This is a genomic window from Arthrobacter sp. Bi26 (genome assembly GCF_918697925.1).
Classification (GTDB): domain Bacteria; phylum Actinomycetota; class Actinomycetes; order Actinomycetales; family Micrococcaceae; genus Arthrobacter.
This window is the reverse complement of record NZ_CAKKMF010000028.1, coordinates 1-52,510: the sequence shown is the minus strand read 5'-3', so window position 1 is coordinate 52,510 and position 52,510 is coordinate 1. Positions and strand designations below refer to the sequence as shown.

The 52,510-nt window shown below is 66.4% G+C and carries 45 protein-coding genes and 2 pseudogenes; 20 read left to right on the top strand and 27 right to left on the bottom strand.

Going from position 1 to position 52,510, the window contains the following annotated elements; genetic code table 11:
* A partial coding sequence (locus tag LQV16_RS09775) for a hypothetical protein (RefSeq protein WP_229993696.1) occupies window positions 1–256 on the bottom strand: 256 nt, incomplete at its 3' end.
* Between the two features lie 158 nt (window positions 257–414).
* Here LQV16_RS09775 and LQV16_RS09770 point away from each other — a divergent pair.
* The 3 genes from LQV16_RS09770 to LQV16_RS09760 all read left to right on the top strand — a co-directional run bounded on the left by LQV16_RS09770 (window position 415) and on the right by LQV16_RS09760 (window position 3,517).
* On the top strand, window positions 415–900 hold the full coding sequence (locus LQV16_RS09770) for a glutathione peroxidase (RefSeq protein ID WP_229993695.1): 486 nt from the start codon (window positions 415–417) through the stop codon (window positions 898–900).
* Between the two features lie 222 nt (window positions 901–1,122).
* Entirely contained in the window at window positions 1,123–2,334 is a 1,212-nt protein-coding gene (gene fdhA, locus LQV16_RS09765) for a formaldehyde dehydrogenase, glutathione-independent (RefSeq protein ID WP_229993694.1), read from the top strand.
* Between the two features lie 241 nt (window positions 2,335–2,575).
* The gene (locus LQV16_RS09760) at window positions 2,576–3,517 is read left to right on the top strand and encodes a phosphodiesterase (RefSeq protein WP_229993692.1); all 942 of its coding nucleotides are present in this window, start codon (window positions 2,576–2,578) and stop codon (window positions 3,515–3,517) included.
* 63 nt (window positions 3,518–3,580) lie between these two features.
* On the opposite strand, the gene LQV16_RS09755 is transcribed toward LQV16_RS09760, so the two are convergent.
* Window positions 3,581–5,155, bottom strand: coding sequence for a stealth family protein (locus LQV16_RS09755; protein ID WP_229993698.1), 1,575 nt, complete (start codon window positions 5,153–5,155; stop codon window positions 3,581–3,583).
* Between the two features lie 142 nt (window positions 5,156–5,297).
* The gene (locus LQV16_RS09750) at window positions 5,298–6,212 is read right to left on the bottom strand and encodes a hypothetical protein (protein ID WP_229993691.1); all 915 of its coding nucleotides are present in this window, start codon (window positions 6,210–6,212) and stop codon (window positions 5,298–5,300) included.
* Between the two features lie 178 nt (window positions 6,213–6,390).
* On the opposite strand from LQV16_RS09750, the gene LQV16_RS09745 reads away from it, so the two are divergent.
* Window positions 6,391–6,690, top strand: a complete 300-nt coding sequence (locus LQV16_RS09745; protein WP_026266597.1) for a hypothetical protein — start codon at window positions 6,391–6,393, stop codon at window positions 6,688–6,690.
* Complete coding sequence (locus tag LQV16_RS09740) at window positions 6,683–7,360, top strand: LytR C-terminal domain-containing protein (protein ID WP_229993690.1); 678 nt, start codon at window positions 6,683–6,685, stop codon at window positions 7,358–7,360. Before LQV16_RS09745 ends, LQV16_RS09740 begins: the two co-directional genes overlap by 8 nt.
* A gap of 23 nt (window positions 7,361–7,383) precedes the next feature.
* Here LQV16_RS09740 and LQV16_RS09735 read toward each other — a convergent pair whose 3' ends face one another.
* Window positions 7,384–8,022 (bottom strand): TetR/AcrR family transcriptional regulator, encoded by a 639-nt coding sequence (locus LQV16_RS09735; RefSeq protein WP_229993688.1) that lies wholly within the window; start codon window positions 8,020–8,022, stop codon window positions 7,384–7,386.
* A gap of 102 nt (window positions 8,023–8,124) precedes the next feature.
* Window positions 8,125–9,078 carry a helix-turn-helix domain-containing protein gene (locus tag LQV16_RS09730; RefSeq protein WP_229993687.1) on the bottom strand — a complete coding sequence of 318 codons (954 nt, stop codon included), beginning with the start codon at window positions 9,076–9,078 and terminating at the stop codon, window positions 8,125–8,127.
* A 101-nt stretch (window positions 9,079–9,179) separates the two neighbouring features.
* Here LQV16_RS09730 and LQV16_RS09725 point away from each other — a divergent pair, with 101 nt between their 5' ends.
* The 3 genes from LQV16_RS09725 to LQV16_RS09715 all read left to right on the top strand — a co-directional run bounded on the left by LQV16_RS09725 (window position 9,180) and on the right by LQV16_RS09715 (window position 14,690).
* The gene (locus tag LQV16_RS09725; protein WP_229993686.1) at window positions 9,180–10,532 is read left to right on the top strand and encodes an alpha/beta hydrolase; all 1,353 of its coding nucleotides are present in this window, start codon (window positions 9,180–9,182) and stop codon (window positions 10,530–10,532) included.
* 632 nt (window positions 10,533–11,164) lie between these two features.
* A complete protein-coding gene (locus LQV16_RS09720; RefSeq protein WP_229993685.1) occupies window positions 11,165–13,279 on the top strand; it encodes a chloride channel protein in 2,115 nt (704 codons plus the stop codon).
* Between the two features lie 31 nt (window positions 13,280–13,310).
* A complete protein-coding gene (locus LQV16_RS09715) occupies window positions 13,311–14,690 on the top strand; it encodes a glutamate decarboxylase (protein ID WP_229993684.1) in 1,380 nt (459 codons plus the stop codon).
* Between the two features lie 62 nt (window positions 14,691–14,752).
* Here the strand turns inward: LQV16_RS09715 and LQV16_RS09710 are convergent, their stop codons facing one another.
* The gene (locus LQV16_RS09710; protein ID WP_229993683.1) at window positions 14,753–16,003 is read right to left on the bottom strand and encodes an MFS transporter; all 1,251 of its coding nucleotides are present in this window, start codon (window positions 16,001–16,003) and stop codon (window positions 14,753–14,755) included.
* A gap of 74 nt (window positions 16,004–16,077) precedes the next feature.
* On the opposite strand from LQV16_RS09710, the gene LQV16_RS09705 reads away from it, so the two are divergent.
* Window positions 16,078–16,620, top strand: a complete 543-nt coding sequence (locus LQV16_RS09705) for a helix-turn-helix domain-containing protein (RefSeq protein WP_229993681.1) — start codon at window positions 16,078–16,080, stop codon at window positions 16,618–16,620.
* Window positions 16,621–16,683: 63 nt separating this feature from the next.
* On the opposite strand, the gene LQV16_RS09700 is transcribed toward LQV16_RS09705, so the two are convergent.
* The 13 genes and pseudogenes from LQV16_RS09700 to LQV16_RS09640 all read right to left on the bottom strand — a co-directional run.
* On the bottom strand, window positions 16,684–18,006 hold the full coding sequence (locus LQV16_RS09700) for a nicotinate phosphoribosyltransferase (RefSeq protein WP_229993679.1): 1,323 nt from the start codon (window positions 18,004–18,006) through the stop codon (window positions 16,684–16,686).
* Between the two features lie 84 nt (window positions 18,007–18,090).
* Window positions 18,091–18,861 (bottom strand): DsbA family oxidoreductase, encoded by a 771-nt coding sequence (locus tag LQV16_RS09695; RefSeq protein ID WP_229993678.1) that lies wholly within the window; start codon window positions 18,859–18,861, stop codon window positions 18,091–18,093.
* Window positions 18,862–18,974: 113 nt separating this feature from the next.
* Window positions 18,975–19,511 carry a GNAT family N-acetyltransferase gene (locus LQV16_RS09690; protein ID WP_229993677.1) on the bottom strand — a complete coding sequence of 179 codons (537 nt, stop codon included), beginning with the start codon at window positions 19,509–19,511 and terminating at the stop codon, window positions 18,975–18,977.
* Between the two features lie 123 nt (window positions 19,512–19,634).
* The gene (locus tag LQV16_RS09685) at window positions 19,635–20,483 is read right to left on the bottom strand and encodes a sugar phosphate isomerase/epimerase family protein (RefSeq protein ID WP_229993676.1); all 849 of its coding nucleotides are present in this window, start codon (window positions 20,481–20,483) and stop codon (window positions 19,635–19,637) included.
* A gap of 89 nt (window positions 20,484–20,572) precedes the next feature.
* Window positions 20,573–21,796 carry a substrate-binding domain-containing protein gene (locus tag LQV16_RS09680; protein WP_229993675.1) on the bottom strand — a complete coding sequence of 408 codons (1,224 nt, stop codon included), beginning with the start codon at window positions 21,794–21,796 and terminating at the stop codon, window positions 20,573–20,575.
* Window positions 21,796–22,908, bottom strand: a complete 1,113-nt coding sequence (locus LQV16_RS09675) for an ABC transporter permease (RefSeq protein WP_229993674.1) — start codon at window positions 22,906–22,908, stop codon at window positions 21,796–21,798. The genes LQV16_RS09680 and LQV16_RS09675 overlap by 1 nt, the downstream gene beginning before the upstream one ends.
* Window positions 22,905–23,942, bottom strand: coding sequence for an ABC transporter permease (locus tag LQV16_RS09670; protein WP_229993673.1), 1,038 nt, complete (start codon window positions 23,940–23,942; stop codon window positions 22,905–22,907). The genes LQV16_RS09675 and LQV16_RS09670 overlap by 4 nt, the downstream gene beginning before the upstream one ends.
* Window positions 23,939–25,519, bottom strand: a complete 1,581-nt coding sequence (locus LQV16_RS09665) for a sugar ABC transporter ATP-binding protein (protein WP_229993697.1) — start codon at window positions 25,517–25,519, stop codon at window positions 23,939–23,941. The genes LQV16_RS09670 and LQV16_RS09665 overlap by 4 nt, the downstream gene beginning before the upstream one ends.
* Before the next feature lie 94 nt (window positions 25,520–25,613).
* Window positions 25,614–26,609, bottom strand: a complete 996-nt coding sequence (locus LQV16_RS09660; protein WP_229993672.1) for a sugar phosphate isomerase/epimerase family protein — start codon at window positions 26,607–26,609, stop codon at window positions 25,614–25,616.
* 1 nt (window position 26,610) lies between these two features.
* Window positions 26,611–27,807: a Gfo/Idh/MocA family oxidoreductase gene (locus LQV16_RS09655; protein ID WP_229993671.1), complete on the bottom strand. Its 1,197-nt coding sequence runs from the start codon at window positions 27,805–27,807 to the stop codon at window positions 26,611–26,613.
* Between the two features lie 9 nt (window positions 27,808–27,816).
* Window positions 27,817–28,944, bottom strand: a complete 1,128-nt coding sequence (locus tag LQV16_RS09650; protein WP_229993670.1) for a Gfo/Idh/MocA family oxidoreductase — start codon at window positions 28,942–28,944, stop codon at window positions 27,817–27,819.
* The gene (locus LQV16_RS09645; RefSeq protein ID WP_229993669.1) at window positions 28,941–29,696 is read right to left on the bottom strand and encodes a sugar phosphate isomerase/epimerase; all 756 of its coding nucleotides are present in this window, start codon (window positions 29,694–29,696) and stop codon (window positions 28,941–28,943) included. Before LQV16_RS09645 ends, LQV16_RS09650 begins: the two co-directional genes overlap by 4 nt.
* Window positions 29,697–29,741: 45 nt before the next feature.
* Window positions 29,742–29,999: pseudogene (locus tag LQV16_RS09640) on the bottom strand (carbohydrate ABC transporter permease); the annotation flags it as partial.
* Between the two features lie 241 nt (window positions 30,000–30,240).
* On the opposite strand from LQV16_RS09640, the gene LQV16_RS09635 reads away from it, so the two are divergent.
* From LQV16_RS09635 to LQV16_RS09625, 3 genes are all read left to right on the top strand, one after another.
* On the top strand, window positions 30,241–31,452 hold the full coding sequence (locus LQV16_RS09635) for an ROK family transcriptional regulator (protein WP_229993667.1): 1,212 nt from the start codon (window positions 30,241–30,243) through the stop codon (window positions 31,450–31,452).
* A gap of 119 nt (window positions 31,453–31,571) precedes the next feature.
* Window positions 31,572–32,759 carry an MFS transporter gene (locus tag LQV16_RS09630; RefSeq protein ID WP_229993666.1) on the top strand — a complete coding sequence of 396 codons (1,188 nt, stop codon included), beginning with the start codon at window positions 31,572–31,574 and terminating at the stop codon, window positions 32,757–32,759.
* Window positions 32,760–32,937: 178 nt separating this feature from the next.
* Window positions 32,938–33,561 (top strand): dihydrofolate reductase family protein, encoded by a 624-nt coding sequence (locus LQV16_RS09625; protein ID WP_229993665.1) that lies wholly within the window; start codon window positions 32,938–32,940, stop codon window positions 33,559–33,561.
* A gap of 358 nt (window positions 33,562–33,919) precedes the next feature.
* Here LQV16_RS09625 and aceB read toward each other — a convergent pair whose 3' ends face one another.
* Together aceB and aceA are read right to left on the bottom strand one after the other, a co-directional pair.
* Complete coding sequence (gene aceB, locus LQV16_RS09620; RefSeq protein ID WP_229993664.1) at window positions 33,920–35,584, bottom strand: malate synthase A; 1,665 nt, start codon at window positions 35,582–35,584, stop codon at window positions 33,920–33,922.
* A gap of 99 nt (window positions 35,585–35,683) precedes the next feature.
* Complete coding sequence (gene aceA, locus LQV16_RS09615) at window positions 35,684–37,015, bottom strand: isocitrate lyase (protein ID WP_229993663.1); 1,332 nt, start codon at window positions 37,013–37,015, stop codon at window positions 35,684–35,686.
* 139 nt (window positions 37,016–37,154) lie between these two features.
* Between aceA and LQV16_RS09610 the strand changes: the two genes are divergently transcribed.
* The 3 genes from LQV16_RS09610 to LQV16_RS09600 all read left to right on the top strand — a co-directional run bounded on the left by LQV16_RS09610 (window position 37,155) and on the right by LQV16_RS09600 (window position 42,049).
* Entirely contained in the window at window positions 37,155–38,666 is a 1,512-nt protein-coding gene (locus LQV16_RS09610) for a helix-turn-helix transcriptional regulator (protein WP_229993662.1), read from the top strand.
* Window positions 38,667–38,748: 82 nt separating this feature from the next.
* Window positions 38,749–40,497, top strand: coding sequence for a pyruvate dehydrogenase (locus LQV16_RS09605; protein ID WP_229993661.1), 1,749 nt, complete (start codon window positions 38,749–38,751; stop codon window positions 40,495–40,497).
* 277 nt (window positions 40,498–40,774) lie between these two features.
* The gene (locus tag LQV16_RS09600; protein ID WP_229993660.1) at window positions 40,775–42,049 is read left to right on the top strand and encodes a serpin family protein; all 1,275 of its coding nucleotides are present in this window, start codon (window positions 40,775–40,777) and stop codon (window positions 42,047–42,049) included.
* A 91-nt stretch (window positions 42,050–42,140) separates the two neighbouring features.
* On the opposite strand, the gene LQV16_RS09595 is transcribed toward LQV16_RS09600, so the two are convergent.
* Both LQV16_RS09595 and LQV16_RS09590 read right to left on the bottom strand, forming a co-directional pair.
* Window positions 42,141–42,503 (bottom strand): DUF1801 domain-containing protein, encoded by a 363-nt coding sequence (locus LQV16_RS09595; protein ID WP_229993659.1) that lies wholly within the window; start codon window positions 42,501–42,503, stop codon window positions 42,141–42,143.
* A gap of 32 nt (window positions 42,504–42,535) precedes the next feature.
* On the bottom strand, window positions 42,536–43,420 hold the full coding sequence (locus LQV16_RS09590; protein WP_229993658.1) for a hydroxymethylpyrimidine/phosphomethylpyrimidine kinase: 885 nt from the start codon (window positions 43,418–43,420) through the stop codon (window positions 42,536–42,538).
* Window positions 43,421–43,577: 157 nt separating this feature from the next.
* Between LQV16_RS09590 and LQV16_RS09585 the strand changes: the two genes are divergently transcribed.
* Complete coding sequence (locus tag LQV16_RS09585; protein ID WP_229993657.1) at window positions 43,578–44,993, top strand: MFS transporter; 1,416 nt, start codon at window positions 43,578–43,580, stop codon at window positions 44,991–44,993.
* A 149-nt stretch (window positions 44,994–45,142) separates the two neighbouring features.
* Here LQV16_RS09585 and LQV16_RS09580 read toward each other — a convergent pair whose 3' ends face one another.
* Together LQV16_RS09580 and LQV16_RS23715 are read right to left on the bottom strand one after the other, a co-directional pair.
* On the bottom strand, window positions 45,143–45,601 hold the full coding sequence (locus LQV16_RS09580) for a hypothetical protein (protein WP_229993656.1): 459 nt from the start codon (window positions 45,599–45,601) through the stop codon (window positions 45,143–45,145).
* A gap of 13 nt (window positions 45,602–45,614) precedes the next feature.
* A pseudogene (locus tag LQV16_RS23715) lies at window positions 45,615–46,055 on the bottom strand (ABC transporter ATP-binding protein); the annotation flags it as partial.
* Window positions 46,056–46,450: 395 nt separating this feature from the next.
* Between LQV16_RS23715 and LQV16_RS09575 the strand changes: the two are divergent.
* Entirely contained in the window at window positions 46,451–47,146 is a 696-nt protein-coding gene (locus LQV16_RS09575; protein ID WP_229993655.1) for a queuosine precursor transporter, read from the top strand.
* 239 nt (window positions 47,147–47,385) lie between these two features.
* Here the strand turns inward: LQV16_RS09575 and LQV16_RS09570 are convergent, their stop codons facing one another.
* Together LQV16_RS09570 and LQV16_RS09565 are read right to left on the bottom strand one after the other, a co-directional pair.
* The gene (locus LQV16_RS09570; protein WP_229993654.1) at window positions 47,386–48,327 is read right to left on the bottom strand and encodes a type IV toxin-antitoxin system AbiEi family antitoxin domain-containing protein; all 942 of its coding nucleotides are present in this window, start codon (window positions 48,325–48,327) and stop codon (window positions 47,386–47,388) included.
* 234 nt (window positions 48,328–48,561) lie between these two features.
* A complete protein-coding gene (locus LQV16_RS09565) occupies window positions 48,562–49,575 on the bottom strand; it encodes a LacI family DNA-binding transcriptional regulator (protein WP_229993653.1) in 1,014 nt (337 codons plus the stop codon).
* A 154-nt stretch (window positions 49,576–49,729) separates the two neighbouring features.
* Here LQV16_RS09565 and LQV16_RS09560 point away from each other — a divergent pair, with 154 nt between their 5' ends.
* The 3 genes from LQV16_RS09560 to LQV16_RS09550 all read left to right on the top strand — a co-directional run.
* Window positions 49,730–50,908 carry a Gfo/Idh/MocA family oxidoreductase gene (locus tag LQV16_RS09560; RefSeq protein ID WP_229993652.1) on the top strand — a complete coding sequence of 393 codons (1,179 nt, stop codon included), beginning with the start codon at window positions 49,730–49,732 and terminating at the stop codon, window positions 50,906–50,908.
* Window positions 50,905–51,924, top strand: coding sequence for a sugar phosphate isomerase/epimerase (locus tag LQV16_RS09555; RefSeq protein ID WP_229993651.1), 1,020 nt, complete (start codon window positions 50,905–50,907; stop codon window positions 51,922–51,924). Before LQV16_RS09560 ends, LQV16_RS09555 begins: the two co-directional genes overlap by 4 nt.
* A gap of 153 nt (window positions 51,925–52,077) precedes the next feature.
* Window positions 52,078–52,510 (top strand): hypothetical protein (locus LQV16_RS09550; RefSeq protein WP_229993650.1); only part of this gene is annotated, 433 nt, incomplete at its 3' end.

Below are 52,510 nucleotides of genomic sequence, written 5' to 3'. Positions count from 1 at the left end.
GAACAATTCCCGCCAAGCCGTCAGCTCCGGTGCCGGTCATGCCGTCGATAAATCCGACGCCCTCCGCGCCCGCGACGGCCTCCGCGGCCGCGACAGAGGCTGCGGGCAGCGCCGCGCCGCCGAGCCGGCCCCTGGCGCCGGCCCCAATCACTGTGCAGCCGGCCCCGGTCACCGCGCCGGCCGATGAGCCGAAGCCCACGACGACCACGCAGTCGGCCACCAAAGCAGTGACAACGAAGCCCTCACCGACGCCCACTTCGACGCCCAGCCGTTAGACGCCGGGTCGGGACCCAGTTACCGGCCCAGCGTCGGGTCCGGGATGCGCACCCATACCCGCACGCCTCGGTGCCGGATAATGGGGGGAACAGTTCCGAACCCCGGCTCCGGACCACCGATATCGCAAGGACGCGCTCCATGACAGCTCTGCACTCCATTCCCTTGACCCTCATCGACGGGACCGAGACCGATTTTGGCCGCTTCAGGGGAGAGGTGGTTCTGGTGGTCAACGTGGCGTCCGAGTGCGGTTTCACGCCCCAATACGCAGGACTCGAGGCACTGCACAACAAGTTCCGCGGCCAAGGCTTCCAGGTCCTCGGCGTCCCCTGCAACCAGTTCGCCGGGCAGGAGCCCGGCGGCGACGCAGAGATCGCCGAGTTCTGCCAGCGCAATTTCGGCGTGACCTTCCCGCTGACAGTCAAGTCCAGCGTCCGGGGAAAGAACCAGCACCCGCTCTACGCCGAGCTCACCAAGTTCAAGAACGGGCTCCTGCCCGGCCTGGTGAAGTGGAACTTTGAGAAGTTCCTCGTGAACCGCGACGGCGAGGTCATCGCCCGCTTTGCGCCCACCGTGGAGCCGGACTCACCGGAGATCATCGACGCTGTTCAGTCCGCCCTGGACTGAAACAGCCCCGGCCCGCCTTCCGATTCCGCAGCCTCTATCCCTAAGCATGCTTACCCCCTAGACTGGCCGAACCCTCCAACATTCCGGGCACATCCACGGCGCAGTCATCCCTGACAGCCGCCCTTCGGCAGTGCGGCCGAGGTGTCCCTGCGGAGGGCGCATCAAACACTTCGTCAATCACAGCAGGGCCCCGTGTGGGTCCGTGAACGCAGGAGGAATGAGATGACAGGGAACAAAGCCGTTGCCTACAAGGGGCCGGGAAAAGTCGAACTGATAGACATTGACTACCCCACCTTTGAACTCAAGGACGGCCCGGGGGTCAATCCCGCCAACGTCGGCCGGCAGGTGCGCCACGGCGCCATCATCAAGACCGTTGCCACCAACATCTGCGGCTCGGACCAGCACATGGTCCGGGGACGCACCACAGCCCCCCCTGACCTGGTGCTTGGGCACGAGATCACCGGCGAAGTGGTGGAAGTGGGGCCGGACGTTGAATTCATCAAAGTGGGGGACATCTGTTCCGTCCCGTTCAACATCGCTTGCGGGCGCTGCCGGAACTGCAAGGAACGCAAGACGGGCATCTGCCTGAACGTCAACCCCGACCGGCCAGGCAGCGCCTACGGCTACGTGGACATGGGCGGCTGGGTCGGCGGCCAGGCCAACTACGTCCTGGTGCCGTACGCCGATTGGAACCTGCTGAAGTTCCCCGACAAGGACCGGGCCCTTGAAAAAATCATGGACCTGGCCATGCTCTCGGACATCTTCCCGACCGGATTCCATGGCGCGGTCACCGCGGGCGTCGGCCCCGGCTCCACCGTCTACATCGCTGGCGCGGGCCCCGTAGGCCTGGCCGCGGCGACCAGCGCGCACCTGCTGGGTGCCGCCGTCGTGATTGTGGGGGACCTGAACGCGGACCGTTTGGCCCAGGCGCGCAGCTTTGGCTGCGAGACCGTCGACCTGAGCAAGGGCGGCCCGGCGGAGCAAATCGAGCAGCTCCTCGGCGTCCCGGAAGTCGACTGCGGCGTTGATGCCGTAGGCTTCGAGGCCAGGGGCCACGGTGCCGGAGCCCAGGAAGCCCCGGCAACCGTCCTGAACTCCCTCATGGAAGTCACGGCCGCCGGCGGCGCCCTCGGCATCCCCGGGCTCTACGTCACCGGCGACCCGGGCGGCATAGACGAGGCTGCACGGAAAGGCTCGCTGTCGCTCAGCCTCGGAACGGGCTGGGCGAAATCGCTCAGCTTCACCACGGGACAGTGTCCGGTCATGAAATACAACCGGCAGCTGATGATGGCCATCCTGCACGACAAGGTACACATCGCCAAGAACGTCAACGCGAAGGCCATTGCCCTGGAGGACGCGCCGAAGGGGTACGCCGAATTCGACGCCGGCGCGGCGACGAAGTTCGTGCTCAACCCGAACGGCTACCTCAGCTAGCGCAACCCCAACCCGGCGGCACTGCCGGCCCCGCCCCGCTGAACCGGGGTTTTGGGAGTGCCGCCGGGCGGCCGCGTCCCGCATATGCCTGCAGGAGCATGTGAGGGCACGCCACCTGTTAACGCGCGATTTTCCAATATGCCTGTCCCAGTTTTTACATTGTTTGCCTAATGTCTGGTTGGATAGTTCTTACTGAGAGGGACACTGGAGGCACCGCTTCCACCCAACCAAGAAGGCAGCAATGGAGCGCATCGAGGCCGAGCACCCCCGGCCACGTCATTTCCTACTTCACCTGAGCGACCCCCACTTGCTGGGGGGTCCGCAACCCCTGCACGGCGTCGTGGACAGCGAAGCCCTGCTCAGGCAGCTCTTCGAGGAGGTCCACGCCTCGGGTGCACGCCCCGAAGCCGTGATCTTCACGGGGGACCTGGCTGATCTCGGGGAACCCGAGGCGTATGCCAAGCTCCGCGCAATCGTGGATCCGGCCTGCAAGGCCTTGGGGGCGAAGGTCATCTGGGCGATGGGCAACCACGACAACCGGGCCAACTTCCGGGCCGGGCTCCTGGACCAGGCCGACAATGACGCGCCGGTGGACCACAGCTACTTCGTCAACGGGCTGCGCATCATCACCCTGGACACCTCCGTGCCCGGCTTCCACCATGGCGAATTGAGCCACGGCCAGCTGGATTGGCTCGCTGCTGAGCTGGCCACGCCGGCCCCGGACGGGACCATCCTGGCCCTGCACCACCCGCCGGTGCCGTCCGTGCTGGATCTTGCCGTGCTCGTGGAGCTCCGGGGCCAGTCGGCGCTTGCCGGTGTCCTGCGCAACTCCGATGTCCGCGCCATCCTGGGCGGCCACCTGCACTACTCGACCACCGCAACATTCGCGGGTATCCCCGTGTCCGTGGCCTCAGCCACCTGCTACACCCAGGACCTGAACGTTCCGGTGGGCGGCACCCGTGGCCGCGACGGCGGGCAGGCGTTCAACCTGGTCCACGTCTACGAACACACGATCGTGCACTCAGTGGCGCTGCTCGGCGACACCCCGGCCGTCGGCGAGCTTGTCTCTCCTGAGGAAGTCCAGCGCCGGCTCGCAGCCGCCGGGATTTCCATCCCGGAGCAGGCCAAGCTCGAGGCCCCGGCCCGGACGCCGGCGCCCCGCAGGTTCACCACCCTGAACTGATGCAATCCCTGGCTGGCGTCATCACTGCCTGAACGAGGCGGCGCCCGCTTTGGTCACGGTTCGTTACTTCTCCCAGGGCGCCTTGATGGGGTAGTACTTCTCCAGGAAATCCGTGACCAGCTCGGCCCGCTCTTCCGCGGGGACCTCCGGGAAGCTGCCGTCGTTGAGGCAGAAGAAGTCCATGTTCCGCTTGGCCAGGAGCTTGGGCAGGTAGTTCAGGCCCGCCCGCGCCGTGGTGTCCACATATCTCACCCTGGCAGCCGTCTGGGTCACGGCCCGGCCCGTGAGCAACGCGTAGTAGTGGTAGAACGAATTGGTCACAGAGATGTTGTCCGCGGCCCGGAACGTGCTCGCCGCGGTCTTGGCAAACTCGGCCGGGAACTCCTGTTCCATCTGCTCGACCACGCTGCGCCGCAGCGGGGCCGCCGTGTGCTCCAGGTGCCGGGTGGTAATGCGGCCGAAGCGGTTCCACAGCAGCTTGCGGTTCACCCGGGCGGCGTTCTCAAAGCCGCTGCGTTCGGCGTCGTTGTCCCCCAGCCCGATCCGGGTCTCGGCCTCGATGAACTTCGTGATGCCGCCGGGGGTGAAGAACATGTCCGGCCCCACGGCGCGGCCGAAGAACATGTCGTCGTTCGAATACAGGAAGTGCTCGGAGAGTCCCTCGATGTGGTGCAGCTGGCATTCCACGGCCTGCGAATTGTGCGTGGGCAGAACCGAAGTGTCGGCGAAAAACTCTTCGCTGCGGACGATCGTCACGCTGGGGTGGTCCGCCAGCCATGACGGCGTGGGGGAGTCCGTGGCGATGAAAATCCGGCGGATCCACGGCGCGAACATGTAGACCGAACGCAGGGCGTACTTGAGCTCATCGATCTGGCGGAAGCGGGCCTCGTGGTCATCTCCCTCGCCCACCACCACGCCGGCCATGCGGGCTCGGCGGGCAGCGATGTACTCGGGGGAGCTGCCGTCAACCCATGAGAACACGAGGTCGATGTCGAAGCTGATGTCGCTCGCGTGGTCCGCGAACATGTTCTCGATGGTGGGCCACGTGTGGCCGTAGCGTTCCACCGTGCCGCGCACCGCGTCTTGGGCCAGCATGGTGCGGCGCGTCAGGGAGTTCTCGATCGGCAGGATCAGCTGATCGCCCTCGAAGCTCCAGAGCTCCAGCTGGACGCCGGCGGAAGCCCCGAATTCAAAGCCGCCCTCCGGCTCCACCCTGGGCCGGTACAGCCGGAAGATCCGGGACTGGCGGTTCGGTGAAAGCTCACCGTCGGCCACCAGCACAGAGGATTTCTTCTTGGCGTCCACGCTCATGGAATAGAACGGCTCGTCGCGGCACGCCTCTACAAGGGCGTCGCGGAGTTCCTTGCGGTCCTTCCAGTCGACGGCGACGACCGGGCGGTGGTTGTTGCCGCGGACCAGCAAGTAGCTGATGCCGGCGCCGGCCATGACGGAACGCAGGAACATCAGGTCCTCGACCATGGCCTGGTACGGCGTGCGGTTCTCGTTGATCAGCGCATAGCGCCCGCGGCGGCGGACAACATCGGAGCGGGTCCGGAATCTGGCGACGGCGGCCGCCGACGTGATCTCGGCGTGGGCTTCCGCGGATGCCTGACTGCCATAGTAAATCTCGTCTTGGATCGCTGCTTCGGTAATGTCTGATCTCCCGCTTCTTTGAGTGCGTTGGTGTCTACTTGCATGATAACGCGGGCCTCAAAATTGCCGCGGAAAACCGGCCGGCACCTGCGGTGCATGACGACGGAATGTGACGGCGGAACGGGCCTCAGCCGGTGACGACGGCCAGCCAGTGGTGCAGAAAGGCGCCACCGGCGTCGTCGTGGATGACGTCCTCGCCGAGCCCCAAATCAGCGGCGGTGAGAACCTCGTAGGGTTTGACCGGGATGCCGTCCGCGGGCCGGACGTCCACGTGCTTCACCGCGTGGTCGTTGTAGTGCAGCCAGTCGGCCATGGCGTAGTCCGTGCGGGAATCGCCCACCGTGCGCCAGGCCTGCGGCGTGATGCCCTGTGCGGCCAGGAACTCCACTGCCCGGCTCGCGCCCAGGTCTTTGCCCAGCCGGACCGATTCGATATCGGTCGAGATGATGGTCGGATCGACGCGGAAATCGATCTGGTCATCCGAATCGGGGACGTGGTGGTCCAGCCGCACCACACCGAGCCCGTGCCGTGCCATGATGCCCATGGCGTCGGCGTCGAAGAGTTCCTGCTCGGCCCGGTAGTCAGGGTTGGCGACGGCGATGTGCTGCTCCACGGAGACCATGGCCCGCTTGGTTTCGTCGTAGAACATGTGGGCGGAGTAGTCCTCGGCGACCAGGCGGCGGACGTCGTCGCCGAAGGCCTGCGGGATGGCGAGTTCATGATCCACGTGGACCGGGCCGGGGCCCTCCGCGGTGTAGCTGAACCAGACGGCGCCCTTTTCGCAGATGGCGTGGATGACGGTGCCGGCGGGCATCCCGGCAGCAATCATCGGTTCCATGACTTGTTCGCGGATGAACGCGTCCGACCGGCCGGTGTTGAAGATGACCGGCACGCCGGCGGCGGCCAGGGCCACCAGATCCGCGATGATGCCGGGCTGCACTTCGCGGGTGACCGGGCTCGCGACCGGACCGTCGACGTCGAGCAGCAGCGCCAGCACAGGGGCAGACGGCGACGGAACAGGGGCAGTCTCGGGTGAAGTCATACGGCTATTCTGTCAGCCGCGCGGACCGTTTGTGTGAACAGTGCAGAAGATCGGCGGCCCGCGCTGGAAGTGACAGGCGGCGAAGCATCGTGTGACAGATGGTTACTGTTTGGCCACAACCTCACGCCGCCCGCGGAACTTGATTCCTTCAGGCGTCCAAGTTCCCTAGGCTGGCATGGTGATATTCAAAGCTGTGGGCGAGGGACGCCCGTACCCCGACCATGGTTACACCACGCCCAAGGACTGGGCGGCCCTGCCGCCGCGTCCGGTCCGGCTTGATGAGCTGGTGACCACGAAGCGCACGCTGGACCTTGAAGCCCTGTTGGCCGAGGACTCCACGTTTTTCGGCGACCTCTTCCCGCACGTCGTGGAATACCGCGGCGTCCTCTACCTTGAAGACGGCCTGCACCGGGCAGTCCGCACCGCGTTGCACCAGCGCACCGCAATCCACGCGCGAGTCCTCGTGATAAATGGCTAGGAAGCCGCGAGACGTCCGAGTCCTGCATGGGCACCGCGTCATCAGTGGCTCCGAGCTGCGGGCCACGTTCGTGGAGCAGGACGACACGGCAGACAACCCCGTCCGGCTGCGGCGCAGGATCCTGCACGGCGTGGTCCTGGTGATGCTTGTCGGCCTGCTCGCGGCGGCGATCGTGGTGGCCCTCGCCATCATGAACGGCCAGATCAAGCTGCCCGCGGCGGAGCGGAGCAAGGCGGCAGTGTCGGTGTGCCCGGCGGCCACCTACGACTACACGCCGCCGGATAAGGTCAGCGTCAACGTCTACAACTCCACGAGCCGGCCGGGCCTGGCCCGGAGCGTGGCCGATCAGCTCGTCGCCCGGAAGTTCCTCGTGGGCGCGGTGGGGAACACGACGTCGAGCTACCGCGGCGTGGCGCTGGTCGTCTCCGGCGCCGCCGGCCAGTCGGCTGCCTTCAGCGTCCAGCGCAACCTGCCCGGCTCGGACTATGTCCAGGACGGCCGCACGGACCCGAGCGTGGACGTCATCATTACCGGCGACTTCAAGGAACTGGCCAAGCCGGAACTCGTGGACCAGACGCCGGGCCAGCTCAGCTGCCCCCGCGAGGACCGGCGCATCGTGGATGACACCACCCTGCCCATCCTGCCGACGGCCACGCCCGCGGCGGGCTAGGGCACGCAGTTAGGGCACGCGGCTTAACTGTTGGCGCGGACCGGCCGGCCGGCGTCGTCGAACCTGGCCCCGGCGCCCAGCTGGATGAACCGCACCGTCCGGGCCAGCCGCGCCTCAGCCTCGGCGTCCTGTCCCGCACCGTCGCCCCGGGCAGCGCTCGAGGAAAGCGTGCCGTGGATGAGCTGGGCGAGCTGGGCGACGTCCGACTCGGGCAGGTAGCCCTGGGTCATGCCGTCGCGCAGGATCCCCCGCAGGAGCACGCTGAGCTCACCCACGTGGTCCGCGAGCTTGGCGAACGACGACGGCGAGAGCACCGCCGCCATGGCCGGCCCCGGCGGCAGGTGGCGCCGGCTCAGGTCCTCCACCTGGGCCCGGACGTAGACGGCCAGCCGCTCCACCGGGTTCTCCAGCGCATCGAGCGATTCGCGCAGGTCGAGCAGGAACCGTTCCGTCTCATCCAGGGCGTAGGCGATCAGGAGTTCTTCGATGTCCGCGTAGTAGTTGTAGACGGCGGTCCGGCCGATCTGGGCGTGGCGTGCGACGTCCGTCATGGTCAGGCCGGGCAGCCCGTGGGTGAACAGGAGTTCCCCGAAAGCGGTCAGGATGCGGCGCTGGGTCTCGGCACGTTGGGCGGCGTTGTTCGCGGCCGAAATCCTGGGCATACGGACACTTTAGCGCGATCTGTCACCAAAGCAGCCGAGTGGCGGACTGTGACACGGCCGGGCGCGTGACATTTAAGAGACGGCACCGCCAGGAAGGGGGTTTTAGGTTGGTGCAGCGTGCCGGTTCCTGCCTTGGTAGAGGCGACGGTAGCTTGAGGGTGTGGTGTTAAATTTCCGGGTGAAGTGGAGCCGGAAATTTGCTGTCGTTCCCAAACCAGTCCTGGAGGCAACCGCCTGTACAGTCAGATCGGTGGTTTCCAAGAGCCGGCATGCTTCGCCTATCCGTTGATCGTTTAGCCACCTCAAAGGTGTCATTCCTGCTTCGGCCGTAAATTTGCGTGTGAAGCTCCTGGGTGCCCAGCCGGCGTGGGCGGCCAGGTCGTCGACTGTGAGCGGTTCAGCCAGGTTCTGCCTTGCCCAGGCGCAGGTGTCGGCGAAGAGGGCCAAAGGCGCGGCGACCGCACGTTCCATGAACTGGACTTGGCCCCCTTCCCGGTGCGGGGCCACTACCATCCGTCGTGCAATGCTGTTGGCCGCCTCCGTTCCATAGTCCTTGCGGACCAGGTGCAGACATAGGTCTATGCCTGCCGCTACCCCGGCGCTGGTGCTGACGCTGCCTTGGTCTATGTACAGGACGTCTGCGTCGACGGCGACTCCCGGGTACAGGGTCTGAAGACGTTCGGCGTTTCTCCAGTGGGTGGTTGCCCGCTTGCCGTCCAAGAGACCTGCAGCAGCGAGGGCGAAAGCGCCTGTGCATACAGACACCATGCGGGCTCCGTTGGCCGCTGCCTGACGCAGCGCCACACAGACCTCCGCGGGTGGATCGTTCAGCGGTGCGTAGCCGGGCACCACGACCGTATCCGCGGATAGAAGGGCACCCAAACCGTCAGCGGCCAGGATGGAATATCCGGACGTCGTCGGCACCAGGCCAGGCTGGGCTGCGCAGACCCGGAAGGAGTACCGTCCCCGTTCATCCTCGTGGCCGAAAATCTGCGCTGGAATGGCAAGGTCAAAAGCGACCACATCCGGCAGTGCCAGGGCGACAACTCGGTGCATAGAATCACTGTACTCACGAAGGCACCAGGTGGGCGGAATCCTTTCCATGCAGGGCATTTTTGCCGTGCACTTCCGCTGCCGGCGAATGACAGCATTAGCGCATGACACTCTTCCCTGCGAGGCAGGAATTGACGGCAGCCCCTCCCACGGGCTCCACATCCACGGGCCAGGACCGTCCGCCCGGCGCTGATCCTTCCCAGAATGGACACCTCGGCTGGATCGTAGCCAGCTCATTGATTACCGGGGTCCTCGCTGCACTGCTGCTGGCCGTCGCCCCGTTCATTCCAGCAACCCAGAGCAGCGTGACCGGGGCCATCCTGTTGGGGCTTTCGCTGGGATGGGCAATGGTGGCTGTGTTGTCGGTGAGGTTCACGGAGCAACCACAGAAGTGGGCGGTGGCTCCAGCGCTTTTCATCGGGCTGGGCGGTTTCTTTTTGCTGGCGTTCGGCTCCCCAGCGCAGGAAGTGCTCGCCTGGGTATGGCCCCCCGCTTTGATGGTGTTAGCGCTCTGGACAGGCTCTCAAGCCAATCGGCAGCTTCGTAGCCGGAGCGGGCGCGTGCTGCTGTACCCAGTGATCGCGATGCTGGTTCTGGCTTCACTGGGTAGCGGCTACGAAACCGTGCGCGAAGCGGCGGATGCGGGGGCCTCTCCAGTGCAGGGCCAGTTGATCGACGTCGGCGGACACCGCCTGTACCTCAACTGCACCGGCTCGGGCAGCCCTACCGTCGTGCTCGAACCGGGCGCAGGCCAAGTGTCGTCTGACCTCGCATTGATCGCACCGGCCGTTGCCCGTGACACCCGGGTGTGCGTCTACGACAGGGCAGGACGTGGGTGGAGCGATTCAGCGAGGACCGCGCAGGAGGGCGCGCAGATCGCGACCGATCTCCACACGTTGCTGCAGCGCGGGAACGAGTCGGGACCGTATGTGCTGGCGGGGCATTCATTCGGGGGCCTCTACGCACTCACTTTCGCTGCCAGCTTTCCCGAGGACGTAGCCGGATTGGTCCTGGTGGACTCAACCGCACCAGCATGGGACTCGGAATCAGCACACCCCTCTCGCTCGGAGTCCGACGACACGATGAACCGTGCCTCCGCACTGGTCTCGAGCGCAGCTCGACTTGGCCTCGGCCGGTTGCTCGGCATGACACCCAACCACCTACGCAGCACGATCGACGAGTACATTCATGCGGGCTCCTCGGTGCAGCAAGCTGCCGCGTTGAGGAACTTCACCAATAGGCCGCTGGTAGTTCTGACGGCAGGCAGTGGGAGCGCGCCCGGCTGGGCGGCTTCGCAGGAAGCCCTTGCCTCTCTCTCGACCAACAGCCTGCACCGCGTCATCAACGGCGCCACCCATGCGTCTTTGATTAGCGAGCAGGAGGATGCGGCCGCGACCACCCGCGGGATCCTCGACGTCGTCTCTGCCGTGCGGACTGCAAGCCCGCTGATCCCGTAGGACAAAAGGAAGCCCGTGACACCCTCGTCGAGGGAAAGCGGCACCTGATCGGCCGAGGTCGGCGGTACAAAATAGCCCCGGTAAAACTCCGGCTGGCCATTGCTTCTATCCCACTGATACTGAACAGCCTCGCTACTCTCGCTGACCCTGCCACCGCCACTCATCCCCATGGGGAACCCCAGCGCCTGTTTCACTCTCACCGACGTGCCCGAAGGACGTCGGTGTTCTTCGGTTCTTTTTCACCCGCATTGGGTGAGGACTGCCCCCACTGAAAGCGTTAGCTTGGAGAGCATGTGATTGACCAGCCCAAATCGCTTGCGCGACCCACTATAGGCTCCCGCCGTCTAGCGCACGGCCAGCGGAAGGAGACGGGATGCTCAACTGTTACCACGGGCGCACCGAACCCGTTCTCTCGGTCCTCTCGGCGCCTCCGTTTGCTGGGGGCCGTCCTTCTGGCGGACGCTGGCTAAGTCCGTGCCGGATTGGGAAGCCTTCGGTGACGTGGCGCCGGAGGGCAGCCTGATGTTCTGCCCGGTGATCATCGGTGGCTCGCGGTGTGGCCGGCTGGGCAAGTCGACCCGATCTAGAAGAAGGACATTCGGAGTGACCCGAATCGTCATAGGCGCGCCGCGATGCCGGGATTGAGAGAGCCTGCCGCGCCGCCACCCAGTATCGATCCGGCCAGTTTCGATCCGGCCGCCGTGATTCGTTCCAGGTCGTACATCGCTGCGCTCGTGCTGGCGGCGGTCTTGGGCGTTCCCATCTCGGCCATTGCTTACGGCTTTCTCGCTTTGGTCGCGACGATCCAGCGGTACGTCTTCGACGGGCTGCCGAATCAAGTCCTAGGGGGTCCTGCTCCCGCGTGGTGGCCGGTTCCGTGGTTGGTGCTGTGTGGGTTGTTGACGGCGTTGACCATCCGGTATCTGCCGGGAACCGGGGGCCACTCGCCTGCTTTCGGGTTCAAGACGGGCGGCGGTCCGCCGAACGGGCGGGAGCTCGTGGGCATCGTTCTCGCGGCGCTGACCACGCTCAGCCTGGGTGCGGTGCTCGGGCCCGAGGGGCCGCTGATCGCGATCGGTGGCGGCCTCGGGGCGTTGGCGGTGCACCTAGTGAAGAAGGACGCTCCGCCGATGGCCCTGACGATCATGGCGTCGGCAGGCAGCTTCGCCGCGATCAGTACCTTGCTCGGGTCTCCCGTGCTCGGTGCGTTCCTGATCATGGAGGCCGCCGGGATCGGGGGAATGACGCTGAGTCTGATGGCCCTGCCCGGGCTGCTCGCTTCTGGCGTCGGGGCGCTGGTGTTTGTCGGCTTGGACGGCTGGACCGGGTTGGGCAGCTTCTCGCTGGCGCTGCCTGTGGTGCCGCCTGCGGAGCCGCCGACGCTGGCGACGTTGGGCTGGGCGGTGGTCATGGGCGCGGTCGGCGCACTGTTGGGATGGTTGATCCGCTGGGTCGGGCTGTCGCTTCGTCCTGTTGTGCATCTGAACCGGGTGTTAGTGACCGCTGCGCTCGGCTTGCTGATTGGTCTTACCGCGATGGCGTACCAGTTGATCTCTGGGAGAAGCTTCACGCAGGTGTTGTTCTCGGGGCAGGACGCACTTCCGGAACTGGTCGAACACGCCGCGGACTACTCGCTTGGTGTGCTGGTCCTGCTGATCGCTTGTAAGACCTTGGCCTACGGGCTCTCGCTGAGCGCATTCCGTGGTGGTCCCGTGTTCCCGTCGATGTTCATCGGTGCGGCGCTCGGTATTGCTGCGAGTGGGTTGCCCGGAATGAATCTCGCGGCAGCGATCGGCATGGGCATAGGAGCCATGTGCGCAGCCATGCTGCGGCTGCCGTTGACATCGACGCTGCTGGCCACGCTGCTGCTGGGAGTGGACGGTGTGGCCGTAACACCCCAGGTGGTGGTGGCTGTGGCGGTGTCCTTCGTGATCACCAACGTGCTCCCGGCACCGGGTCCGGGCTCGGGCCAGGGCCCGACGGCGTCCGTGGCGCCTGACGATGCCGGCAGCGTTCAACATCGGGCCCACACGAAGGCCGACCACGCAACTGAGATCTCCAGCGCGGACCGTTCGACCGTGCGGGGCCGGTGGATCGCCTGGTTGTTCATCATTGGCTCGAGTCTGTTCGCCTTGGGGGCGCTGCCGTTGTACGCCGAGGCCGTGGGACTGCGCTGGTGTGCGGCCACATTCTTCGTCGGTTCGCTGTTCTTCACCTGCGCGGCGTTCCTGCAGTACCGCGAAGCCGTTGACGCGCTCCCGGCCGCGCGTGCCACGCGGCGCCAGTCGTTTTGGGTATGGGCGCCGCGGAATCTCGGCTGGCTCGCTGGCGCGGTTCAACTTGCCGGCACGCTGTGGTTCAACTGGAGTACGGGAAATGCACTGCGGGACAATCTCAGTGCGGCGCTGACCGAGCAGCGGGTGTGGCGACCCGATGCGCTGGGTTCAGTCGCCTTCCTCGTTTCAAGCGGGGTTGCGTTGCGGGACGCCGGTCGTGGCGCCATCGCCGGCCTGCCCAGGCCGCGGACATGGAAGATCGGCGTGATCAACGTGGCCGGCTCTGTTGCCTTCGGCATCTCGGCTGTCGCGGCCTTTGTCATACCGTCGAGCGGCGAAGTGTGGAACGCCGAGCTGTCCAATCTCGGCACACTCGTGGGCGGCCTGTGCTTCCTCACCGGAGCGATTCTGATGCTGAGTCCAGAATCCACCGACGCCTCGGTTCCTGCGCACCGGGGAGCTCATCCGTAACCCCTTTTCAACAGTCTCTGAAGGAGAAGTGATGTCAGCAAATTTCCAGCCGGCCGATGCCGACGTGGCGCTGTTCGGCAACCGATTCGTCACCCAGGAGGTTCCGAGCCGGGAGTTCCCGGAGACCGGCATTCCTGCTGAGGACGCTTTGCGCCTGGTCTCGGAGGACCTGGCGCTGGAGGGTGATCCGGCCCGGAACCTGGCGACCTTCGTGACGACATGGATGGAGCCGCAGGCCCAGCAGATCATCGCCGCGAACCTGCACCGCAATTTCATCGACCACGCCGAATATCCCCGCACGGCCGAGATCGAGCAGCGCTGCATTCGGATGCTCGCCGACCTCTTCCACGCGCCCGGCGAGACGACGGGAGCCCGAACCCAAGGATCGTCCGAGGCGATCATGCTCGGCGGCCTGTCCCTGAAGTGGAACTGGCGCAAGCGTCGCGAGGACGCCGGCGCGTCGACGTCGAGCCCGAACCTGGTGTTCGGCGGCGACGTGCATGTCGTGTGGGAGAAGTTCTGCCGCTACTTCGACGTTGAGCCGCGGATCGTGCCGTTGCAGCCGGGGAAGTACACGATCGGCCCGGAGGACGTGCAGGCCCATGTCGATGAGAACACCATCGGTGTCGCTGCCGTGCTGGGTACGACGTTCACTGGGCACAAGGACGACATCGCCGGCATCAACGATCTGCTGCTACGGATCAAGCGTGAGCGTGGCCTTGATGTGCCGTTGCACGTGGACGGGGCCAGTGGGGGGTTCGTCTGGCCCTTCCTCTACCCGGACTCCGAGTGGGACTTCCGGCTCGAGCAGGTCCACTCGATCAATGTCTCCGGGCATAAGTTCGGACTGGTCTATCCCGGCATCGGCTGGCTGATCTTCCGGGAGAAGGCCGACCTGGCCAAGGACCTTGTTTTCGAGGAGAACTACCTCGGCAAGACCGACTCGACCTTCACCCTGAACTTCTCCACGGGCTCGTCGATGGTTCTCGCCCAGTACTACAACTTCGTGCGCTATGGCCGCGCCGGTTACACCTACATCATGCAGAACATGCAGACCAACGCCCGCGTCCTCGCCGAGAAGTTGGAGGCCATGGGCCGGTTCGAGATCATCGGCCCCGACGAGGAGCAACTTCCCCTGGTCGCGTTCCGGCTCGCCGCCGACCCCGGGTACGACGAGTTCGACATTGCCTGGCAGCTCTCGGCCGAACGCGGCTGGATGGTGCCGGCCTACACCCTGCCGCCGAACGCCCAGGACGTGACGATCATGCGTGCCCTGGTCAAGGAAACGATGAGCCGCGAGCACGTCGACACGCTCGCCCGAGACATCGAAGAGGCGTGCTCCACGCTGGCGAAGAAGGGCGGCGCGCACGAATCGGAACGGAAGAAGATCGTCACCGGACCCGGCCATTGACCCAGTGCAACGGTGACGCACCGGTCCCGACACTTCCGGCCGGGCCGGCGCGGGAACACCACTCAGGATTCGACGTCGGCCGCGGCGATTGCCTTGTCCGTGAGGATGGGCATCATCCCCAGTAGCGCGAGGGTCAGCACTCCCATGATGCCGAACATGACCTGCAGGCCCAGCCATTGGGCCAGCAGTCCGCCCGCTGCTGCACCGAGCGGCATGGTTCCCCAAGCCAGCAGGCGGTAGACGCTGTTGACTCTGCCCAGCAAGGGGTTGGGCGTAATGCGCTGGCGCAGGGATACGGTAATGACGTTCCAAAGCACGATCAGCATGCCGCCCACAAAGAGGATGGGGCCAAGAACGTAAGGGCTGTCGGTCATGGCGGGCGCACCCACCAGCAGCGCGCCCCCGAAGATCGTGAGCGTCAGGGACCTGGACCTACCCAGCTTGGACTCCACCGGTTCGGCGATGAACGAGCCAACGAAGGCGCCCAAAGCGGAGGTCGTCAAAAGTAGGCCGAACCCCACCTCGGACAGTTCCATTTCTGAAGCCGGGCCCACGGCAAACAGCACCAAGACCGCGAATGCCGCGTTGGATGCGAAGTTGAACACCCCGGTCATCACCGCGAGCGTGCGAAGGATCTTCTGGTTCCAGAGGAACCGCAAACCCTCAGCAACGTCGAATCGCAGTGTCGTCTTCACCTCCCGCTCTGTGCGAAAAGCTCCCGGGAGCAGGAACAGGACACCGGCGGCCGCAAGCCACAGTGCCGCCGGCGCGGCAAAGCCCGCAACGACGCCGATGGCCACCAGCAGCCCGCCCAGCGGTGGACCAACGAACTGGTTGGCGGTGAGCTCGACGGCGTAGAGCCGGCCGTTGGCGCGCGAAAGCTGATCCCTGTGCACCACCTGGGGCAGGATCGACTGCGCGGAGGTGTCGTAGAGCGTTTCAGCCACACCCACCATCAATGCGACGATGTACAGAGCCCAAATGGAGCCCAAATCCAGCAGGACGACGGCGACCAGCAAGGCGGGCAGCATCGCGCGGCTGAGGTTGGCCCACAACATCAGCTTGCGCCTATCCAGCCGGTCGGCCAGCGCTCCGGCAGTGAGGGCGAAGAGAAGCCAGGGAAGCGTGGCTGCGACGGTCAGCCCGGCAATCAGCGTGGGTGACTGAGTGAACTGAATGGCCAGCAGCGGCAGCGCGATCTTGAAGACGCCGTCTGCGAGGTTGGACAGCCCGGATGAGGTCCACAGCTTCCAGTAGGACGCACCCAGCGGCGCATCACTCCGTGCCTGCACCTGCGCAGAGTGACTAGTCATAGGTGAACCATTCCCTATTGATTGAGAAAATTCAAGGTGGTTGAAATTAGTACATCAGATCGTAGGATGGGTACATGACGGACGCAGAGCCGACGAGCGCGAACGAGAAGAAACCCGCCGCCAGCGCCCGCGAAATTAAGGCCCTGGCCCATCCGCTGCGCCTGAGGATCCTGCGCCTGTGCGGGCTCCACGAACTGACCAACAAGCAACTCGCCGATCGGCTGGGTCAGGATCCGGGGACGATGCTTTATCACGTGCGGCAATTGCTCTCAACCGGATTCCTTGAACCCGCCGAGGTCCGCACGGGGGTCAGCGGTGCGCTTGAGAAGCCGTATCGTTCCACGGGACGGTCCTGGAACCTGGACACCGCACTGCGTGAAGCTGGTCCGGACGGTCCAATGGCACCGATCGAGGCGTTTCGGGAAGAGCTGACGGAAGCCGGGCCGGATGCGCTCACCAGCCTCTCACGCTTCGTTCTGCACCTCTCCGAGAAAGACGCCGAGGACCTCATCAGGCGCATCTACGCTGTGCTGAGCGAATACACCGACAGCGATCGGCAGCGATCGGACCAGCCCGCATACGGCGGCATCTTTGTCCTTCACCGGTCGTCAGACTAGGCCGTCGGCCCCGCCTGGAACGACTTGCGAAGACCCCTCCGCGAAGAGTGCCTGCTCCCCGCCTTATTCGTAGATGGTGGGGATGGCCGGTTCGCCCGGTTGCAGCCTGTCCACCACCCGGGGCAGCTCTGCCATGGAGGCCGTGTGCCGCTCCCGGGCCCGCCCCACGGCGTCCGGCCCGGTCCAGCCGGGCAGGATTTCGCCATCCTTCATGAACTGCTGCAGCAGCGGGCGACCGTTCGGGACGGCGGCCGGCGGGTGGCCCACGCCGAGGACCTCGTGGGTGGCGGTGCCGCTGTCGTTGAGGCGTCGCACGGCGAACTTGCGGCCGCCCATGTTGATCTTGTCCTTCGAGGTCTTCGCCACGGCAGTCAGCTCACCGGAGTCCCCGGCCCGGCTCACCAGCTTGTAGACCATGCCGGCCGTGGGCGCACCGGAACCGGTCACGAGCGCAGTGCCGATGCCGTAGGAATCGGCCGGGGCGGACCGGAGAGCGGCGACGGAGAATTCGTCCAGGTCTGAGGTGACCACGATCCTGGTGTGCACATTGCCGAGGCTGTCCAGGAGTTCGCGGACCCACCGGGCCTGGGCCACGAGGTCCCCGGAGTCCAGCCGGATAGCCCCGAGGCTGTCTCCGGCGAGGCCGACGGCGGTGCGGACCGCCGCCTCGACGTCGTACGTGTCCACGAGCAGCGTGGTCCCGGGCCCCAGCGAGGCCAGCTGGGCCGCGAAGGCGTCGCGCTCGGAGTCGTGGAGCAGGGTGAAGGAGTGGGCGGCGGTGCCGACGGTCCGGAGGCCGTAGCGCCGCCCGGCAGCCAGGTTGGAGGTGCCGGAAAAGCCGGCGATCACGGCCGCGCGGGCCGCTGCGGCGGCAGCTTCCTCGTGGGTGCGGCGTGAGCCCATCTCAATGCAGGGCCTGCCGCCGGCTGCACTGATCATCCGGGACGCGGCCGACGCGATGGCGCTGTCATGGTTCAGCACTGACAGGACGTAGGTCTCCAGGACGCAGGCCTCGGCGAACGTCGATTCGATGATCAGGACGGGGGAGTGCGGGAAATACGCTTCGCCTTCCGGGTAGCCCCAGATGTCGCCGGAGAACCGGCAGGCGGCCAGCTGGTCCAGCGTATCCTCTTGGACCACACCGGTGCCTGCCAGGAAATCGAGGTCGTCCGCCTCGAAGCGGAAGTCCGCGATCCCCTCAAGGAGCCGGCCGGTGCCGGCCACGATGCCGTACCGGCGCCCGGCCGGCAGCCCCCGGGCAAAGGCCTGGAAGACGGACCGGCGGTGGGCCGCGCCGGAGTGCAGAGCCGCCTGGAACATGGTCAGCTCATAGTGGTCCGTAAACAAGGAGGTCCGGCGTCCGCCCGGGCCGGCCGAAGTGTCCATGCTCCACTCTAGGCCGGGGATCCGCGCTAGGCCGGACCGGCTGGGAAAAGGCGGCCGAACCTCAGGCGACCTGCCGGGGCGGACTCAGACGGCGCAGCCGTCGGGGCCGCAGGCGCCGGAATCCGTGGCACTGTCCGCGGCGGCTCCCGCGCCGCTGGCGCCCCCGGCGGTTGCGCCCGCGGCGGCTTCCGACCCGGCGGCGCCCACCATGACCAGCGGGTGGCTGTCCTGCCACGCCTGCTCGAGGGCCGCGCTGAAGGTTTCCGCAGGCTGGGCGCCCGAGAGCCCGAATTTCCGGTCAATCACGAAGAACGGGACGCCGCTGATGCCCAGGGCCCGGGCCTCGGCGATGTCGTTGCGGACGGCGTCGGAGTAGGCGTCCGTGCTGAACAGTTCCGCCAGTTCGCCGGCGTCGAGCCCGAGGTCCAGGCCCAGTGCGGTCAGGTACTCCTGGCTGCCGATGTCCCTGCCGTGTTCGAAGTGGTCGCTGAGCAGGCGTTCCTTCGCGGCATCCTGCTTTCCGTGGCCGGCGGCGAGGTGGATCAGCCGGTGGGCGGTGAAGCTGTTGGCCACCACGACGGCGTCGAACCGGTAGTTCAGCCCCTCACCCTTGGCCTGGGCCGCGACGTGCTCGAACATCTGCGATACCTGTGCCGGCGCCATGCCCTTGCGCGTGCTCAGGTAGTCCAGTTCGGTGCCGTCGTAGTGCTCCGGGAGCGTTGGGTCCAGCTGGTAACTGCGCCACTGCACCTCCACGGAATCGCGGTGCGGGAAGGCCGCGAGGGCGGTTTCGAAACGGCGTTTGCCGATGTAGCACCAGGGGCAGGCGACGTCTGACCAGATCTCAATCTTCATGCCGGCAACAACCCCGCCGGCGCCGGGTCCATTCCCCGGCGGCATGTCGGCTTCGTCACGGCCCGCCGGCTGACGGGCTGGCAGCCACAGACCCGTGCTCACAGGCCCCGCGCTCACGGCGCGACCGGGCGCTCCATCACGAAGTCGTGCTCCACGGTGTCGCCGAGCTGGAAGGACTTGGTGCCGACCTTGCGGAAGCCGGACTTCTCGTAGAACCGGATGGCCCGGGCGTTCTGGCTGTTCACGCCGAGCCAGAGCCCTCGGGCGCCGGCCGCCGCGGCCGCGCCGACGCTGGCGTGCATCAGTTCGGCCGAGGCGCCGAGCCCGTGGTGGTCCGGGTGGACGTAGCACTTGCTCAGCTCGGTGCACGGCAGTTCGCTCAGGACAGCGGCCACCTCCGGGTCCCGGGTGGGGCGGGCCACCAGCAGGCTGTAGCCGCGGAGCTCGCCGTCGGCGTCGATCACCAGCACCGTTACCTCTGGATCCGCCAGATAGGCCCGGAAATTGGGCTCGCTCAGGGTATTGGCCAGATGTGCCGCGATGTCTTCTGGCCGGGATTGCGGCGGGCACGCGAGCGGGAAGGTGACGGCCGCCAGTGCTGCCAGCCTCCCGGCGTCGTCCGCGGTTGCCTTTCGGAGTACGTGGGTCATGGGGGATCTCCCGGCTAGTGCTGGATTTTTCTCTCCGACCAACGCCGTCAAACGGCGCCTCCGGCGGCGTTGGCTGTCCCTAAAAGACTCTAGCGGGCGTCGGTCTCCATGCCCGCAGCGCACTCACAGGCTGCGCAGGAAAGCGAGGCCACTTTCCGCCAACTGGTCCTGGCTGGGGGCCAGCGGCCGCCAGATCGATGCCGCGACCGCAATGGCGGCATTGTCGACGGTGAAACTTTCAATGTTGAGTGGTCCCGTGTAGCCCACCTCATTCAGGACGTGCAGGAAGCTTTTCCAATCAGTCTGGTCCCCGCCGGGGGCACCGCGGTCGTTGCCGCAGACCTGCACGTGCACCAGATGTTCTCCGGCGGCCCGGATCGCCGCGGCCACCGAACGCTCCTCTATGTGCAGGTGGTAACTGTCCAGCGCGAGGCCGACGCCGTTCCCGAGCAGTGGCCCCAGCGCCTCAAGCGCCTGGTCCACCGTGTTAATCAGCGAAGTTTCATACCTGTTTAGCGGCTCGATGCCCAGCACCACGCCCGCCTCCTGGGCCCGGGCCGCGACCGGCTGGAGGTTTCGGCGCAGCTCCGCGTAGGCGTCGCGTCGCTGCTCCCGCGACATCCGCCAGACTCGACCCGTTTGGGCATAGAAAGGTCCGCAGACCGTGGGCGAGCCGATGCTGCTGGCCATGGTGATGCAGGCTGACAGGTAGGCCTGGGTCCTTTCCACGGAAGCCTGATCCGCGGCTACGAGGTCCCGCCCCGGTGCCATGGCCCCCACCACGAACGGTTTGAGCCCGTTTCCCGCGAGGGATTCCCGTACCGCTGCGGGCGTGAAGTCGCCCTCGTTTTCCAGCGGAAGTTCGACGGCGTCAAACCCTATGGCGGCGATTTTTGCGAGGAGTCCGGGGAGGTTGGAGTCGGTCAAGGGGGATTCCCAGACCCAGGTGCTGATTCCGGTCAGACGCTCCAAGCTGTCTCCTTCCGTCTGTTTGTCCTGCCGACTGTTCCAGACGCGGCGGTCCCGCGGGGAGGGGTATCCCGCGCGACCGCCGGGCCGCGTCAGGGAATCTGCCGTTGCTGCCAGACCTCCGGGTAGCCGGCCAGGTCCTCACCGCCGAACTTGGCGTAGTGCCCGCTGGGCATGCCCTGGTTACGCTGCAGCCATTGGTCCAGTTCGTCCGCGAGGATGGGCTTCTGCGGCAGAACCCATTCGGTCGGAATCGGCTCGCCCTTAAAGATCTTTTCCAATGCCAGCAGCGGGGTTCGCCATTGGAAGTTCGAATAGACCGGGGCCATGGCGTCGATTCCGGTTTGCTTCCACTTGGTCAGGAAGCTCATCTCATCCTCGCCGGTCATCACGGGCAGCTTCTTGCCTGCATCCTCGAAGGCCTCGAGGGCCGCCACCGCACCGTCTCCGGCGTCCATCCAAACGCCCTTGACGTCGCCCGTGGCCAGTTCATCGGAGATGATCTTCTTGATCTCGGTGGGGTCGGCGTTGGTGAAGTAGTCCTTGGCCTGGATTCCCTTTTCCTCGAAGATCTTCTTGGCCGCCGCCCAGCGGTGCTCCAGGACATCCACACCCGGGAGGATGCGAAGGGCAACAACCTTGTCCCCGGACTGAAGCTTGTCACTCAGGAAAGTGGCGGTGTCGATGCCCCAGGCGAATCCGCCGATCGGATGGATGAACGTGGTGGCGCAGTCCGTCTCCACACCGCGGTCAAACACCACCACGGGCTTGCCCGTCTGGCAGGCACGTTCGACGGCCTGCGTGAGGGCGGCCGTGGAATTGGGTGAAATGACGAACGCATCGCACTTGCCCTCGGCGATGAAATAGTCGATGTCCGCAATTTGGGTGTTGTCATTGTCCTTGGCATCCCGTGTTTCCATTTCGGAAATGACCCCGGAGCCCTGGAGTGCCTTGAGTTGCTGATTCATGGTGATCCACCCGGTTTGCCGCCACGGGTTGGAGATGGAGGCGTTGGCGAAGCAGACCTTGTGCGCTCCCGGGGCCTTGAACTTGGACGTGTCCGTCATCGGGCCCGCGATGTACTGCAGGTAGGGCTTCTCCGGGCTCCCTTCAAAGGTTGCCGAGCGCTGCTGGTTCTGTGTGTCGTACAGCGCCTGGTCAAACCAGTCTTTGCTTGCCGGGCTGGATGCCGCCGCAGAGCCGGTGCTGGTCCCTGATGTTTGGGTGACGGATGGGTCGGTGGTGGTACAGGCGGTCAGGGCCACCAGCGGCAGTGTTGCGGCAAGGGCGATCGCGCGGACAGGATTATTGCGCATCAGACTCTTTCTCCTCCTTGTTCGATGCCCTCGGCGGGCGTGGGTGCTGCGGCCAACTTGTGCTGTTCGTCATGGGCAGCGGAACTGGCTCCCTTGCGCTTGCGCTGCCACGACCTGGATGCCGCGGCCACAGCGATGATGATGATTGCTCCTTGGACCGTGTCCCGCCACGTCGCCTGGACGCCCATGAAGTTTAGGAGGGTGAACAACGACTCCAGGGCGAACGCCCCGGCCGCGGCGGACAGGACCCAGCCGCGTCCGCCGCCCAGCACAACGCCCCCGAGAACGACGGCGGTGATCGCCGTGAACTCGTACCCGCGCCCCACCGACGGGTGCACGCCGGCGTAACCCACGAGCAGGATGCCGGCCACGGTGGCCGACAGCGACGACATCATGAAGGCGCGCGTCCGCACCCACCAGACGGGGGAGCCGGTAAGTGCCGCCGCCGCAGGATTGTCGCCGATCGCGATAAGCATGCGGCCGTAGGGGCGGCGCATCAGGACGAACGCCGCTACCGCCACCGCCGTCAGGATAATGACCGGGTAGGGAATGATGTCCAGGACCGGAACGTCCTGGATGCCGCCGCGCCCGATCTGCCGGAAGCTGTCCGCAGGGTTCCCCTGGGCCGCGCCGCCGGTCCAGTAGAGGACCAGCCCGAGCAGCGCCAGCATCATGCCCAGCGTGACAATGAAACTCGGGACTTGCAGGAGCGTGGTGATCAGTCCGTTCACCAGCCCGATGAATGCTCCCAGCACAAACATCAGGACCAGCACGGGGATCACCTTGGAATCGTCCTGCCGTATCAGGTTGCCGGCAACGATGACCTGCATCGTCACGACCGATCCCATCGACAGGTCGAATTCCCCGCCGACAATGACGAAGTACTGGCCGATGGCGGCGATGGCAATGGGGGCAGTCCTGCCGATGAACCGGATGAAGGAGCCCGGCTCCCCGAAGGACGGATTCAAGACGATGATTGCCACCAGGAGGCCGATCAGCAGGATGAAGACGGCGCCGCCGGGGGTGCGGACGGCGCGCAGGAGCCGCTCGGAACGGCTAGCTCGGTTGCGCTTGAGAACTGCGCTGCGCTCGGAGTTCAGTGCTGTGCTCATGGCCCCTCCGCGGGCACAGGCTGGGCAGCGGGCGTTTCCGCGGAACCTTTCGAGTCGAACCGTTCGGGCCTGCTGACGATCCGGCGCCGGGCATAGACGGCGACGGCGACGACGATGACTACGCCTCTGACCACGTCCTTCAGGAACGGGTTGACCTGCATGACGGACATGATGTTGTCCAGCATGGCAAAGATCAGCACGCCGCCGAGGGTGCCGGTGATAGTCCCTTTGCCGCCGGAGAGCAACGTGCCGCCGAGCACAACTGCTGCGATGGAGAGCAGATCGTAGCCGCCCTGGGAACCCACAGTGGGACTACCCACGCCCAGCCTGCTGGCAAGGAGCAGCCCTGCCATCCCCGCCAGTACTGAACAGATGACGTGCGCCGTAATGACCGGCACGTCAACGCGGATTCCGGACGTACGGGCGACGGCAATGTCGCCGCCGACAGCGTACAGGTGGTGCCCGACGCGGGTACGGTGCAGGAGCAGCCCGGCCAGGCCCGCGCAGGCCAGCATGATGATCGTGGAGATCGGAACCGGGCCGATCCCCGTGGCGCCGACCAAGCGGAACGCTAGCGGTGTCTCGCCGAAGCTGCCCTTAAAATTGGTGGCGAGGTAGCCGCTGATGATCAAGCCAACGCCGAGCGTGGCGATGAATCCGTGCACATTCAGGCGGGCGACGATCAGCCCGTTCGCGAGTCCAATGACTGCTGCCGTCCCCAGCGTCAGCAGGACTCCGGACAGGACGTTGTTTGAGTTGTTGGCCATCACCCCGGCGGCGATGAGGCTGGCCAGACTGGTGACGTAGGGAACTGACAGATCCAGGCTGCCTGCCAGGATGACCAGTGTCTGGCCGATGGCGATGAAGCCCAGAACGCTGGTTCCGGTCAGGATGCTCGAGATATTTCCTGGGCTGAAGAAACTCCGCCCGATGGAGTTCACCAACAACACACCCAGGATGAGTGTCACCAGCGCCACCAGGTAGACGATCTGCGTGGAGGACAGCCTCTGGAAGAAGCCCGCTCGCTGTTTCATGCCTCTCCTTCGGGTGCTGTCCTGGCGCCGGTGCCCAGCTGGAGGATGGCTTCCTCTGACGTTCCGGCAGGCAGTTCGCCGACGAGCCGGCCATCACGCATGACAAGGATCCGGTCCGACATGCCGATAACTTCTGGGAGCTCGCTGGACACCATCAAGATGGCCTTGCCCTCCGCCGCGAGCTGGCGCATCAGCCGGTAAACCGCCACCTTGGCCCCCACGTCAATGCCGCGGGTGGGTTCATCCAGCAGGACAAGCCGGGGGCGGATAGCCAGCCACTTGGCGAGGACCACCTTTTGCTGGTTGCCGCCCGACAGGTACTGCACCTCCTGGTCCAGGTCACGGGCGATAACCTCGAGGGAGGAGAATACGCCCGGGATTTCTGTCCTGACGGTCCCTGTGCGGCGTGGAAAAACTGACCTGATCACACTAAGTGCGTTGTCCAGGATGGACTGGTTCAGGCTCAGGCCTTCAGCCTTGCGGTCCTCTGTGATCAGGGCCATCCGCGCCCGCACGCCTTGGCGCGGCGACTTGGGCAACAGCTCCCCGCCGGCCATTTTCATTGTTCCGCGGGTGAAGGGTGCTGCGCCAAAGATGCCATGAAGCAGTTCCGTGCGGCCGGACCCTTGAAGCCCGGCCAAGCCGACAATCTCGCCGGGGCGAATGCTGAGGCTTATCCCGTCCAGCTGGCCGTTTCCGGCGCCTTGCAACTCGAGGATCGGCTTCTCCCCCGGACCGTCGGGGTCCCCGTCCTCCCGGGGTAGCTTGTCCGGGAAGAACGCCGAAATGGGCCGGCCCACCATCAGCCGGACCAGCTGGGCGTCGTCAAGTTCCGAGGCGGGTAGGGTGCTGACCACCTTGCCGTCCTTCAGGACGGTGATGACGTCGCAGAGGTCGAACACTTCGCGGAGGCGGTGGGAGACATAGAGGATGGCCGTCCCACGTTCACGAAGGCGTGCCACGATCTCGTAGAGGAGTTCAACTTCGGCGCCGGCCAGGGCCGCAGTCGGCTCGTCCATGGAGATGATCCGCGCGTCGTAGCTGACTGCCTTCGCGATCTCCACTATCTGCTGCTCAGCCACAGTCAGGCTCCGCACCTGCATGGTGGGCCGGATGGCGGTGATCCCCAGGGAATCAAGCAACTCCGCCGTTTTCGAATTCATCAGGGCCTTGTTCACGAGCAGTCCGCGGCGCGGCTCCCGGCCAAGATAGATGTTCTCGGCCACCGTCCGGTCCGGCAGGAGGTTGAACTCCTGGAACACCGACGACAGCCCGGCTTCGTGCGCCTTCGTGGGGTGGCTAAAGTTGACTTCCTCGCCGTCCAGGAGGACGGTTCCGGCGTCGGGCTGGTACACACCGGCCAGCACCTTCATCAGGGTGGACTTTCCGGCGCCGTTTTCCCCCATGAGCCCGTGCACCTCTCCCCGGTGAAGGCTGAGATGGGCGTCTTCCAGTACGGGTATGCCGAAAAAACTCTTGGTCAGTCCGCGGACTTCCAGGATTGGCGGTGGTGCCGGGGAACCGGAGTGGAGCGCCTCGGAAGCATTCACGGCATCAGTTTCGTTGTGGTTCTCCATCGATGCGCCCTCCACGAGCTAACTGTTACAGCAGCGGTTCTGATCCGTCAAGGAATAAACGAGCGTTCACTATTGCCGCTTTTCGGCTGGTCCCTTACTGCTTGAAGGCGGCGTCGAAGGAGGTGTTCGAGGGCGGGAAATCGTACTTCTTGAGCGCGGCGAGGGCTTCGGGGGCGCCGTGGAGCCGGTCCATGCCGGCGTCCTCCCATTCGACCGAGATGGGGCCGTCGTAGCCGATCGCGGCCAAGGCGCGGAAGGACGATTCCCAGGGCACGTCCCCGCGGCCAGCGGAGACGAAGTCCCAGCCGCGGCGCGGGTCGCCCCAGGGCAGGTGTGAGCCCATCACGGTGTTCCGGCCGGTGGGCCGCAGCTTGGTGTCCTTGCAGTCCACGTGGTAGATCCGGTCCTTGAAGTCCCAGATGAAGGAGACCGGGTCGATGCCCTGCCACATGAAATGGGACGGGTCCCAGTTCAGCCCGAAAGCTTTGCGGTGGCCGATCGCCTCGAGGGTCCGGACGGTGGTCCAGTAGTCGTAGGCGATCTCGGAGGGGTGGACCTCGTGCGCGAAGCGGACGCCGCACTCGTCGAAGACGTCCAAAATCGGGTTCCAGCGGTCCGCGAAGTCCTGGTAGCCGGCCTCGATCACCTTCTCCGGCACGGGCGGGAACATCGCGACGTACTGCCAGATGGAGGAGCCGGTGAAGCCGACCACGGTGTCCACGCCCAGGGCCTTGGCGAGCCGGGCGGTGTGCCGCATTTCCTCGGCGGCGCGCGTGCGGACGCCTTCGGGGTCGCCGTCGCCCCAGACCTTGGCCCCGACGATGGCCTCGTGGCGGAAGTCGATCGGGTCGTCGCACACGGCCTGGCCCTTGAGGTGGTTGGAGATGGCCCAAACCTTCAGGTTGTACTTCTCCAGCACGGCGAGTTTGGACTCGACGTAGCCGGGCTCGTCCCACCGCCAGGCGTCCAGGTGGTCGCCGGAGACGGCGATTTCCAGGCCGTCGTAGCCCCAGCCGGAGGCCAGGCGCGCGACTTCCTCGAACGGCAGATCGGCCCACTGGCCGGTGAACAGGGTGTAGGGGCGGGGCATGTCAGGCTCCTTCGGTAGTCGTCGTCTGGGTGGTCGATGCGGACGGAGTGAGCTGGATGAGCGAACTTCTGGCCGCGGCGCTTTCCTCCACGGCTGTGAGGATCCGCTGGACGGCCAAGCCGTCCTCGAACGACGGCGACGGCTGGGTTCCGCTGCCCACCGCCAGGAGGAAGTCTCGGATCTCGTGCGTGAACGTGTGTTCCCAGCCGATCACGTGGCCCTGCGGCCACCATGCTTCAAGATACGGGTGCTCGGGTTCGTTGACGAGGATGCGGCGGAAGCCCTGTTCGCGGACGGGCAGCGTGGCGTCGAGGAATCCGAGCTCGTTCAGGTCCTCCAGATCAAACAGCAGGGCGCCCTTGTCGCCATAGATCTCCAGCTTGAGCGAGTTCTTCTGCCCGGTGGCCACCCGGGAGACCTCCACGGAGGCGATGGCCCCGGAGGCGAGGGTCAGCGTGGCCCACGCGGCGTCGTCGACAGTCACCTGTTCCGGACCATTGGGGCCGGGCCGGCTGGGCGTGAAGGTGTGCAGCCGGCCGGTGACCTCGGTGACCTGGTCGCCGAGGAGGAACAACACCTGGTCAATCGCATGGCTGGCGATGTCGCCCAGCGCCCCCGAACCCGCGGTTTCCTTGCTCAGCCGCCAGGTCATGGGCGAGTCCGGGTCCACGAGCCAGTCCTGCAGGTAGGCCGCGCGGACGTGCCGGACGGTGCCGAGCCGGCCCTCCGCGATCAGCTCCCGGGCCAGCGCCAGGGCCGGGACCCTGCGGTAGTTGAAGCCGATCATGGACTGCACCCCTTTGTCCTGGGCGCTCCGGGCCGCCGCCGCCATGGCCTCAGCCTCGGCCAGGGTATTCGCCAGCGGCTTTTCGACGAGGACGTGCTTGCCGGCGGACAGCGCGGCGATGGCGATTTCCGCGTGCATGAACCCCGGCGCGCAGATATCGACGATGTGGATATCGTCCCGGTCAAGGACTGCGCGCCAGTCCGTGGCGGACTCCGCCCAGCCGTACTTCGCGGCAGCCTCGGCGACCCCGGCCGGGTCGCGTCCGACCAGGACGCGCCGTTCGAAGGCCGGGACGTCGAAGTAGCTGGCCACGTTGCGCCAGGCGTTCGAGTGGGCTTTGCCCATGAACGCGTACCCGATCATGGCCACCCCCAAAGGGGGAGGGCCGGGGCTGGTTTCTTGGGAGTTCATTGCTGGTTCCTAGAGTGTGGAAGCTGTGGGGTCCCAGTCCTCGGGGAGGGCTGCGGAGGCGGGGACGGCGCTTTCGACGTCGATGAAGGTGCCGGAATCGATCGACTCGGAGATCGAGACCATGGTGTCCAGGACGTGGTAGGCGAGGTTGCCGGTGGCGCGGTGCGGGACGCCGGCGCGGATGGAGCGGGCCATGTCCAGCACGCCCATGCCGCGGCCTTGGCTCGGTCCGGTGGCCGGGATGACCGTCCATTCCTCGTCGCCGGCGCGCCAGAGCCTGACGTTGCCGTCGAAGTAGTTCGGATCCGGCAGCGAGATGGTGGCCTCGGTTCCGGTGATCTCCACGAAGCCCATCCGCAGCCGCGGCGACTCGAAGCTGAAGACGCTGTGGGAGGACGCGCCGGACTCGAATTGGGCCATGGCGGACACGTGGGTGGGGACCTCGACCGTGAATTCCTCGCCGGCCTTGGGCCCGGAGCCGATGACCCGGACCTGTTTGGCCTTCGAGCCCGTGGCGGCCACGCGGCGCACGGAGCCGAACGTCTGCACCAGGGCCGTCAGGTAGTAGGGGCCCATGTCGAACAGGGGCCCGGCACCGTACTGGAACAGGAACGCGGGGTTCGGGTGCCAGGATTCCGGCCCGGGGGTCTGGAACGTGGTCATGGCCGTCAGCGGCGTGCCGATGTCGCCGCGTTCGATCAGCCGCCGCGCGGTCTGCAGCCCGGCCCCGAGGAACGTGTCCGGGGCGCAGCCGAGCCGCAGCCCGGCGGCGTCGGCCGTTTTCAGCAGGCCGAGGCCGGAGTCGCGGTCCAGCGAGAACGGCTTTTCGGTCCAGACGTGTTTGCCGGCGTTGACGGCGGCCGTGGCCACTTCGACGTGTGCAGCCGGGATGGTCAGGTTGACGATGATCTCGACGTCGGGGTGGTTCAGGGCGGCATCGACCCCGCCCCACTCCGGGATGCCGTATTCCTTCGCACGCGCCTCGGCGGCCTCTTCGAAGAGGTCGGCGATCACGTGGACCTTGATGTCGGGGAAGACCCTCAGGTTGTCCAGGTATTGCTTGCTGATGTTGCCGGCCCCAATGACCGCCACGCCCACCGGGCCGCGCCCGGTTGCCTGATTCTGTGCGGCGCTCATGCGTTCACGCCCTGCGCACTGGCGGAACCGCTCTGCAGGTAGCCGAGGCTCTGGGCGATGCCGTCGAAGATGTCGCCGGAGTAGTCGTCGAATTCCACCACGCCGACTTCCAGGGACTGTGCCGCGGCGATGACGTCCCACACGGGAATCTTGCCCTGCCCGGCAGGCTGCTGCGCCTTGGTGTCGGTGTTGACGGGACCGTCCTTGATGTGGATGAACTTGACGCGGTCGCCGAGGCGCTGCAGCAGCTGGACCGGGTCCTGGCCGCCGACGGCGGCCCAGTAGGTGTCCACCTCCAGGACCAGTTCCGGGTCCAGCAGCCCGGCGAAGTACTCCAGTGCCGTCTGTCCCTCAATGCTGGACTCCAGCTCCCAGGCATGGTTGTGGTAACCGACGCGGATGCCGTACCCGGCGCCCTTCTTGGCGGCGGCGTTGAGCTTCGCGGCGGTGGCTTGGATATCTTCGGCGGACTGCCAGTGCTCGGCCGGGAGGTAGGGATCGATCACCGTGCTGATGCCCAGTTCCTGGGCCGCGGCGAAGATTTCGTCCTGGTCCTGGCTCAGCAGCGGGGCGTGGCCGGACGGGGCGGTCAGGCCGTTGTCCTTCAGGGCCGCGCCGAGCTCCTTGGCCGTCGCCACGAAGTTGTACGGCTCCACCTGGGTGAAGCCCAGCTCGGCGACTTGTCTGATGGTGCCGGGCAGGTCTTCCTGGAGGGCGTTGCGGAGGGTGTACAGCTGGATTGAATAAGACACGGGATTCCTTTGCTGGGAGTCGGTTGTTTTCAAGTAGGGGAGGGACTAGCGGCCGAGGTATCCGCCAATACCGCCGACGCCGAAGTACTTGTTCAGGGCAGCGAAGACGAGGATGGGCGGGAGCATCATGATCACAGCCAGGGCCATGACGGAGGTCCAGTCCGTTTGATTCTGCTGGAAGAAGGACTGCACGCCCATGGGCAGGTTGAAGATTTCTGTGGAGCGCAGGAACACGATGGCAACCAGGTAGTCGTTCCAGGCCAGCAGGAAGGCGAAGATCGCAGTGGAGAGGACGCCCGGGAGGTGGCCGGCCCCCAGGATCCCCACCCCTAGCGGCGCCGGTGCCGCATGTTCTTGGCTCGACAAGTTCCATACCCCTTCGCAAGTACCTGCACCCTCCCGGCAGCGAGGCTGCTTGGGGCGGTGATATGGCTCACTGCCAAAGCTAGAGATACTTTTGCCGGGCGTCAAGCAAAAGTTGAAAACTGCGTGTCAATCTTTTTCCGCCGTGACATGCAGAAGATCTTCGTGCTATCACTTACTCATGAGTTCTCCCACCGGTACAGAGTCCGCAGCCCCAGAGGCTGGCGGCAGCCTGTCCCGCGCCGGCGACCTCTTCCAACTCCTGCGCGACGGCAAGGCCCGGACCCGTGCGGAACTGGCCCTGACCACCGGGCTGGCCCGCTCCACCGTCGCCTCCCGCATCGACGCGCTGATGGTCTCGGGACTCGTTGGCCCCGCCGGGGAGGCGAGCTCCAGCGGCGGCAGGCCGCCGTCGCGCTTTGCCTTCAACCCTGCCGCCCGGGTAGTGCTTGCGGTGGATGTCGGGGCCACGCACGTGATCATCGCCGTCACGGATCTCAGCGGGAAGGTGCTCGCCGAGCGCCGGCTGGCGCAGGATGTCGCCGAGGGCCCGGTGGTTGTCCTGGACCGTGTGATCGAGGAAGGGCTGCGGCTGCTCGGCGAGGCCGGCCGGGGCGCCGCGGATCTGGCCGGCGCCGGAATCGGGCTCCCTGGACCGGTGGAACATGCCACCGGCATGCCGGTGAAGCCGCCGATCATGCCCGGCTGGGACGGGTTCGACGTCGTCCGCCATGTCCAGCGGTCCCTCCCGGTTCCGGTCCTGGTGGACAACGACGTGAACATCATGGCGCTGGGCGAGCGCACGGCGCACTGGCCCGAGGACGACAACTTCCTGTTCATCAAGGTGGCCACCGGCATCGGTGCTGGCATCATCAGCAGCGGCCAACTCCAGCGCGGCGCCAACGGAACCGCCGGCGACCTCGGACACGTCCGGGTTCCGCGCGGCGATGACGTGCTGTGCCGTTGCGGCAACTACGGATGCCTCGAAGCCCTGGCCTCCGGGCCCGCGGTCGCCAAGGCGCTGACGCAGCAGGGCCTGCCGGCGCACGACGGCGGCGATGTGCTGCGCCTCGTCGCAGAGGGGAACCTGCAGGCCATCCAGGCGTTGCGGCAGGCCGGCAGGGACCTCGGCGACGTCCTCTCCACGGTGGTGAACCTGCTGAACCCCTCGGTGATTGTGATCGGCGGAAGCCTCGGCCAGGCCGGGGAGCACCTCATGGCCGGAGTCCGCGAGGTGGTCTACCGGCGCTCGCTGCCCCTGGCCACGACGCACCTGCGGATCGGCGTGTCGAAGGCCGGGGACCAGGCCGCCATCCTCGGCGCCAGCCAGATGGTCACGCAGCACGTGCTCTCGCCCGCCGTCATAGAGGCGACCCTGCAGGCCACGGGCTAGGGGTGTCCCGGGAAGTGGCGCCTGAAGCGTCACATACCGCAGGTGCGGCAGGGGCCCGTGATAGCAATGGGACTGATGAAACCATATTTCTGCCCGCCCGCCGGGCGCCGGCCCACCCGATGAGCGACCTGGCCCGGGCACCTCGCGGCTGGCTCCTCATGCTCGCGATCGGGCTGATCGCGCTGAACATGCGCGGCCCGTTGGTGGCCGTGGCCCCGGTAATCGCGCAGCTGGAGGACGATCTCGGCTTCACCCCGGTGGAATTGGGATTCCTGACCGGGATCCCCGTGCTGTGCTTTGCCCTGGCCGCGCCGCTGGCCTCCCTGGCCGGGCGCAAGCTGGGTCCCGAGTTCGCTATCACCCTGACCCTGCTCGGCGTGCTCTTCGGCGTCGTGGTCCGCTCCGCGGGCGGGGGCGCCCTCGTCATGCTGGGCACCGTGATCCTCGGTGTCGCCATCACGATCGGCAACATCGTGGTCCCGCTGATCATCCGGCGTGACTTCACCCCGGCCCGGCAGGGCGCGGCGATGGGCACGTACACCGCGGCGCTGAATATCGGCTCGTTCCTGACCTCCATGGTGTCCGCTCCGCTGGCCGATCTGCTGGGCTGGCGGGCCTCGATTGCGGCCAGTGGACTCTTCGCGGTGTCGGCCGGCACCGTCTGGGTGATCGCCGTCGGCCGGCGGGCCTTTATTCCCGAAGCCGTCCCCGCCACGGACCCGGGACGTCCGGGTGGCAAGCTCACCTCCCGGTGGATCACCGCGGCCCTGACCTTCGGGTTCGCCGGGCAGGCGTTCTCCTACTACGGAGTCACCGCCTGGCTGCCGAGCCTGCTGGCAGACGAACTCGGCATGGCGCCCGCAGCCGCCGGAGCAGGGTCCTCGCTCTTCCAGATTCTCGCCATTGTGGGCGGACTGGGCGTGCCGCTGGCGGCCCGTTTCGCCAGCACGACGGCGGTGGGCCTCACCCTGGGACTGCTGTGGCTCACGGTACCTTTGGGCCTACTGCTCGCCCCGGAGCTATGGTGGCTGTGGTGTTCCTTCGGCGGTGTGGCCCAGGGCGGCGGCATCACACTGATCTTCCTCGCCATCATCCGGCTGGCCCGGGACCAGGCCTCAGCGGCCCGGATGTCCGCCGTCGTCCAGGGCACGGGGTACTCGTTCGGCGCAGTGGCGCCGACACTGCTGGGCTACGTGCACGGGGTCACCGGAGCCTGGACCGGCCCGCTGCTGATGATCCTCTGCTCCGTCTGCGCGTTCATCGTGGGCACCGCGCTGTCCCTGCGCCGCGTGCCCAAGCCGCGCTAGGGTGTGCCTCCTAACGTTCGCCTAGTGTTCGGGGCGGACTGATGTCGTGGCTCGGCTGAGGTGTTGTCGGATGCCCGTGTCGATCCGGTGAAACCGTTGCTTCGCAGTGGGATCGTGTGACAGCGTCGAAGTGATCCCGTCGCCGGGGCGACGACGGGCGACAGAGAAGGAGCACGGCATGGGACTCATCCATATCGACTTGTTCACCACGCTCGACGGCGTCGCGCAGGCGCCCGGCGGGCCGGACGAGGACGCCGACGACGGTTTCGCGTTTGGCGGCTGGCAGGCGCCTCTCTTCGACGAGGTCGTCGGCGAACAAATTGACTCCGGGATGGCGGGGATGGACGCGCTGCTGCTTGGGCGCCGGACCTACGACATCTTCGCCGCGTACTGGCCGCACGCGGAAGGGGAAATCGCGCGGCTGTTCAACCGCCTCCCGAAATACGTGGCCTCGCGCCAGACGCCGACCCTCGAGTGGGCCGACTCCACACTGCTCGGTCCTGATGTCGTCGCCGCCGTGCGCGAACTGCGCGACCGGCACGCGAACATCCACGTCATCGGCAGCCTCGACTTCGTACAGACCCTTTTCGCCGAGCGGCTCTTCGATCGGCTCACGCTCTGGGTCTATCCGATCCTCCTCGGCGGTGGAAAGAAAGTCTTCGCCGACGGTGTGGTTCCGACGAACCTCAGACTCATCGAGCCGGTCGTCGCCTCACCGAAGGGTGCGGTGATGCAGCGCTACGCGCTCGCCGATGGCACGCCTGGCGTCGGCGATATGTCGGCCATCGACCAGGAGGGCTAGGGGCTGGTCTTACCAACACCAGTGCTGCGCTCCAGATGACGAAGGACTGTAGGGCGGCGGCCGATCTGTACGTGAGGACGAGCTAGTCGTACCGGGCGGGCAGTGACCGCCGCGGGCAGCGACCGCAAATGCTTGAGGGTGTTGAAGCTGCGCCGGGGTGACTTCAATCAAGACAACAGCTAAGGCCCATGTTCGTGAGGAACATGGGCCTTAGCCGTCATCTCGACGCCGTTGTCGAGTAGGTGGGGGTCTTCCGTTGCTGGACTGCCACCCGGATTTCGGGGTGCCTGTTGCGAAGGGCATGGCAGCCCAGCTAACGGAAATCTTTGCGGACCCGGATGCCCGGGGCCGTGGAGTCCTACGCCGGAACCAGCGCGGGGTCCCCGGTGGCGACGTCGGCGCCGTCGCGCGCTTCATGCAGGAAGCGGTCGTAGGCCGGCAGGGTCAGGAACGAGGGGAACTCGTTGCTGAGGGTGACTTCCTCGAAGATGTCCCGCGCGTCGGCGAAACGGTCCCCCTCGAAGCGCTCCAGCTTGGCGAATTCCTCGTCCAGCATGTCCTCCACCCACTCCCGGGTGACCACATCGCCGTGGTCGGTGATGGCCCGGGAGAAGATCCACTGCCACAGCTGCGAGCGGGAGATTTCCGCGGTGGCGGCGTCCTCCATCAGGTTGTGGATGGCCACGGCGCCGTTGCCGCGCAGCCAGGACTCGATGTAACGGATCCCCACCTCGATGTTGTTCCGGAGGCCCTGTTCGGTGATGGTTCCGGTGGTCGTGGAGATGTCCAGGAGGGCGCGGTCGTCCGGGGTGACGTCCTCGCGGAGGCGATCCAGTTGGTTCGGACGGTCGCCGAGGACGCCGTCGAACACCTCGCGGCAGACCGGAACCAGGTCCGGGTGCGCCACCCACGAGCCGTCGAAGCCGTCGCCGGCTTCGCGGGTCTTGTCCGCGCGGACCTTCTCGAAGGCGATCGCGTTGGCAGCCTGGTCCTTGCGGTTGGGGACGGCCGCGGCCATGCCCCCGATCGCCATGGCACCGCGCTTGTGGCAGGCCCGGACCAGCTGTTCGGTGTAGGCCCGCATGAACGGCTGGGTCATGGTGACCTGGCCGCGGTCCGGCAGCACGAAGCGGGGGCCGCGGGTGCGGAAGTTCTTGATCAGGGAGAAGATGTAGTCCCAGCGGCCGGCGTTCAGGCCCGCCGCGTGGTCCCGCAGTTCGTAGAGGATCTCCTCCATCTCGAACGCCGCCGTGATGGTCTCGATCAGCACCGTGGCGCGGATGGTGCCCTGCGGAATGCCCAGCAGGTCCTGCGCCAGGATGAAGATGTCGTTCCACAGCCGGGCCTCGAGGCGGCTCTCGATCTTGGGCAGGTAGAAGTACGGCCCCTTGCCCTGGGCGATCAGGCGCCGGGCGTTATGGAAGAAGTACAGGCCGAAGTCCACGATCCCGCCCGCGACCGGGGCGCCGTCAATGAGCATGTGCTTTTCCGGCAGGTGCCAGCCGCGGGGACGGACCACCACTGTGGGCAGCTCCCCGGCCGGGCGCAGCTTGTACTCCTTGCCCTCGGGCGAGGTGAAGTCGATCCTGCGCTCCAGGGCGTCCGTGAGGTTCAGCTGGCCCTGGATCACGTTGCGCCAGGACGGGGTGGAAGAGTCCTCCATGTCCGCGAGCCACACCTTGGCCCCGGAGTTCAGCGCGTTGATGGTCATCTTCTTATCCACCGGCCCGGTGATCTCCACCCGGCGGTCCTCCAGGCCCGGGGCCGGGGGAGCGACGCGCCAGTTCGCGTCGTTGCGGACGGCCTCGGTCTCGCGCAGGAACCGCGGATCCTGGCCTTTGGAGATCTGGTGGCGGCGTTCCTGCCGTGCCTGCAGCAGCTCCTGCCGGCGACCGGCCGTGGCCCGGTGCAGCTTGGCCACAAAGGCCAAAGCGTCCGGGGTAAGAACCTCGCTCTGCCGGCAAATCGGCTGCGCGGTCAGTGTGATCCCGTTGATGGTGAAGTTGTCAGTGAAGCTGTTCATGGGAGGTGCTCCTTGAAAGTCCGCTGTTGCCCTATCACTTTTGGTCCCCAAGGCGGCCGATGAGGACCAAAAGTGATATAGCAACTGGCAGGGAAGTGTCTAGTGGAACTGGCCTTCTTCGGTGGATCCCACCAGGGCCAGGGTGGATGCGTTCGGGTTGAGCGCGGTGGCGATGTCGTCGAAGTAGCCGGTGCCGACCTCGCGCTGGTGCTTGGTTGCGGTGTAGCCGCGGGACTCGGAGGCGAATTCCTTCTCCTGCAGCTCGACGTACGCGCTCATGCCTTCCCGGGCGTAGCCGTGGGCGAGGTCAAACATCGAGTAGTTCAGGGCGTGGAAGCCGGCCAGGGTGATGAACTGGAACGTGAAGCCCATGGCGCCGAGTTCGCGCTGGAACTTCGCGATCGTGGCGTCATCGAGGTGCTTGCGCCAGTTGAACGACGGCGAGCAGTTGTAGGAAAGCATCTGGTCCGGGAACTCGGCCTTGACGGACTCGGCGAACTTGCGGGCCAGCTCCAGGTCCGGGGTGCCGGTCTCCATCCAGATGAGGTCCGAATAGGGGGCGTAGGCCTTGGCGCGGGCGATGCAGGGTTCGATCCCGTTGCGGACCTTGTAAAAGCCTTCCGGGGTGCGGACCGGCTGTCCGCCTTCGCGGAGGATGAATTCCTGGTCACGCTCGTCGACGTCGGAGGTGATCAGGGTGGCCGCCTCAGCGTCGGTGCGGGCGATGATGACCGACGGCGTGCCGGCGACGTCGGCGGCGAGGCGGGCGGCGTTCAGCGTCCGGACGTGCTGCTGGGTGGGGATCAGGACCTTGCCGCCGAGGTGGCCGCACTTCTTCTCCGAGGCGAGCTGGTCTTCCCAGTGCACGCCCGCGGCGCCGGCCTGGATCATCGACTTCATGAGCTCGTAGGCGTTGAGCGGGCCGCCGAAGCCGGCCTCGGCGTCGGCCACGATCGGGACCATCCAGTCCTCGACCGTCTGGATGCCTTCGGAGAACTCGATCTGGTCCGCGCGGAGCAGGGCGTTGTTGATGCGGCGGACCACCGTGGGCACCGAGTTCGCGGGGTAGAGCGACTGGTCGGGGTAGGTGTGGCCGGAGTTGTTGGCGTCGGCGGCGACCTGCCAGCCGGAGAGATAGATGGCGCGGAGCCCGGCCTTGACCTGCTGCACGGCCTGGTTGCCGGTCAGTGCGCCCAAGGCGTTCGTGTACTTGCCCGTGCTGTGCTCCTGGGTGAGCTGCGTCCACAGCTTTTCGGAGCCGCGGCGGGCCAGCGTATGTTCTTCGGAGACGCGGCCGCGGAGGCGGACGACGTCCGTTGCCTTGTAGTCACGGGTCACACCTTCCCAGCGGGGGTTGGCGGCCCACTCGAGCTCCAGTGCGGCGGCCTGCTGCTCGGGCGTCTGCTGGGTGGGCTCAAATGCTGCAGTCATCTTTGTCTCCTTGATGGGTCCGGGCCGGCCAGTCTGCGTCTCTGCAGATCCTGACTGGTTGTTCCGGATGCGAATCTTTCCGTGAGTTCTACTTTTCTTCACTTTCCAAGGGGTTTCTAGACTAAAAGGATGGAAAGAAATGCACTTCTTCGCGTATTCTCAAGAAATGCACTCAACCAGCTGGAATCGCCAAGCTCTTTCGCCGTCCGCGCCCGCAGCGCCGGAGGTGGACGTCATCAGCCTGGGCCGGCGCGTCCGCCATCTGCGCAAGGCGGCAGGCCTCACGCTCGACGACCTGAGTGCCGCCGTCGGCACAGCGCCAAGCCAGCTGAGCCTGATGGAAAACGGAAAACGCGAGCCCAAGCTTGGCCTGCTCCAGCAGCTTGCAGCGGCGCTCGGGGTGAGCATCGACGAGCTGCTTGGCGCGGAGCCGCCCAACCGGCGTGCGGCCCTAGAGATCGAGCTGGAACGGTACCAGCGCAGCCCCATCTATGAGTCCCTGAACCTGCCGAAAATCCGCATCAGCTCGCGGCTTCCGATGGATGTGCTGGAGTCGATGGTGGGGCTGCAACATGAGCTGGAACGCCGCCTGAACGAACAGATCGCGACGCCGGAGGAGGCCCGCCGCGCGAACGGTGAACTGCGGGCGATGATGCGGGAGCGGAACAACTACTTCCCCGAGTACGAAGCCGAGGCGCAGAAGGTCCTGGCCTCGGTGGGACACACAAGCGGTCCGCTGTCCCACCACGTCATCTCGGACATTGCCGGGCACCTCGGATTCAGCCTCCACCATGTGGGTGATCTCCCGCATTCCACGCGTTCGGTGACCGACCTTAAGAACCGCCGAATTTATCTCACGCAGAACGCGCGCAGCGATCACGACCCCCGTTCGGTGCTGCTGCAGGCGCTGGGCCACTACGTCCTGGGCCACCAGACCCCCAACAACTACGGCGATTTCCTGATGCAGCGCGTGGCCACAAACTACTTCGCCGCCGCGCTGTTGCTGCCCGAGCAGGCCACGGTGGCATTCCTGCAGGAGGCCAAACAAGCCAAGGAAATCGCGGTCGAGGACATCCGGGACGCCTTCGCGGTGTCCTACGAGACAGCCGCGCACCGCTTCACCAACCTCGCCACCCAGCACCTGGGCATCCGCACTCACTTCCAGAAGACGCACAAGAGCGGCATCATCTACAAGGCCTACGAAAACGACGGCGTGACGTTCCCGCAGGACCACACCGGCGCCATCGAGGGCCAGTTCTCGTGCCGGAACTGGACCTCCAGGGTGGTGTTCGACGTCCCGGACAAGTTCAGCGCGTACAACCAGTACACCGACACCCCTGCCGGGACGTACTGGTGCACGGCCCGGACGGAACGCTCGGCGAACGGGGAGTTCTCGCTCTCCGTGGGTGTCCCGTATGCGCATGTGAAGTGGTTCCGCGGCCGCGACACAACGGAGCGGTCCAAGTCCACATGCCCGGACGAAAGCTGCTGCCGCCGCCCGCCGGCGTCGCTGACCGCCGAGTGGGCCGGCAACGCCTGGCCCTCGGCGCGGGCGCATTCGCACCTGCTGGCCGCAATGCCGCCGGGCGCGTTCCCCGGCGTTGACGAGACCGAGGTCTACACCTTCCTGCAGGCGCATTCGGGGAACTGAGCCTCACTCAGGTTCTGCCCGGCCGGGCGGACTATATTGGCCTGTGTCAGCTCATCGATCCACCTCGCGGGAGCGTGCACCCATGGCCAAAGAACTTGCCACCCAGCTCATAGAACAACTCCAGGCTGCCGGTGTGCAGCGGATCTACGGGATCGTGGGGGACAGCCTCAACCCGATCGTCGACGCCGTCCGCAAGACCGGCGGCTCGCAGCAGGGCGGCATCGACTGGATCCATGTCCGGCATGAGGAGGCCGCCGCGTTCGCCGCGGCGGCGGAAGCCCAACTAACCGGCCGGCTCGCGGTGTGCGCCGGTTCCTGCGGGCCCGGCAACCTGCACCTGATCAATGGGCTCTACGACGCCAACCGCTCGGGGGCTCCGGTGCTGGCCATCGCCTCGCACATCCCAAGCAAGCAGATCGGCAGCAGTTTCTTCCAGGAAACCCACCCGGACCGGCTCTTCAACGAATGCTCGGTCTACTCCGAGCTCATCAGCACCGCGGAGCAGGCGCCCCGGGTCATGCACAGCGCCATCCAGCACGCCGTCGGGCTCCGCGGCGTCGCCGTCGTGACCCTTCCCGGCGATATCGCCGGTCTGGAGGCGACCGCCGCAACCCCGGCCCCCGCGGCATTCCGGCCGGCCACGCTGACGCCGGACCCCGCCAGCGTGCAGGAACTGGCCGACGCCATCAACGCCGCCGCCAAGGTCGCCATCTTTGCCGGCGCCGGCGTCGAGGGCGCCCACGCCGAGGTGATCGCGCTCGCCGGGATGATCGCGGCGCCGATCGGCCACTCGCTCCGCGGCAAGGACTTCATGCAGTATGACAACGCGTATGACATCGGCATGACGGGGCTGCTGGGCTACGGCGCCGCGGCCGAGGGCATCGAGGACGCGGACCTGCTGATCCTGCTCGGCACGGACTTCCCGTACGACCAGTTCCTCCCGGGAACCCGCACCGCGCAGGTGGACCGGGCCGCCCACAAGCTCGGGCGGCGAACCGACGTCGACATTGCCGTGCACGGCGACGTCCTTCCCACCCTGGCCGCGCTCATGCCGTTGCTGACGGCCAAGAAGAGCCGCCGTTTCCTGGATTCGATGCTCAGGAAGCACGACCGGCTCATGAACAAGGCCGTGGGGGCGTACACCCGGAACGTGGGGACGAAACAGCCGATCCACCCGGAATACGCGGCCTCGCTGCTGGACCAGGTGGCGGCCGAGGACGCGATTTTCACGGCGGACACCGGCATGTGCAACGTCTGGACCGCGAGGTACATCAACCCGCTGGGCACCCGCCGGCTGATCGGCTCCTACCTGCACGGCTCCATGGCCAACGCCCTGCCGCATGCGATCGGCGCCCAACTGGCCTACCCCGGCCGGCAGGTGGTCTCGGTCTCCGGCGACGGCGGCCTGTCCATGCTGCTGGGCGAGCTCATCACAGTCGCCGCGCACCGGCTCCCGGTCAACGTGGTGGTCTTCAACAACTCGACGCTGGGCATGGTGAAACTCGAAATGCTGGTGGACGGCCTCCCCGACTTCGGCGTCGATGTCCCGGACGCCAACTACGCGGATGTTGCCCGGGCCCTGGGCTTCCACGCCGTCCGGGTCACGGACCCGACCCGCATCGAAGCCGCCTACCGGGAAGCTTTCGCCCACCCCGGGCCGTCGCTCGTGGAGCTCATCACGGACCCCAAAGCGCTGTCCCTCCCGCCGAAGATCAAGGGCGCCCAGGTCCTGGGCTTCGCCACGGCGATGTCCAAAGTGGTCCTCAACCGGGGCGCCGGCGAGGCCGTGAGCATGGCACGGAGCAACCTGCGGAACATCCCGCGGCGCTGACGCCCGGGACGTAGCGAGTTCGCCGGAAAGTCTCGAGTTCGCCGGAAACTTCCGGCGAACTCGAGCAGTTCCGGCGAATTGGACGTCAGTGGCACCGGCGTCGTGCCTCAGGAGAACCACCGGATCGGCGCCCCGGATGGGAACCGCGGAGCCGCCGCCCCGAGACCAAAACGACGGCAAACCGTGACCGTACAGGCATCGTTGTGCCACGCTCCGGCTGGTTGACTGGGAGCGGCGGATTCCGCCTATAGTCGGACGCACCTGTCGGAGGGCAGCCATGAAGTTGAAGGTGGCCAGAATTGCTGCGGCGGGAGCCGTGGCGGCCCTCACCGCATGTTCGGCCCCGGCCCCAGGGCTCTTGAAGGCCGACGGCGTGGAGCGGGTTGCGGTCGACAGCACGGCATATGCCGCCGAACTTCAGGCATTCCGGGCTTCCGCCCTTGAACTCGGCGCGGCGCTGCTGTCCGACGGCGGTGACGGTACCAACGGCAACGTCGTTTCCTCGCCGGGAAGCCTGCTAATTGCCTTGGCGATGCTGCGGGCCGGCGCCACCGGGGACACCGCCGCCGAAATGGACGGGGTGCTGGGACTCCCCGCGGACCGGCGGGACGAAGCCATGAACGCGGTGCTCGCTTCCCTCGAAAAGTTCGACGGCGACCCCGGGGCCGTGGACGAGGAGAACCCGCCGCGTAAACCGGTGATGCACGCGGCGAACGGCCTGTTTGTGGACAAAACCGTGCCCACGGGCCAGGAGTACCTGGCCACCCTTGGCCGGCACTATGGAACCGGCGTGTACCCAGTGAACTTCCCGGACGAGCGCTCCACGAAGCCTGCCATGGATGCCTGGGTGGCGGAGAACACCGGTGGCCGGATCAAGGAGGCTCCGGCGAAATACGATCCGGACAACACCTTCAGCCTGCTCAATGCGCTGTACTTCGCGGCCGCCTGGAGTGCGCCCTTTGATCCGAACAACACCTCGGACCTGCCCTTCACTTTGGCGGATGGCGAGGAAATCGCCGCTCCCGCCATGAACAACGAACTGAAAATGAAATACGCGGAAGGCAAGGGCTGGCGCGGAGTTGATCTGCCGTATGCGGAGGGCTTCGTCATGCGGCTGGTTCTGCCCGACGCCGGTTCCGGCCCGCCGGCCACTGCGTTCGACGTCGGGAAGTTGACGGAAATTGCGGCAGCCTTCGACACGGCGCAGGCGGAATCCGTGCAGATCCAGCTGCCCCGGTGGGATCACAAATGCAGTTTTGACCTGCGCAAGGTGCTTGGAGCCCTCGGACTGCACAAAACTCTGAGCACTGCGGAGGACTTTAACGCCATCCAGCCGAAGCTGACGCTCACGCAGGCTGCCCAGGCCGCCAACATCACGGTCGCAGAGAAAGGCACCGTGGCCGCGGCCGTGACCCAGGTCAACGGCGCAGTCACCAGTGCCCCGCCCCAGCCGGAGCGGACCATCGAGTTCGACCGGCCGTTCCATTACCAGATCGTGCACATCGAGACCGGGCTCCCGCTCTTCATGGGGAAGGTCGCGGACCCGCGCTGACGGGCAGACAACCGGGAACCAAATCGCCGGAAGCTCTCCAGTTCGCCGCAAACTTCCGGCGAACTGGAGTGACTCCGGCGAACTCGGCGACTTAAGGCGCCCCGCTCCGGCTCTCTTGTGCCAGGGCCGCCGCCACTTTTCCAATCAGCTCGTACGGGACAGGCTTCCGCAACGGGAACTTCAGGGTGCCCTTCGCTGCGCAGTAGGGTGCGAGTTCCGCGCTCAGCGATTCGTCGCCGTCGGGCACGGGATAGACGGAGATGTGGTGCGCCCAGCCCGCGAAATACACGACGTGTTTGCCCCCGAGCGTGATCGTCGGGATGCCGTAACTGATCATCTCCGCTGACCCGGGTACCGCGGCATGGCCGCGCCGCCGGATCTCCTGCAGCGCCTCCTGCACGTCAGCAGGAAACGAGGCGATGTATTCCTCCACGGACTCAAAGTGCTGTGCCATTCCCGTTCCCTCCAACGATCCCCAGCAACGAGTTAGCGCGCGCCGCCCTGCCACAAGGCATCGAACGGGGCGCCCGAGGCCACCCGGTTCCGGATTCCGGCGGTCACAAACGCCTTGGCCGTCCGGGCGGCGGCCAGCGGCGTCGCACCCTTGGCGAGCTCGGCCGTCACGGCCGCGGCGAGCGAGCACCCGGCGCCCGACACGGCCACTTCACCCACCTTCGGGGCGGACAGGACTTCCAGCGTTTCACCGTCGTAATAGACGTCGACGGCGTCGGGGCCAACCAGGCGTACTCCGCCCTTGGCGAGCACCGCGGCGCCGCTGAGTTCGTGGATGCGGACCGCGGCGGCCTTGAGGGACTCGACGTCGGTGATTGCCAGCCCGGAGAGCGACTCGGCCTCGAAGTGGTTCGGCGTGACGAAAGTGGCCAGCGGCAGGATGTGGGACTTGAGCGCCTGGTCAGTGTCCAGGGCGTGGCCCGGTTCCTGGCCCTTGCAGATCAGCACCGGATCCAGCACCACGTTGGCGAACTGTCCGCCGGCCAGCGCCGCGGCCACGGTCGAAATCGTCGCGGGGCTGCCCAGCATGCCGATCTTGACGGTGTCCAACACGGCCGGTGCGCCGGACGCGGCACCGTAGGCCGCCGTCGTCGCTTCCAGCTGGTCCGCGATGACCTGCTGGTCCACCGGGACAAAGCGGTGGTTCCAGTTGTCCTTGGGGTCGAAGGACACGATGCAGGTCAGGTTCGCGATCCCGAAGACGCCGAGTTCCTGGAACGTCTTCAGGTCAGCCTGCGCGCCGGCGCCGCCGGTCGCTTCGGAGCCTGCGATGGTCAGCGCGACGGCGGGGGAGGAGGCGGCGTCAGAGGCGGTATCGGAAACGGCCAAGGCAGCGGAGTCGAATGCGGTAGAAGTCATGGTTTCATCCTGCCACGCAGCCAAATCCACCCGCATTGTGCTCATGAACAAGCATTCCATGAACAGTATGAACAAAACCTTAGTGCTCCGGATCACGCGGACTAGGGTGGCGGACGGTGTTGCTTACAGGCGGCGCCGGATCCAGGAAGGTTCATTGATGAGCACCCAACTGTCCGAAGCGGCCCAGACCCGGAAAGCCGTCGGCAACATCCTCAAAGGCTCGGCCGGCAACCTTGTCGAGTGGTACGACCTGTACGTTTACACCGTCTTCGCCGCCTACTTCCAGGCGCACTTCTTCAACTCCACGGACGAGCTCCAGGCCGGCCTCGAGGCGATGGCCGTCTTCTCGACGTCGTTCCTGATGCGCCCGATCGGTGCCTGGTTCTTCGGCCGGTACGCCGACCGCAAGGGCCGCAAGGCCGCGCTGACGCTGAGCGTGACCATGATGTCCGCAGGCTCCTTCGCCATCGCAGTGCTGCCCACGCAGGACGTGATCGGCCTGTGGGCCCTGATCCTGCTGGTCCTCATCCGCGTGATCCAGGGCTTCTCCGTGGGCGGTGAGTACGGCACCAGCGCCACGTACATGTCCGAGGCTGCCACTTCCAAGCGCCGCGGCTTCTTCTCCAGCTTCCAGTACGTCACGCTGGTCGGCGGCCAGATGCTGGCCCTGCTTGTCCTCGTGATCCTGCAGAACGCCATGCCCAAGGCCGAGCTGACCGAATGGGGCTGGCGCATCCCGTTCGCGATCGGCGGCGTGGCCGCCCTGGTGGTCCTGTGGCTGCGGCGCTCCATGGAGGAGACCGTCTCGCCCGAACAGATCGAGGCCGCAAAGGCCCCGGCCGTGGCGGGCGAGGCGCAGCCGGGGACCATGAAGCTGCTGTTCACCAGCTACTGGAAGCCGCTCATGATCTGCATCGGGATCACCCTTGGCGGCACCGTGGCGTTCTACACATACACCAACTTCATCCTGAAGTTCATGAACGATACCTCCGGCATCGCCAAGACCGACACCTCGGTCATCAACTTCTGGGCGCTGTTCATCTTCATGCTGCTCCAGCCGGTTTACGGCATCATCTCGGACAAGGTGGGCCGCAAGCCGCTGCTGCTGTGGTTCGGCATCACCGGCGTCCTGTTCACCTGGCCTCTTCTGTCCGCCCTTGCCGGAACCAAGGATCCGATGACCGCGTTCCTGCTCATGATGGGCGGCCTGCTGATTGTGGGCGGCTACACCTCCATCAACGCCCTGGTGAAGGCCGAGCTGTTCCCCGCGTCCATCCGCGCCCTCGGCGTGGGCCTGGGCTACGCGATCGCCAACTCGCTCTTCGGCGGCACCGTCCCGCTGATCGGCGCGGCACTGCAGAAAGCCGGCCAGGAAGAACTCTTCTTCACCTACGTCACGGTGGCGATCGGCATCTCCCTTCTGGTCTATATCTTCGCGCTGAAGAACAAGAAGTCCACGCACCTGGACCACGAGCAGGGTCACGCCTGGGCGCCGGCCGCTGTCGACACGGGCGCCGGTGTTTCCGGCCCCAAGGACGAGGACAAGGACCTCATCGACGCCTCGCGCCGCTAGGCGCCACGACTCGGGGATTGTCTCGGGGGAGAACGACGGCGGGCCGCCGGCTACGGAACGTGCGTTCCGGGAGCCGCGGGCACGCCGTCGTCGTTGATGCTGGCGCCGGTAGGGTGTCGGCTCTGGGCGGCGACCGCCCGGCCCCGGGCTTACTGGGCGTTGTCCGCAAACCGCAGTTGCAGGACTGTGGCGGCGATGCCAGCTACAAACGTCGCCGCGAGCACCACATAGCTGCCCGCCGGGAGCGAGCCGACGGGGTCGGCCACCAAGCCGATCAGCAGCGGGACGATCGAGTAGGGGAACCACTCCGCCCAGCCGGTCTTGCCGAACAGGTTGCCCAGGGCCAGCATCACGAGGGAGAAGGCGATGGGGGCCACTTCGCCGCGGCTCCAGACGGCAATCCAGGCGATCACCGGCGCCAGCAGGAACGAGATCCCCGCAGCCAGAAGCACGTTTGCGATTCCGGTCCCGGCCAGCCGCGCCGAGAACCCCGGCAATCCCATCGCCAGTCCGATCCCCATCGCCTCGACGAGGACAATGATTACGAGCGCCATCCACCACACCGCCGCGACCGCCAGCTTCGCGACGGCGAACCAGTGACGGGCCACGGGCATGGTGCAGCAGCGCGCGGGCCAGGGCGAGGCGCTGCTTGTTGCCGAGCGAGAGCTGCCCGGCGCTCCGGTCGGCGTACGGATCGAGGCGCAACAGCGCGATCGAATCGGCAACGGATCGCGCCGGCGAGCCGGTGAGGCGGCACTGGATGTCGAGGTTCTCGCGCACTGTGAGGTTGGGGTAGGCGGTCGCGGTCTCGACGAGGAAGCCGACGCGCGAGAACACGCTCGTCTCGCCAGGCCTGACGCGCCGGCCGAGTACGCTCACCTCCCCGCTGGTCGGTCGGATCAGGCCGAGCAACATGCGGATCGTCGTCGTTTTACCCGCCCCGTTCCTGCCGAGGAACCCGTAGATTTCGCCGCGGCGGACGTCGAGGTTGAGCGAGTCGACGGCGGTGACGTCGCGGTAGCGCTTGACGAGGGCGCGCGTGGAAAGTGCGGTGTCAGGCATGGGTCTTGTCCATGGCCCCATCCTGCCACCACGCCCGGAGCGTTCACAGGGTGAGGGCGAGCCGCATGGGCGGCGTGGGTGCCGCCGACGAAGCGTGGGCCCGGCGGCGTGGGCCCGGCGGCGTCGGCCCGTCGTCTTCGAAATCGCCGGAAGCGCTCCGGATCGCCGTATATTCGGTATTTCCGGCGACCTCGGGCGTTTCCGGCGAACTCGCGGCTACTGGTCGGGCCTACACCGCCGTCCAGACCGCCGTGCCCGCACCGCCGGGTGCGACAATGGAGGCGGTTCCGTCGGCTCGCGTCACCGGGGCCGTCCAGTGCTAATACAGCCGGCCGTCCAGCGTGTTCCCCTTGCGGGCACGGGCCGCCGAGCGAACCACTACGAATGGAATGCCCATGACTTCCGCCAAGACTTTCCCGGCCTCAGCTCCGCCGAGGTTCGCCTCGATCGGCTCCCCGTATTTCGGCATCATCCTGGCCGTCATGGCCGTTGTGCTGATCCTGTCCAACATCGGGGCGTCCAAGGGCGTGGCGATCGGCCCCGTCATCACAGACGGCGGATTCTTCCTCTTCCCGCTGGCCTACATCCTGGGCGACGTCATCAGCGAGGTCTATGGCTTCAAAGTGGCGCGCAAGGCTATCGTCACCAGCTTTGCGCTGTCCGTCTTTGCGTCCCTCTGCTATTGGGTCATCATCGCCCTTCCGGGGTTCGGCGACGAGTACGGTGCCTCCAAACAGGCAGCCTTGGAGGGTGCTTTGGGGCCGGTCCCGCAGATTGTGCTGGCATCGCTGCTGGCCTTCCTCGCAGGCCAGACGATCAACTCGTGGATCCTCGTGAAGATGAAGGCGCGGACCGGAGAAAGGTCCTTGTGGGCGCGCATCATGGGCTCCTCCGTGGCCGGCGAATTCGTGGACACACTGATCTTCTGTAGCATCGCCGCGTCCGTGATCGGCATTACCGACGCCGGGATGTTCGTGAACTACGTCCTCGTGGGCTTCCTCTACAAGACCCTCGTGGAGTTCGCCTTCGTGCCGCTGACCTCGCTCGCCATCGGCTGGGTCAAGAGGCGCGAACCGAGCTACGGGGCGTAGGCAGCCGCCGACCTCTGCCCACTCCGCGCCCTGCCGCAGCCCACCCAATCCGCCGCCGGCCGCGCAGTTCGCCGCCCGTCGGAGCCCACTCCGCGCCCCGCCGCCACCCAAGGGACCCGAGAGGCAGAACGGGCTCGGCCGACGCCCACTCCGCGCCCCGCCGCCACGCACTTCGCCGGAAACCCGCGGGGTCGCCGTAAGATTCCTGCGACGTTGCGGGCTTCCGGCGAATTCGACGCTCAAGGGTGCGGGCGTCTAGCCAGCGCACGAAGCAGACGGCTCTTGAATTCCTGCTCGCGGAAGAGGTCCTTCCACTCAACCCGGACGAACCGCCAGCCCTCTTCAGTCAGGGCCTTCTCCCGGCGCCGTTCCTCGAAGATCACCTCGGCTGTGGGACTGTAATCGAAGTACTTGATTTTGCCGTCGAACTCGAGGGCGACCTTCTCCTCTTTCCACGCAAAGTCCAGGCGATGGCGCCCGGCGCGGCTTGAGACCTCCAGTTGCGGCTCAGGAGGCCTGATCCGGCACCGCAGGATCAGCTCGCGCGCCAGGGTTTCGCCGGGAGATTCGGACCGCGGATCGGCCGAGGCGAGGACCCGCCGGAACGTCCGGATTCCCCGGCGGCCGTCCAGATCATTTGCCATGGTCTGCAGGGCGGCCGGGTCCGCGGCCAGGCGAAGCGCGTGGTCAGTGAGGATCAACGCCTGCCTGTAGCCCAGCAGCATGGCGCAGTCGGCCGTTGTGCGCTCCAGGGAAGTCGTCCGAAGGCCGTTCACTACGGCGACGTCGTGTTCCGCGAAGGGGCGCGTGTGGCAACGGACGTCCCTGCCGTGGCGCTCGTTCGAGGGGCGCACTTTCTGGAGGACATGGATCGCGTCATCCACGTCCCACAGGTAGAGGCGGCGGAGGCGTGCGGCGGAAGTGTGGCTGTAGAGGAAGGCGCCCGTCGACGTCGTGCGCGTCCCGTGGGCATGCGCGTAGATGAGCTGCCGGCTCCTGACGGCGGGGGACTGGGCCCGCCACAGGCTGGCGCGGATGTAGCAGCCGTGCCGGAGCCGGACGAGGCCCCCCGAATCCAGAAGCGAACGGATGGCGCGCGAGCCGTAGCCGAGGTCCAGGAGTTGTTCGGTGCGCCAGCGGTTGCCTGTCGGAGGCAGCTCCAGGAGGGATATCTGCGTCATGCCACAAGCTTGCGCTGCCATCCAATCGGGCGGGAGGCCTCGCCGTCGTTATGTGGAAAACGCGAGGCCGCACCCCAGATTTGTTGCGACGGCGCTTTTTGGGACGCCGCCCCTAGTTCGCCGGAACGCGGCGGAGGCGCCGCAAGTTTACGGCGAGTTCGGTGGTTTCCCGCGATTTCGACGGCGGGAGGCTGGCGGGCGCCTCCCACGAGTTCGACGGAGGTGGGGGAGGGCTCAGCCGGAAACGCGGGCCGTCGTGCCGCGGACGATGAGGGCCGGCTCGATCAGCTTGCGCCGGGGTTCGAGAGTTGGGTCCTGGATCCGTGCCAGCAGGGTGTTGGCGACATGGGACCCCACAACGTCGCTGCGATTGTCCACGGAGGTCAGGTCCAGGTACCGAGACTTGGCCAGTTGGGAGTTGTCGTAGCCAATCACGGACAGGTCCGCCGGGACGGACAGGCCGCGGGCCTTGGCCGCGGCCAGGGCACCCAGGGCCATGGTGTCATTGGCCGCGAACAGGGCGGTCGTGTCGGGGTGGTGGTCGAGCAGCCAGCAGGCGGCGGCGTAGCCATCCTCCTCCGAGGTCCCCTGGGATTCACCGGCGATCCGGACCTCGACGCCGGCCTCCACGATGCCGCTGCGGAAACCGTCCCGCCGGTGGGCAGCGGCACCTCCGGAGCCCGAAAGGTGTCCGATCCGGGTGTGGCCGAGCCCCAGCAGGTGCTCCGCCGCCATGCGGCCGCCGCCGTCGTCGTCGTTCGTAATGAGGTCTGCTCCCGCGGGAACGCCGTTTCGCCAGCCGGCGACGACTGCCGGAACCCAGGTCCCGGCCATCATGGACTCGCTTGGCTCGGCGGCGATGACAAGGCCCTCCACGTGCATGGACAGCAGGCCGTCCGTGGCCTCCGTGATGCGGTTCTCGCCCGGGCGGGAATCCGCGAGGGTGACCTGGTAGCCGTGGGGTGAAAGGGCGGATTCCATGCCGCGCAGGAGGTCCACGAACCAGAGGTTCCGGAAGTCGTCAATGACCAGCCCGATGCTCTTCGTCTGGCTGCTGGCGAGCGTGGTCGCCGCCCGGCTGGGCCGGTAACCGAGCTCCGACATGGCCACCCGGACGGCCTCCCGGCGCTTCTCGCTGACCTTCGACGGGTTTTGCAGCACGAGCGAGACCAGCGACGGGGAGACGCCGGCGCTCTTTGCGACATCGTAGATCGTCGGGCGTCGGGTTCGGGGGGTGTTCAACGACATCTGCAGAGCCTTTCACGTCTCATCCGAGGATAACCGGTCAACCATTGACAGGACATATGTACATAGCTACGCTTTTGTTCAGCGCCCGTTTTTGTAGCGCTCCAATTTTCAAGGGTCGGGCCGGCGGTCTGGCCGAATTTCAAAGGAGAAATCGATGGCTGACAGTTTGGGAGTTGCCGTAATCGGCGCCGGAATGGCAGGAAAAGCGCACGCGGCTGCGTACCGGACGGCGTCCGCGCTCTACAGCCCCGTTCTTCCTCCTATCCGGCTGGTCTCCATCGGCGACGTCAACGCCGAGTTCGGTTCCCTGGCCGCGAAGCGTTTTGGCTACGAACGCAATGACACCTCGTGGCAGGCGATCGCCGAGGCCGATGACATCGACGTCGTGAGCGTCGTGATCGCGAACTCCCTCCACCGCGAAGTCGTGGAGGGCCTGCTGGCCGCCGGGAAGCACGTGCTGTGCGAAAAGCCGCTGAGCGACTCCATCGACGACGCCCGCGCCATGGCCGAGGCGGCCCGCAACGCCAGCTCGATCGCCCGCATCGGGTTCACCTTCCGCCGCACGCCGGGCATCGCGTACATCCGCGACCTCATCCGTAGCGGCGTCCTGGGCAACGTCCTGCACTTCAGCGGCCGCTACTGGACCGACTACGGGTTCAGCCCGTCGGCCCCCATGAGCTGGCGCTACAAGGGCGGCCCGGGCTCCGGTGCGCTGGCCGACGTCGGCAGCCACCTGACGTACGTTGCCGAGTTCCTCTGCGGCGACATCAAGTCCATCAGCGGCGGACGCCTCAGCACCGTGATCGACAAGCGCCCGCTGCCGCTTGGCGCCGTCATGGGCCACGACCACGCCGCGGTCAGCGACACCTTCGAGCCGGTCGAAAACGACGACTACGCGGTGTTCTCCGCCGAATTCGAGAACGGCGCCGGCGGCTTCGAGGTCTCCCGTGTCGCGGCCGGCCACGCCAACAGCCTCATCTTCGAGGTCTTCTGCGAGAACGGCGCCGCCCGGTTCGATCAGCGCCGCCCCGCGGAAATCGAACTGTTCCTCAACGACGGCCCGGCCAACGAGAACGGCTACCGCCAGGTCATCCTCGGACCCGGACACCCGTACATCGCCGGCGGCCTGGCCATGGACGCGCCCAGTGTCGGGTTCGGCCAGAACGACGCCTTCGCCTACCAGTCCCGGGCCTTCCTCGAGGAGGTCGCCGGCCTCAGCCAGGCGGATTCCCTGCCCCGCTGCGCCACGTTCGACGAGGGCGTGCGCAACATGGAACTGCTCGGCGCTGTCACTGAATCCGCCCTCAACAACGGAAAGAAAATCACGCTATGAAACTCGGTGTCTACAACGCAATCCTGCACGACCGGCCGCTGCCCGAGGCCCTCAAGGTCATCGCCGGCCTGGGACTGACCGGCATCGAAATCAACACGGGTGGATTCCTGCCGGCCGTCCACGTCCCCACCATGGACCAGATCCTTGAGAGCGACGCGGCCCGCGACGACTACCTCGCGATCTTCGAGGGGACCGGCGTCTCGATCGCCGGCCTGAACTGCAACGGCAACCCGCTGCACCCCAAGCGTGAAATCGGCGAGAAGCATGCCGAGGATATCCGCCGCTCCATCCGGCTGGCGCAGCGGCTGGGACAGGACCGCGTGGTGACCATGTCCGGCCTGCCCGGCGGCGAACCCGGAGCCACCACGGTCAACTGGGTCGTGAACGCCTGGAACTCGGCGGCCCTGGACGTGCTCGACTATCAGTGGGGCATCGCGGCCGACTTCTGGAAGGAAACCGACCGCCTCGCAGCCGATCACGGCGTGAAGGTTGCCCTCGAGCTGCACCCGCAGAACATCGTGTTCAATACTGCCGATGTCCACAAGCTCATCGAGCTGACCGGCGCGACCCACGTGGGGGTCGAGCTGGACGCCTCGCACCTGTTCTGGCAGCAGATGGATCCGGTGGCGGTGGTCCGCGAGCTCGGTCCGCTTGTCTTCCAGGCGGCGGCGAAGGACGTCCGCGTGAACACGGGGAACGCCGCGCTCTACGGTGTCCTCGACAACAGCTTCCGCCGGCTTTCCCCGGAGGAAAGCCGCACCAACCTCGGCGGCGACGAGTGGGCCAACGAGTGGCCCAAGGACTCCGCCTGGGACTTCGTGGCCCTGGGCCGCGGGCACGACACCGCCTACTGGACCGAGTTCCTGCGCGCGCTGTACGAGGTGGACCCCAACATGCTGGTCAACATCGAACATGAGGACGTCTCCCTGGGCCGGATCGAGGGCCTCCAGGTGGCGGCCAAGGTCCTGCGGGATGCTGACGCGGCGCTTTCGGCGTCGCTGCACCTGACGAGCTGAGGGCCTGACGGCCTGGCGGACGACTTCTACGCCGAGTCGCCGGAACGCAGCGGGGTCGCCGGAAACTCCCTGTGTGTCAGGCTGTTGTGTGACAGGTTTTCTGTTGCTGGAGCCGGTGCTCAGAGCGGGGGAAGGTCCATCATGGACTTCGTTATGCCTGTTCGTGTTTCGAACCGGAAGCACTTCACTACCGACCAGAAGCACGCGATTCTGGATGAGTACGACAAATGCCTCGAGTGGGGATCTAAAGCCGCATTCATCAGGGCGGCGGGCATCACCGAAGGCACCATGAACCGTTGGTGCCGCGAGCGGGAGTCCGGTGAACTGAGGTCCAGATCCGACAACTTAGAGGAGGACCAGCGATTGAACGCAGGCGATAAGCAGCTGCTCAAACGGGTCTTGAGGGAAAACGAAATCCTCAAGGCCAAGCTGGCACGGTCCGAGGCTGCCGTGGACATCCTGGGAAAAGCTTCCGCGCTCTTGGACGCGATGGCCAAGAGCGCGGCGGCGACGGATCCAAAAGTGGAGGAGCCGGAGCCGGGCCGGCCGGAGTGGCTGACGCCAAAACCTGGAAAGACATCGCCCT

Coding starts and splice junctions, on each gene's coding strand:
- LQV16_RS09770 (WP_229993695.1), top strand. CDS start 415: ATGACAGCTCTGCACTCCATTCCCTTGACCCTCATCGACGGGACCGAG.
- fdhA (WP_229993694.1), top strand. CDS start 1,123: ATGACAGGGAACAAAGCCGTTGCCTACAAGGGGCCGGGAAAAGTCGAA.
- LQV16_RS09760 (WP_229993692.1), top strand. CDS start 2,576: ATGGAGCGCATCGAGGCCGAGCACCCCCGGCCACGTCATTTCCTACTT.
- LQV16_RS09750 (WP_229993691.1), bottom strand. CDS start 6,212: ATGACTTCACCCGAGACTGCCCCTGTTCCGTCGCCGTCTGCCCCTGTG.
- LQV16_RS09740 (WP_229993690.1), top strand. CDS start 6,683: ATGGCTAGGAAGCCGCGAGACGTCCGAGTCCTGCATGGGCACCGCGTC.
- LQV16_RS09735 (WP_229993688.1), bottom strand. CDS start 8,022: ATGCCCAGGATTTCGGCCGCGAACAACGCCGCCCAACGTGCCGAGACC.
- LQV16_RS09730 (WP_229993687.1), bottom strand. CDS start 9,078: ATGCACCGAGTTGTCGCCCTGGCACTGCCGGATGTGGTCGCTTTTGAC.
- LQV16_RS09725 (WP_229993686.1), top strand. CDS start 9,180: ATGACACTCTTCCCTGCGAGGCAGGAATTGACGGCAGCCCCTCCCACG.
- LQV16_RS09720 (WP_229993685.1), top strand. CDS start 11,165: ATGCCGGGATTGAGAGAGCCTGCCGCGCCGCCACCCAGTATCGATCCG.
- LQV16_RS09715 (WP_229993684.1), top strand. CDS start 13,311: ATGTCAGCAAATTTCCAGCCGGCCGATGCCGACGTGGCGCTGTTCGGC.
- LQV16_RS09710 (WP_229993683.1), bottom strand. CDS start 16,003: ATGACTAGTCACTCTGCGCAGGTGCAGGCACGGAGTGATGCGCCGCTG.
- LQV16_RS09705 (WP_229993681.1), top strand. CDS start 16,078: ATGACGGACGCAGAGCCGACGAGCGCGAACGAGAAGAAACCCGCCGCC.
- LQV16_RS09700 (WP_229993679.1), bottom strand. CDS start 18,006: ATGGACACTTCGGCCGGCCCGGGCGGACGCCGGACCTCCTTGTTTACG.
- LQV16_RS09695 (WP_229993678.1), bottom strand. CDS start 18,861: ATGAAGATTGAGATCTGGTCAGACGTCGCCTGCCCCTGGTGCTACATC.
- LQV16_RS09690 (WP_229993677.1), bottom strand. CDS start 19,511: ATGACCCACGTACTCCGAAAGGCAACCGCGGACGACGCCGGGAGGCTG.
- LQV16_RS09680 (WP_229993675.1), bottom strand. CDS start 21,796: ATGCGCAATAATCCTGTCCGCGCGATCGCCCTTGCCGCAACACTGCCG.
- LQV16_RS09675 (WP_229993674.1), bottom strand. CDS start 22,908: ATGAGCACAGCACTGAACTCCGAGCGCAGCGCAGTTCTCAAGCGCAAC.
- LQV16_RS09670 (WP_229993673.1), bottom strand. CDS start 23,942: ATGAAACAGCGAGCGGGCTTCTTCCAGAGGCTGTCCTCCACGCAGATC.
- LQV16_RS09665 (WP_229993697.1), bottom strand. CDS start 25,519: ATGGAGAACCACAACGAAACTGATGCCGTGAATGCTTCCGAGGCGCTC.
- LQV16_RS09660 (WP_229993672.1), bottom strand. CDS start 26,609: ATGCCCCGCCCCTACACCCTGTTCACCGGCCAGTGGGCCGATCTGCCG.
- LQV16_RS09655 (WP_229993671.1), bottom strand. CDS start 27,807: ATGAACTCCCAAGAAACCAGCCCCGGCCCTCCCCCTTTGGGGGTGGCC.
- LQV16_RS09650 (WP_229993670.1), bottom strand. CDS start 28,944: ATGAGCGCCGCACAGAATCAGGCAACCGGGCGCGGCCCGGTGGGCGTG.
- LQV16_RS09635 (WP_229993667.1), top strand. CDS start 30,241: ATGAGTTCTCCCACCGGTACAGAGTCCGCAGCCCCAGAGGCTGGCGGC.
- LQV16_RS09630 (WP_229993666.1), top strand. CDS start 31,572: ATGAGCGACCTGGCCCGGGCACCTCGCGGCTGGCTCCTCATGCTCGCG.
- LQV16_RS09625 (WP_229993665.1), top strand. CDS start 32,938: ATGGGACTCATCCATATCGACTTGTTCACCACGCTCGACGGCGTCGCG.
- aceB (WP_229993664.1), bottom strand. CDS start 35,584: ATGAACAGCTTCACTGACAACTTCACCATCAACGGGATCACACTGACC.
- aceA (WP_229993663.1), bottom strand. CDS start 37,015: ATGACTGCAGCATTTGAGCCCACCCAGCAGACGCCCGAGCAGCAGGCC.
- LQV16_RS09610 (WP_229993662.1), top strand. CDS start 37,155: ATGCACTTCTTCGCGTATTCTCAAGAAATGCACTCAACCAGCTGGAAT.
- LQV16_RS09605 (WP_229993661.1), top strand. CDS start 38,749: ATGGCCAAAGAACTTGCCACCCAGCTCATAGAACAACTCCAGGCTGCC.
- LQV16_RS09600 (WP_229993660.1), top strand. CDS start 40,775: ATGAAGTTGAAGGTGGCCAGAATTGCTGCGGCGGGAGCCGTGGCGGCC.
- LQV16_RS09595 (WP_229993659.1), bottom strand. CDS start 42,503: ATGGCACAGCACTTTGAGTCCGTGGAGGAATACATCGCCTCGTTTCCT.
- LQV16_RS09590 (WP_229993658.1), bottom strand. CDS start 43,420: ATGACTTCTACCGCATTCGACTCCGCTGCCTTGGCCGTTTCCGATACC.
- LQV16_RS09585 (WP_229993657.1), top strand. CDS start 43,578: ATGAGCACCCAACTGTCCGAAGCGGCCCAGACCCGGAAAGCCGTCGGC.
- LQV16_RS09575 (WP_229993655.1), top strand. CDS start 46,451: ATGACTTCCGCCAAGACTTTCCCGGCCTCAGCTCCGCCGAGGTTCGCC.
- LQV16_RS09570 (WP_229993654.1), bottom strand. CDS start 48,327: ATGACGCAGATATCCCTCCTGGAGCTGCCTCCGACAGGCAACCGCTGG.
- LQV16_RS09565 (WP_229993653.1), bottom strand. CDS start 49,575: ATGTCGTTGAACACCCCCCGAACCCGACGCCCGACGATCTACGATGTC.
- LQV16_RS09560 (WP_229993652.1), top strand. CDS start 49,730: ATGGCTGACAGTTTGGGAGTTGCCGTAATCGGCGCCGGAATGGCAGGA.
- LQV16_RS09555 (WP_229993651.1), top strand. CDS start 50,905: ATGAAACTCGGTGTCTACAACGCAATCCTGCACGACCGGCCGCTGCCC.